Here is a 57040-nt window from a genome sequence, read left to right on the forward strand (position 1 = left end):
CGAGCTCATGGGCCCGGCGGATGGTCGCCGTCCCCTCCTTCTCGTCCGAGGGCCCGTACGCCAGGGAGATCCCCATCGCGCCGTACCCCAGCGCCGACACCGTGAGGCCCTGCGTGCCGAGTGTGCGCTTTTGCATGATGTGTCCCATTTCTTCAGAAGTAAGAGCACTCTAACATTATGTTAGAGGCGTCTAACATGCCGGAGGGGAGAGAATCGTTCGCCATGAGCAGTCCCACGACGCCACGACGCGGCTACCACCACGGCGACCTGCGCGCCGAGCTGATCCGTGAGGGCATCGCGCTCCTGGCGGAGACGGGGGTCGCGGGGTTCTCGGTGGCCAAGGTCGCGGCCCGTGCGGGCGTGTCGTCGGCCGCGCCGTACCGCCACTTCCCGGACCGCGAAGCCCTGCTGGCCGCCTGCGCCGCGTCCGTCATCGCCGCCATCACGGATCTTCTCGCCGAGGCGGCCGAGCGGGCCGGGCCCGATCCGGTCGAGCGGCTCGCCGCCACCGCGGGCGCCTACACCCGTTACGTGCTGGGCCATCGCGCCGGCGTGGAGTTCGTCTTCGCCCACGACTTCGCCGCCCCGCACGCCGAGACCGTCCAGGAGCAGAGCCGCCGCCTCATGGACACCCTCATGGCCCTGGCCGGCGACGTCCTGCCCGGCGACACCTCGTGGGCCGACACGGCCGACTTCGTGTACGTGCACCTGGCCACCACGCACGGCTACGCGACCCTGCTGCCGTCGGGCGCCCGCCCGCGCCGGGACGTGGACACCCTGGTGGCCCGCGCCGTCGCCGCCGCCCGCGACCACATCACCGGCCACGTGATGCGCCTGGGCGGCACGCCGGGGATCAGCGGCTCCGAGCCCGGGAGATGATCGCGTCGGCCGGCGTCGTGACAGTCGATGTCTGAGGTGACCTATAAGGTCATGTGCCGCAAGTGATGAACGACGGGAGAGACGATGACATACCCCCCGCCCCGTCCAGGGCCGGGGTTCCCCGCCCCCCAGCCGCCCGGCGGGCATCCCTACGGACCGGCCCATCAGCAGCCGGGGCCGCACGGACCCTACCCGCCCCAGGCACCGTACGTCAGCGGCGGCCCCCATCCGTCCGTGCCTTCGCACGGCGGGCAACCGGCGCCCGGACCGCGCAGACGAGGGGCGGGCCGGATCATCGCAGGGGTGCTCGTCGCCGGGTTCGGGCTGCTGTCGGCGCTCGGCGGCGGCGGGCTCATCTGGCACGCCGTCTCGAACAGCAAGCAGCAGATCCGCAACAAGCAGTTCTCCATGGAGCTGTGGCGCAACCTTCCCGCCGACAAGCTCTTCCCCGCCACGATCGGCCGGCAGGACCCTGACAAGAAGCAGGACGACCCCGGCACCGAGCACGGCTGGACGAGGGTCGCGCTCTCCTCCGGCACCTCGTGCCAGGCGGCGCTGTCCGGCTCCCTGGCCACGCTCGCCACCCAGCGGGGCTGCGTGGCGGCCACGCGGGCCACGTACGTCGACGACTCCGGCGGCACGGCGGCGACCGTCGCGATCGTCGCCTTCCGTGACCTCTCCGCCAAGGACGACCTCGAAGACCACGTCCGCGACGCGCAGGACGGGCAGGACCGCGTCGTGCGCGCCCTGGCCGCCCCCGGCACGCAGTGGAAGGACGCCGCGCGCGCGGGCGACGGCGGCCGGGGTGTCATGGACCTCTACACACCGCTGTTCGTGGCGGTCACCGCGGGCCCCGCGGACGGCCGCCGCGCCGGCAAGCTGCCCGCTCCGTGGGGCAACAGGCCACTGGAGCAGAAGGCCGACCGCTCGGCCTGGGCCTCCACGGCCAAGGGGCTGGCCGAAACCCTGGCCGCCCGGTTGAACAGCCAGATCCCGAAGGTGGGCCCATGATCGGCAGAATGGCGGGCGCGGCCGCCCTGACCGCGGCTCTCGTGGCCGGCACGGCGGCGCCGGGCCTGGCCGAGGCGCCGCACGGCTGGGAGCAGTCGGCCATGCGGGTGCCGGCCGCCCAGCGCGTCGCCCAGGGCAAGGGCGTCACTGTCGCGGTCCTGGACACGGGCGTGATGCGGAGCCATCCGGAGTTCAAGGGCCGGGTGAGCGGCGGCCCCGACTTCATCGGCGGCGGCGCCCGTCCCGGGAAGAGCTACTGGGGGGAGCACGGCACGGCCATGGCCTCCAGCGTGCTGCGCGTGGCTCCGGGCTCGCGGGTGCTGTCCGTACGGGTGATCTGGGACCGCGAGGACCCGGCCCGCAAGCGGGCGGAGGCGGCGGTCAAGGCCGGCCGGGCCGGCGCTGACAAGGAGAGCGAGCGGGCCGGCAGCGCCCTGGCCAAGGGCATTCGCTACGCCGTCGACCACGGCGCCCGGGTCGTCTCCATGTCGCTGGGCACCGCCGAGTGGGGCTGGGGCGGCTACGAGGAGGACACGGCCGCGGCCGTCGACTACGCCGTCGGCAAGGGCGTGGTCCTCGTGGCCAGTGCCGGCAACGGCGGCTCGGACGACCCCCTGGACGTGGACGCGAACAACACCATGTCGTACCCGGCCGGCTACCCCGGCGTGATCGCGGTGGCGGCGATGGCGCCGGAGGGCATCCGGGCGAAGTTCTCGCAGGTCCACACGTACAACACGATCGCCGCTCCCGGCGTCGACATCTACGCCGCGAGGAACACGGGCGGCTACGAGTCGGGCGACGGCACCTCGCCGGCGTGCGCGCTGGTGGCGGGCACCGCCGCGCTGATGCTGTCGGCCAACCCCCGGCTGACGCCCCGGCAGGTCCGCGACCTCCTGGTGAGGACGGCGCGGAGGCCGCCGGCCGGCTACACCGCCTACCTCGGGTTCGGGCTGGTGGACGCGGGCGCCGCGGTGAGGGCCGCGTCCTCGGCGGCGCCGGTGAAGACCGCGGCCGTGCCGTACGAGGGGAAGAAGTACTTCGGGAACGGGCCGGTCGGCCCGCCCATCGCCCATCCGCCGATCGACCAGACGGAGATCTTGGTGGGCGGCGGCGCCGTCGGCGTGGGCCTGCTGTGCGTGGCAGGCGCGTTCTTCCTGTTCCGCCGCCCGCGACCCCGCGGGGCCCGGGCGGCGGGTCAGCCGGTGAGTTTGAGCGGGTTGAACAGGTCCGCGTAGACCAGCAGCCCCGCCATGACGATCATCACGAGGGCCAGCGCGTACGTGAGCGGCAGCACCTTGGCGATGTCCACGTACGCGGGCTCCGGCCGGCGGGTGATGCGGGCGAAGGCCCGCTTGAGGCCCTCCCACAGGCCGCCCGCGATGTGGCCGCCGTCGAGCGGCAGCAGCGGGATGAGGTTGAACATGCCGATCGCGAGGTTGAACCCGGCCAGCAGGCTCACCAGGTTGTAGACCTTCTGCTCGGTGGTCATGTCCGAGGAGAGGATCTCGCCGCCCATCCGCCCGGCGCCCACGACGCCGACGGGGCCCTCGGGGTCGCGCTCCTGGCCGGAGAAGGCCGCGTGCCAGACGCCGACCATCTTCTCCGGCAGGTTGAGCAGCGACCCGGCGACCCGGACGGTCAGCTCACCCATGTAGCCGGCGACCATGCCGAAGCTCTGCTTCTCCATGACCTGGCTGGGCAGCACGCCGAGGAAGCCGACCTGCTTGTCGACCTTGTTCGGGTCGGTCGGCGACGGCCGGTCCTGCGCGATGAGCGTGACGGGCAGGGTCATCGGCCTGCCGTCGCGCACGATGCCCAGCGCCACGGTGCCGGCGCCGTGCCCGCGGATGAGGCGGGTGGCGTCGTCCCAGGTGGCGATCTTCTGGCCGCCGAGGGAAACGATCCTGTCGCCCGGCTTGAGCCCGGCCTTGGCGGCGGGGGTGGGCTGGTCGGTGGGACGGCACTCGGTGCGCTTCTCGCTGACCGGGATGACGCAGGTGTTGGTCTGCGGGGAGACGATCGGGGCCGCGGTGGGCACGCCGATGCCGACGAGCAGGATCGAGAACAGGATGAACGACAGCACGAAGTTCATCGCCGGGCCGCCGGACATGATGATGACCTTCTGCCACCACTTCTTGCGGTAGAAGACCCGGTCCTCGTCGCCCGGCCGCACCTCCTCCATGGCGGCCTCGCGGGCGGTCTCGATGAGGCCCTGAAACGGTCCGGTGGAGGTGCCGCGGAGCTTGCCCGGGGCGTCGCCGGGCCGCGGCGGCAGCATGCCGATCATGCGGATGTAGCCGCCGAGCGGGATCCACTTGAAGCCGTACTCGGTCTCGCCCCGCCGGATCGACCAGGCGGTCGTGCCGAAGCCGACCATGTACTGGGTCACCCGGACGCCGAAAATCTTGGCCGGCACGAGGTGGCCTATCTCGTGCAGCGCGATGGAGGCCATCAGTCCGATGAGGAAGACGGCGATCCCGGCCAGGAACAGCCAGTTCATCTAGGCAGCTCTCCAGGTAAACGGAAGGTCCCGACTCCCCAAGACTAGTCGAACTCTCCACACCTGGCTGGCTCCGCGCATCTGTTCGGCTTGCGCCCTCTTTGGCGAACCGAGAGACTTCGTTGACAGTACGCGGTCACACGATCACCCTGGGAAATGACGATGGGAGTGCCTTGATCCGGATCCTGGTCGCCGAGCACCTGCCACTGGTACGGCGCGGCCTGGTCGCCGCGCTCGGCGCCGAGCCCGGGATGCGGGTCGTGGCCGAGGTCGGCGGCGCCGAGGACGTGGTGCCGGCGGCGCTGGCGTCCGGGGCCGACACGGCGGTCGTCGACCTGGACCTGCCCGGCGCGGGAGGCCTGCCGGTGCTGGCCGCCCTGCACGACAAGGCGCCCGGCTGCCGGGCGCTGGTGCTGTCCGCGCAGCCCAATCCCGGTCAGGTGCGCCGGGCGTTCGCGGCGCACGCGCTCGGGTTCATGAGTCTGGACGTCGCGCCGGAGCGGCTGGCCGACGGGCTGCGGCAGGTCGCGGCGGGCCGCCGCGCGGTCGACTCCGAGCTCGCCGCCGCCGCCCTCCAGTCGGCCGCCAACCCGCTGACCCGGCGCGAGATGGACGTGCTGCGCGTCGCGGCCGGCGGGGCCCGCTCGGCGGAGATCGCGGACCAGCTCTGCCTGTCGGTCGGCACCGTGCGCAACCACCTGTCGCGGATCATGTGCAAGACGGGGGCCCGCAACCGCGTCGACGCCATCCGCATCGCCGGCGACTCCGGCTGGCTCTGACCGCGCGCGGCACCCGTCCGCCCGTGGAGTCCGCACCCTGGAACCGCCGGGGATCCGGACCCCGGAAGAAGCCGCGCCGCTCCCCCGGGGCCCGGGCTCATGGGCAAGCAAGTACGACGATCTCAGGGCGGAGATCCCTCGGCCAGTGACGGTCTTCATCAATCGCCCGTGTGGTTCGTCATGGCCCGGCGTTCAGGGGCGCCAGATGAGCACCAGTGCGCAGTCGTCGTTGTGCCCGGACGCCATGGCGTTGACCAGCACCCGCGCGCCGTCGTGGAAACCCGACGCGTGCAGCCGCTCCGCCTCGCCGAGCAGCTTGTCCAGGCCCGCGTCGATGTCGCGCCCCGGCTGCTCGATCAGGCCGTCGGTGAAGAACATCAGCGCGTCGCCCTTGCGAAGGGTGCCGCTGTCGGGCTCGCAGTGCAGGTCGGGCACCACGCCGAGGACCACGCCCTTGGCCGAGGAGACCTGCCAGTTGCCGGTGCCCGCGTCGAACTTCACCACGGGCGGGTGCCCGGCCGAGGTGATCGTGTAGTCGCCGGTCGCCAGGTCCAGGCGTACGTGCACGGCGGTCACGAAGCCCTCGTCGCCGCGCTGGCGGTGCAGGTAGGTGTTGCAGGCCGGCAGGAAGTCGCCGACCGAGCCGAGCAGCCCGCCGAACGTGCCGGACAGCAGCAGCGCCCTGGTGCCCGCGTCGACGCCCTTGCCGGACACGTCGACCAGCGCGATGTCCACCTTGTCGCCGTCGCGCATGGAGACCAGGAAGTCGCCGCCGAAGGAGGAGCCGCCCGCCTGCTTGAGCACGACCCTGCCGCCCCAGTCCTTGGGCAGCGGCGGCAGCTCGCCCTGGCTGCGCAGCCGGTCGCGCAGCTCCAGCAGCATCGCGTCGCCGCGCAGCCCCTGCACGCCGAGCTTGCCGCGGGTGCGCGCCATGAGCACGGCCAGGACGGTCGTGAACCCGATCGTCACCATGAGCCCGAGCCCGATCCGGCCCACGCCGAGGGTGAGCGCGATGTAGCCGAGGGCCACGGCCACGGCGCCCAGCAGCTTGGCCAGGCTGGCCAGCCGGAGCTGGAGGCCGCCCACGAGCGTGATGAGGATGAGCAGCGACGGCGAGAACCACTCGGTCGACACGCGCGCCGCCAGCAGGCCGACGACGAGCGTCAGCATGACGAGCGTGACCAGCAGGTTGCGGTCACGGGTCAGGGCTCGACGGAGGAGCCGGACGGCGGGCACCAGCAGGGGCACCCGCACCAGGAGCGCGCGGAGCCGTGGCGGGATCAGCGGCGCCGGTCGGGAACTCATGATGCGCCTGACTGTATCGGTCTGGCACACGTTTGGGCAGCCCACTTGACCAACGCCTAGATCATGATGCGGGGATATTGGGTGGCCGGCGGCCTTCACACGCTCCTACGGTTGACGGATGACCTATCCCATCCGCCCGATCGGCGAATCCGAGTGGAGCGCGGCCACCGCAGTGCTGGAGGAGGCGTTCGGCTGGAGCCCCACCCCCTCCCAGAAGGAGCGGTACAAGGCCGAGACGGAGTTCGACCGCACGCTGGCCGCCTTCGACGGCGACACCGTCGTGGGTCTCGCGGGCGCCTACAGCCTCACCATGACGGTCCCCGGCGGGCGGCAGCTGCCCGTCGCGGGCGTCACCGCCGTCAGCGTGCTGCCCTCGCACCGCCGGCGCGGCATCCTGTCCTCCCTGATGCGCCGCCAGCTCGCCGACGTGCGCGAGCGCGGCGAGAGCGTCGCGGCCCTGTACGCCTCCGAGGCGTCGATCTACGGCCGTTTCGGGTACGGCAGGGCCGCCGTTCAGCAGGGGTTCCGCATCAGCACCCGCGACGCGGCCTTCGTCCCGGGGGCGCCGCGGGACCCGTCGCTGCGGATGCGGGTCGCGAAGCCGCAGGACCGCCGCGCCGACTACGAGCGGCTGTTCGCCTCCGTCGTGACCAGGCGGCCGGGACTGTACGCGCGCACGAAGGAGACCTGGGACAACGTGCTGGCCGACGACGAGGCCGACCAGCGGGGCGCCGGGCCGCTGCGCTCGATCGTGGTCGAGGACGACGAGGGGGTGCGCGGGTACGCGCTGTTCCGGATCAAGCCGTCGTGGGACGACAACGGGATGGCCGGCGGCGAGCTGCTGCTGGTGGAGCTGTTCGCCGCGGACCCCGCCGCGTACGCGCTGCTGTGGCGGGGTGTGCTCGACCGCGACCTGGTCACGCGCGTCGACGCGGGCACGAGACCGCTGGACGACCCGCTCATCGCGCTGCTGGCCAATCCGCGCCAGCTGCGCGCCCGCTGGCACGACGAGCTGTGGGTACGCGTGGTCGAGGTGGAGAAGGCGCTCGTCGCCCGCTCCTACGCGGCACCCGTCGACCTGGTCGTGGAGGTCGGGGACGAGGTGTGCCCGTGGAACGCGGGGCGCTGGCGGCTCACCGCCGACCCGGCGGGCGCGGAGTGCAAGCCGGTGGAGGAGGAGCCGGACGTGTCGCTGCCGGTCGCCGCGCTGGGCTCGGCCTACCTGGGCGACGGGCTCCTGACGGCCCAGCTCGACGCCGGGCTGCTGCGCGAGCACACGCCGGGCGCGGTGCGGGAGCTGGCCGCGGCCATGGCGTGGAGCCCGAAGCCGTGGGCGGGGCTGACCTTCTGACGTAGGCTCGGCGCATGGCACTGCAGAGCATGCAGATCACGGCGGTGACGGCGATGCGGGCCCGCGACGTGTCGCGGCCGTCGAAGGAGCAGCAGGAGGCCGCCGACAGGCGGCCCCTGCGTGACGAGATGCCGAGGCGCGAGCCCCGGCGCAGGACGTAGGGAGGCTACGGCAGCGAGGGGAGCTGACCGATCGTCTCGTAGCTCTCGACCTGGGCGATGCGGCGGCTGTGCCGCTCGGCGCCGGAGAACGGCGTGGCCAGGAACACCTCCACGAACCTGGTCGCCTCCTCCGTGGAGTGCATGCGGGCGCCGACGCTGACGACGTTGGCGTCGTTGTGCTCGCGGGCGAGCCGGGCCGTCTCCTCGTTCCAGGCGAGCGCGGCGCGGATGCCGCGCACCTTGTTGGCGGCGATCTGCTCACCGTTGCCGGACCCGCCGATGACCACGCCGAGGCTCGCCGGGTCGCCCGCCACGCCCTCGGCCGCCCGCAGGCAGAACGCCGGATAGTCGTCCTCGGCGTCGAGGACGAAGGGACCGCAGTCGGTCACCTCGTGGCCGTGGTCCTTCAGCCAGGACACGAGATGGTTCTTGAGCTCATAGCCGGCATGGTCGGCACCGATGTAGACACGCACCCGTCCAGTCTTCCACAGCACCGCGCGAGGAGCTGTGGGCGGCGCGGCGGCTCGCTACAGTAAGGACTGCTAACTAAGACCGCCCCTTACGGAAGTTGAGCATCCATGCGTGAGATCCGCGTGATCGGCGACCCGGTCCTGCGTACGGCCGCCGAGCCCGTCGAGGGCTTCGACCGGGAGCTGCGCCGCCTGATCGACGAGATGTTCCAGGCGATGTACGCGGTGGACGGCGTCGGCCTGGCCGGCCCGCAGATCGGCGTGTCGCGACGGCTGTTCGTCTACGACATCAGCGGGCGCAAGGGGCACGTGATCAACCCGGTGCTGACCGTCGACGACCCCGAGGAGATCCTCGACGAGGAGGGCTGCCTGTCGGTGCCCGACCGGAGGACCGGGACGCCCATCTACGCGCCGGTCGCCCGGGCCGCCGGGGTGACGGTCGAGGGCCTCGACCGGCTCGGCCGCCCGCTGCGCGTCAAGGCTCGGGGCTCGCTGGCCCGGTGCTTCCAGCACGAGACCGACCACCTCGACGGCAGGCTGTACGTCGACCGGCTCCCCAAGAACGAGGCGCGCAAGATCATTCTCAAGGCGTAGATTGGCGGCATGAGCGTACTCGCGGGCAAGGGCGCACTGGTCACGGGCGGGTCCCGGGGCATCGGCAGGGCGATCGTGGAGCGGCTGCGCGCCGACGGAGCCGAGGTGGTCTTCAGCTACCTCGGCAGCGCGGAGACGGCGGCACGGGTCGCCGACGAGACCGGGGCGCATGCCGTACAGGCCGACCAGGGCGTCAAGGAGGAGCTGGAGAGGCTGTTCGCCGAGGCGGAGAAGCTGCTGCCCGGCGTGGACGTCATCGTCTCCAACGCGGCCGAGGGCGGGCTGGGGACCATCGCCGAGGTGCCGGAGGAGACGTACGAGCGGGTGTTCGCCGTCAACGCCCGCGCCACGTTCCTGGCCATCCAGTGGGCGTCCCGGGTCATGCGCGACGGTGGCCGGATCATCACCATCTCCACCCTCAACACCGCGATCCCCGGCCCCGGCATCGGCCTCTACGCGGCCAGCAAGGCGGCGGTCGAGCAGTTCGCCAAGGTCGCGGCGCGCGAGCTGGGCCCCCGCGGCATCACCGCCAACACCGTCTCGCCCGGCGCCACGGACACCGACATGCTGCGCTCCAGCAACCCCCCGGAGGCGCTGGAGCGGGCGACGGCGCTCACGGCGCTGGGACGGCTGGGACGGCCCGAGGACATCGCCTCGGTCGTGGCGTTCCTGGCCGGCCCGGACAGCGGCTGGATCACCGGCCAGAACCTCCTGGCGACCGGGGGCATGATCCTCTAGTCACAGCTGGAGGGACTTGAGTTCCAGGTACTCCTCCAGGCCGGCCTCGCCCAGCTCCCGGCCGATGCCCGACTGCTTGTAGCCGCCGAACGGGGCCGAGGGGTTGAAGCGGCCACCGTTGATCATGACCTGGCCGGTGCGCAGGCGGCGGGCCACGGCCAGGGCGCGTTCCTCCGTGCCCGCCCAGACGGCGCCCGACAGGCCGTAGCGGGTGCCGTCGGCGATGCGGACGGCCTGCTCCTCGGTGGTGTACGGGACGATCGACAGCACCGGGCCGAAGATCTCCTCCTGCTCGATGGCCATGCCCGGCTCGACCCCGGCGAAGACGGTGGGCTCCACGTAGTAGCCGCGCGGCAGGGGCCGCTCCGTGCCGCCCGCGACCAGCCGGGCGCCCTCCTCCTGGCCCCGGTTGATGTAGCGGATGACGCGGTCGCGCTGGACGGCCGAGACGAGCGGGCCGAGGCGGGTGGCGTCATCGAGCGGGTCGCCGACGGTGTACGTGCGGGCCGCCTCGACGGCCAGGCCCACCGCCTCGTCGTACTGGTCGCGATGGACGATCATGCGGGTCCAGGCGGAGCAGGTCTGGCCGGAGTTGACGAAGCAGTTGGCGACGCCGGACCTGACGGCCGTGACCAGGTCGGCGTCGGGCAGGATGACGTTGGCGGACTTGCCGCCCAGCTCCAGCGCGACGCGTTTGACGCCCTCGGCCGCCAGCGCCGCGACCCTGCGGCCGGCGGCGGTCGAGCCGGTGAAGGACACCATGTCCACCTCGGGGTGGGCCGCCATGGCCTCCCCCACCACGGGCCCGCGCCCGCTGACCAGGTTGAACACCCCGGCCGGCAGGCCCACCTCGTCGAGGATCTCGGCCAGCGCGTACGCGGCGAGCGGCGCCACCTCGCTCGGCTTGAGCACGACCGTGCAGCCCGCGGCCAGCGCCGGCGCGACCTTGCAGACGACCTGGTGCAGCGGGTAGTTCCACGGGGTGATCGCGGCGACCACGCCGACCGGCTCCCTGAGCACCAGGGAGTTGCCGGTGCGCGTCTCGCGCGGATGGCTCTCGGCCAGCCGGGCGTAGGAGGCGAGCACCCCGGCGGGCATCAGCGTCTGCACCTTGAGCGCGAACCGCAGCGGCGCCCCCATGTCGGTCGCGATGACATGGGCGACCTCGCCGGCGCGCCGTTCGAGCAGCTCGGCCGCGGCGGCGAGGAGCTTGGCGCGGTCCGCGGGATCGGCGCCCGACCAGGCGGCGAAGGCTGCGCGCGCGGCCAGGACCGCGGCCTCCACGTCGGCCGGCGCGCCCGCCGGCACCCGGTCGATGATCTCCTCTGTGGCCGGGTTGACGACGTCGATCGCCTCACCCGAGACCGACGCGGTCCAGGCACCGCCGATGTACAGCTTGCGCATGGCCCCATACTCGCGCGCCGCCCCCGACTTGGCGAGGGCGTGCGCATGACTGGGGTTCGTCAGGAAGGTACGGGACTGTGCCCGGGAGGGAAGGACATCGCCCCGGGCACCGGTCGAGGCGGCGCCGGAGGCGCGTCAGCCGGAGCGGGTCAGTCGAAGCGGGGCGACCTCGTGCGGGTGCGCTTGAGCTCGAAGAAGTCCTCGAACGCCGTCACCAGCAGCACGCCGTCCCACAGCCGCCCGGCCTCCTCGCCGCGCGGCACGCGGGTGATGACGGGGCCGAAGAAGGCGTTGGCGCCGACGCGGATGATCGGGGTGCCGACGTCCTCGCCGACGAGGCCGATGCCCTCCTCGTGGGAGGCGGCGATGGCGTCGTCGAATTCCTCGGACTCCATGGCGGCGACCACCTCGGCGTCCAGGCCGACCGCCGCCAGGGACTCCTCCGCGATCTCACGGTAGAGCTCCGGCCGCTTGGACCTGCCCTCGTTGTGCAGGCGGGTGCCGAACTCGGTGTAGAGCGGGCCGGTCACCTGGTCGCCGTACTTCTGCTGGGCGGCGGCGATGACCCGGACGAGCCCCATGGCGCGCACGGTGCGCTCCTTGTACTCCTGGGGGACGTCCTTGTCCTGGTTGAGCAGCTTCAGGCTCATGAGGCGCCAGCGCGGCTCGATGGGGCGAACCTGTTCCACCTCGATCAGCCAACGCGAGGTCGCCCAGGCGAAGGGGCAGGAGGGGTCGAACCACAGATCGGCAGGAGTCCTCGTAGTCATGTATGGCCATAACCTGGGAACGTCGGTCTCCTATTCCACGTGACAGGATGCCGACTACCCCGACGGAGTGGTGAAAAGGAGCACAACTTGGCAGGCAACCTGACTCGGGACGAGGCTCGCGAGCGCGCCCGGCTGCTGAATGTCGAGTCATACGAGGTCGCCCTCGACCTGACCGAGGGGGACGAGCGGTTCGAGAGCGTCACCACTGTCCGCTTCGCCGGCACGCAGCCCGGCGCGTCCACCTTCATCGACCTGCACGGCGCGCGGGTGCGCCGCGTCACGCTCAACGGCGAGGACCTCGACGTCTCCGCCTACGACGCCGACAAGGGCCGCTTCCCGCTGCCCTCCCTGGCCGGGACGAACGAGCTGCGCGTCGACGCCGACTGCGCCTACATGCGGACCGGCGAGGGCCTGCACCGCTTCGTCGACCCGGTGGACCAGAAGGTCTACCTGCACAGCCAGTTCGAGACGGCCGACGCGCACCGCATGTACGCCTGCTTCGACCAGCCCGACCTCAAGGCCACCTTCCAGCTCACCGTGCTCGCGCCGGCCGACTGGGAGGTCGTCTCCAACGCCGCCGCCTCCAGCGTCGAGGACCTGGCCCCGGAGGGCGGCAAGCACGGCGCCGCCCAGCCCGCCAAGCGGTGGGAGTTCCCGCCCACGCCGGTCATGTCCACGTACATCACCGCGCTCGTGGCCGGTCCGTACCACAAGGTGACCTCCGAGCACGACGGCATCCCGCTCGGCATCTACTGCCGCGCCTCGCTCGCGGAGCACCTCGACGCCGACAACATCCTGGAGGTCACCCGGCAGGGCTTCGACTTCTTCCACAAGGTGTTCGGCGTCCGCTACCCGTTCGGCAAGTACGACCAGCTCTTCGTGCCGGAGTTCAACGCCGGCGCGATGGAGAACGCCGGCTGCGTCACCTTCCTGGAGGACTACGTCTTCCGCTCCCGGGTCACCGACGCGGTGGTCGAGCGGCGCGCCGAGACGATCCTGCACGAGATGGCGCACATGTGGTTCGGCGACCTCGTCACCATGCGCTGGTGGGACGACCTGTGGCTGAACGAGTCGTTCGCCACGTACATGTCCGTGCTCGCGCAGGCCGAGGCGACGCGCTGGGGCGGGGGCGCGTGGACGACGTTCGCGAACGTGGAGAAGTCCTGGGCCTACCGCCAGGACCAGCTTCCCTCTACCCACCCCATCTCCGCCGACATCCCCGACATGCAGGCGGTCGAGGTCAACTTCGACGGCATCACGTACGCCAAGGGCGCCTCGGTGCTCAAGCAGCTCGTCGCGTACGTGGGGCTGGACAACTTCCTGGCCGGCGTGCGTGACTACTTCAACGAGCACGCCTGGGGCAACACCGAGCTGAAGGACCTGCTCAACGCCCTGGAGCGGACCTCCGGCCGTGACCTGTCGTCCTGGTCGAAGGAGTGGCTGGAGACGGCCTGGGTCAACACCCTGCGCCCCTCCTTCACGCTGACCGACGACGGCCGCTTCGACAGCTTCGAGGTGCTCCAGGAGGCCCCGGCCGACTACCCGACGCTGCGCTCGCACCGCGTCGCGATCGGTCTGTACAAGCTGGACGGCGACGTGCTCACCCGGGTCAAGCGGGTCGAGCTCGACGTCGTGGGCGCCCGCACGGCCGTTCCCGAGCTGACCGGCGAGGAGCAGCCGGACCTGGTCCTCGTCAACGACGACGACCTGACGTACGCCAAGATCCGCCTGGACGAGCGGTCGCTGCGCACGCTGGTCGACGGCGGCATCGCCCGCTTCACCGAGTCGCTGCCCCGCGCGCTGTGCTGGTCGGCGGCCTGGGACATGACGCGCGACGGCGAGCTGTCCACCCGCGACTACGTCCGGCTCGTGGTGTCGGGCGTGGGCACGGTCAAGGACATCACGGTCCTGCAGGCCGTGCTGCGGCAGGCGCGCATGGCCGTGCAGCAGTACGCCGACCCGGCCTGGCGGCAGGAGGGCCTGGCTCTCCTCGCCACCGAGCTCCGGTCGCTGCTGGAGGGCGCCGAGCCGGGCTCTGACCACCAGCTCGCGTTCCTGCAGGCGTTCGCGCCGGTGGCCACCTCCGAGGGCGACCTCGCGCTGCTCAGCGGCATCCTCGACGGCTCGGCGGTGCCCGCGGGCCTGACCGTGGACACCGACCTGCGCTGGACGCTCGTCCACGCGCTGGTGTCGGGCGGCGTGCTCGGCGAGGCGGACATCGAGGCCGAGCTGCGGCGCGACCCGACCGCCACCGGCGAGCGGTCCGCGGCGCTGTGCCGGGCGGCCGTGCCGACGGCCGAGGCCAAGGCGGCGGCCTGGGCGGCCGTCGTGGGCGGCGGGCTGGCCAACCACATCGCCCGCACCACGATCGCCGGGTTGCAGGACCCGCAGCACGTCGAGCTGCTGGAGCCGTACCGCGACAAGTACTTCGCCGAGGTCGGGCGGATCTACAAGGAGTGGACCTTCGACCAGGCGTCGACGTTCGCGGTCGGGTGCTTCCCGTCGCTGCTCATCGAGCCGGAGACGGTGGAGGCGGCCGAGCGCTACCTCGCCGAGCACCAGCCGCCGCAGGCGCTGCGCCGGCTGATCCTCGAAGGGGCGGACGGCGTCAGCCGCGCGCTGCGCAACCGGGCCAAGGACGCGGAGTCCGCGGCGTAGCGACCGGTGTCCCGAGGGTCCCGTGCCCCGTGCCGGGGCCCTCGGCCCTTCCCACGGCGGTGGGCCGCCCGTGGCGGATTCCGGCCTGGTCATGGGCCTGCCGGTGTTAGCCTCGAAGGCGTGCTCGGCTCCGGGACCACGCTCAACGACCGCTACGTGCTGGCCGACCGCGTCGGCGGTGGCGGCATGGGCGAGGTCTGGCGCGCCGCCGACACGGTTCTCGGCCGCACCGTCGCCGTCAAGGTGATGATGCCCGCGCTGGCCGAGAACCCGGCGTTCGCCCGGCGGTTCCAGAACGAGGCCCGCGCCATGGCCACGCTGCGGCATTCCGGCGTGGTCGACGTCTACGACTACGGCACGTGCGAGGCCGCCGGGCGGCGGATGAGCTTCCTGGTGATGGAGTACGTCGAGGGCGAGTCGCTCGACCGGATCCTGCGGCGCCGGGCCCTCGACCCGGCCGAGACCATGCGGCTGGTGGCCGAGGTGGCCGACGCGCTGGGCGCCGCGCACGCGCAGGGCATCGTGCACCGTGACGTCAAGCCGGCCAACCTGATGATCAGGCCGGACGGGCGGGTCGCGCTCACCGACTTCGGCATCGCGCACTCCGTCTCGGCCGGTCAGCTCACCGCCACCGGCGCGATGCTGGGCTCGGCCGCCTACTGCGCCCCCGAGCTGGCCACCGCGAGCGGCGTCACCCCCGCGGTCGACGTCTACGCCCTGGGCGTGGTGGCGTACGAGTGCCTGACCGGGCGGCTGCCGTACGAGGGCGACACGCCCGTGCAGATCATCTACAAGCACCTCCACGCGCCCGTCCCGGCGCTGCCGCCGGAGATTCCCGCGGGGCCCCGGCAGGTGGTCCAGCGGGCGCTGGAGAAGGCGCCCGACATGCGCTGGCCGTCGGCCGCCGAGCTGGCCGGCGCGGCGCGGCGGGCGCTGGCCGAGCCGGACGCACGGCTCTCCTCGCGCCGGCGGCGCGGGCTGCTGAGCGCGCTGGCGTCGGTGGCCGCGGCCGTCACGGTCAGCGTGGCCGTCGCCGGGTCCGTCTGGACCCGCGACCAGAGCGCCGCCGACCCGATCACGAGCCCGACGCCGGCCGCCACGACCAGCCGGACCACGACCGCGGCCGACCCGCCCGTGACACGCCACCCCTCCGCGCCCCCGCCCAAGACCGGCGTCAGCGTGCGGCCGAGCGGCACGCCCACGCCCGTCACCCCCACGGTCACGCCGACGGCGACCACGCCCACGGCGACCCCCAGCACGACCCCGCCCACGACGACGCCGCCGCCCACCACGCGCGAGCCCGAGCCCACCCAGGAGCCGACGACGGCCGACCCCCAGGAGCCGACTCCCGAGCCGTCGGCCACCAGGGAGCCCGGCGACATCCAGTGCATCCGCGCCCCCTGTCCCTGACCGGCCTGAAGGGTCCGGGGTCTGCGGGCATCGGCGGAAAAGGCCGGCTATGATCTGCTTGACGCGAAACGGGAGAGGCGCCCGCTTTGCCGGGGGGCGGGCCGGCCCCGTGAGAGAGTGACCACGTGAAGTCCACGCGCGACCTGCTCGTCACCCTCGCCCGCCGCCACGCGTTCGCCGACCTCGGGGCGCTCGCCCCGTCGGCCGAGGTGGCTGACGTGTGCGAGTTCGGGCAGCGGCTGCTCTCCCTCGACGCCGAGGACTTCGCGGCGGAGGCCAGGGCCGTGCCCGCGGAGCTGAGGCGGCAGGCCCGGGCGTGCCACATGCCGCAGACGCCCCGCGAGCAGCCGAGGGGGGCGCTGGAGTCGCTGCGGCCCGCGTACGGGCTGCTGCTGGAGGTCATCGCGATCCGCTGGCGGCGCCGCGAGCTGAGCCCGATGATCGCCGCCGTGCACATCGCCAGCGAGTACCTGCCGCTCCTGGCGTTCGAGCCGCAGCTCGGTCACGCGGGCGACCCGGTGCGCTGGCCGGACGGCCTGAGCGCCCCGGGCAGCCGCTTCGGCGTGATCGGCGACCGCGACTGCGACCACACCAAGTCCGAGCAGTCGGCCACCAACCGGACGCTCCGGGTCGCGGTCGAGCCCGCCGAGGGCTGGCGCGCCTACTTCGACCGGCAGCACAGCCAGGTGGCCGGCGCGCTGGCGGTGTGCGTCTCCACCTGCCGCAACCCGTGCACGGCGATGCACTGGATCCCGCCGGAGCCGCGCGCCGACCTCGGTCTGCGGGCCCGCACCGCGCTGGCCTTCGCCGAGACCCCGCTGGTACGGCTGCGCCACGCGGCGCCGGTCGGCCACGGGTTCGGCGTGCCGTCGCCCGAGGAGGTGCTGGAGGCGTGGGAGCGCAGCCGCGCCGCCCTGGACAAGAACGCGATCGGCGCAGCCGCCTCGAAGGACGACGGGTTCCCGCTGCCGGGGCTGCCGTCGCTGTTCTCGGCGATCGCCGACGCGGCGATCGCGCCCTCGACGCTGTTGGCGGGGGTGAGCGAGCACGTCGTCGCCCTGCTCGACCGCCTGCCCGACGACGCCGTCTGACGACCTCCCGGCCTCGGCACCCCGCGAGTCGGATAGCTCGTGAAAGTCTCACACGTTACGCCCACCGGGGATCTCTGGCGAGGAACGTAATAGATACCCGGAAATCCGGCGCGGGACACGGTGACCTGAGCCATAAAACTATGGACGGACCAACACTAGGAATCGACGATCTCCACGGGCTACGGTGAATCGCGTGGACTCCGACCACCAGCGAGAAGACGGTCACAGTGCCTCGCCCATCTGGGTGAGCGACCGACCAGAGACCGAGACCGACGCCGACCCGGCCACCGCCGGGCAGAGCGGCGCCGAGCGATCGGCGGCCGCGTCCGTGCCCGCTTCCGTGCCCGTGGTGCGCGCCTCCCTGCGCGGCCTGATCCAGCAGCCCCGCTACCGCTCGCTCCGCAACCGCGCGCTGCTGGCGGTCGCCGTGGCGCTGGTCGCGGGCTTCCTGCTCGCCGACTGGAGGCTGGGCGTGACGGCGGGCGTCATCGCGGCGATCGCCGACGCGGTCTACCGTGCCCGGTCGAGCTCGACCGTGCCGGCGTGGCGGCGCGCCTCCGTCGCGGAGCGGCGCACCGAGGCCCAGCTGCGCAAGCTGGAGCGCAACGGCTACCGCACCCTGCACGCGAGGGCGATCCCCGGCACCGAGGCGCAGATCGACCACCTCGTCGTCGGGCCGACCGGCGTGTACGCGGTCGACTCGGAGAAGTGGGACAAGCAGCTGCCGGTCCGCGTGCAGATGGGCAAGAAGCTCTACCACGGCCCGTTCGACAAGAAGGCCCGCATCGCCGAGGCGAAGATGGAGGCGTCGGCGGCAAGCGAGCTGATCAGCCAGGTGTACGGCCGCGAGGTGCAGGTCGTGCCGTCCCTGGCGATCTACGGCCCCGCGGTGCCCTGGAAGATCATGACGATCCGCGGGGTGGACGTCTACGAGGGCGGCCGGGCCCGTAAGTGGATCACCAAGCGCGAGCGCGCGCTGACCGACGCCGAGATCGAGCGCCTGTACGAGATCGCGGCCGAGGTGCTGCCGGCCCGCTACGGCGAGGACTGACCCCGCCCGGTGCCGCGGCGGGCCGTCATCTGATCCGGCCGTGCAGCAGCTCGGCCAGGGTGGCGTGGGTCCGCTCCACGGGCCGGTCCGGGTAGAGCGCCCGCCGTTCGATGGAGACCGTCAGCACCATGCCGAAGACGGCGGTGGCGGCGGTCTCCACGTCGAGGTCGGCCCTGACCTCGCCGGCGGCGGCGGCCCGGCGCAGCACGCCCGCGTACACGCCGAGCGCCTGCTCGCGCAGCTGCGCCACCGCCTCCTGCCAGGCGGTCCGCCACATCTCGGCCAGCAGCACCCGCGCGAGCGGTCCGTGCTCCTCGAAGAAGCGCAGCTGGCCGAGGACGACGGAGTCGAGCGCCTCCAGCGCGGTCCCGCCGGTGTCGGCCGCCGCCAGGGCCTCGGCCAGCCGGCCGATCGAGTGCTCCAGCAGCGCGCCGAACAGCCCCTCCTTGCTGCCGAAGTTGTAGAACACGGTGCCCTTGGCCACCCCGGCCCGCTCGGCGATGGCCTCGACGGTCGTGGCGGTGTAGCCCTGCTCGGCCATCAGCTCGATGGCGGCTGCGAACACCTTCGAGCGGGTGTCCTGCCGGCTCACAGCGCCAGCTCCGGGTGCAGCCGCTTGACCGTCCATGTGCGGCCGCGCTGCACGGCGAGGGTGGTGAGCGCGATGCCCAGCACGAGGAAGGCGGCCAGCACGCCGCAGGCCTGCCAGACCACGGTCGGGTCGCCGCCGCTGATCAGCCGGCGCAGCGCCGCGACGACCCAGCTCATCGGCAGCCACGGCGAGATGGTCTGGAAGAAGCCGGGCGACGTCTCGATCGGGTACGTGCCGGCCGCCGAGGTGAGCTGGAGCATCAGCAGCGCCAGGGCCACGACCCGGCCGGGCGGGCCGAGCAGCGCGTTGACCGCCTGCACGACCGCGAGGAAGGCCGCGGCGGCCAGCAGGAGCAGGCCCGCCACGCCGGCCCAGTTCGCGGCCTGCAGGCCGAGGCCGAACCGCAGCACGGCCGCGAGCACGCCGACCTGGGCGGCGCCGAGCGCGACCGCCGGGAACCACCCGGACAGCGCGATCCGCAGCGCGCCCGACGTGCCGGCCAGGCGCCGCTGGTTGAGGGGCTTGAGCACCATGTACGCGATCATCGCACCGACCCAGAGGGCCAGGGGCAGGAAGAACGGGGCGAAGCCGGTGCCGTAGTTGGGCACCTCGTTGTCCACGTCCTTGTCCAGGTGCACGGGGTCGCTCATCATGTCGGCGCGGGCGTCGCGCTCCTGGGCGTCGTAGTCGGGGATCTGCTTGGCGCCGTCGCCGAGGCCGTCGGCCAGGTCCTTGGAGCCCTTGGCGAGCCGCGACAGGCCCTTGTCGACCTGGCCGGCGCCGTCGTGCAGCCGGTCCACGCCCGTGGAGAGCCGGTCGGCGCCGTCGCCGAGCCGGGTCAGGCCGCCGTCGAGCTGGGTGAGCCCGCCGGTGACCTGGGCGGACCCGGCGCGCAGCTTGGTGGCGCCCCGGTAGAGCTCGTCGGCGCCCCGGCCCGCCTTGCCCACGCTGCTGTCGATCTTGGCGGCGCCGGCGGCGAGCTTGGCCAGGCCGGCGTCGAGCTGGTCGACCTGCCGCCTGACCTCGTTCACGCGCGGGCCGAGCTGCGGGGCCACCTGAGCGATCCTGCGGGCGCTGGCCGCCAGCTCCCGGGCGCCGGCGGCCAGCTCGGCGGCCTCGGGGTCCTGGAGCCGGTCGGCCTGGTCGGCGACGCGCTCGGCGGCACTGGCCACCTGCGGGCCCCACTCGTTGAGGAGGGGGACGTACTTGTCGGCGATCTGGTCGACGGTGCGGGTCTGGGCGCGGACCTTGGCCGAGGCCTCCCGCGCGCCCTGCCGCAGCGGGGCGGTGCCCTGGCTGCGCAGCTTGGTCAGGCCGCCGCGCAGCTGCCCGATGCCGCGCTGGGCCTGGGTGATGCCGTTGGTGACCTGCGCGGAGCCGTCGCGCAGGCGGGCGGTGGCGCTGCCCGCGGTGTCGAGGCCGGAGGAGAGCTGCCGGGCGCCGCTCTCGGCCGTGCCGAGGCCGTCGTTGAGCTTGGAGACGCCGTCGCCGGCCTTGACCGTGCCGTCGTGGAGCCGGCCGGCGCCGTCGGCGGCCTCGGTGGTCTTGTCGCGGATGTCACCGATGGAGATGAAGACCCGGTCGAAGTAGCCGTGCACGGCGGTGCGCTCGGCGGCGGCCCGCACCTCGTTGAACACGGCGTCGGAGATGCTGCCGACGATGTAGCTGCGCCCCGTGTCGACGCGGACGCCGAGCTGGGCGGGCTCGGGCGTGCCCGCGTCGTCGGCGGGCGAGGCCAGCCGGGAGCTGAAGTCGGCGGGGACGGTCAGCGACAGGTAGTAGCTGCCGTCCCTGACGCCGTCGGCGGCCTGCCGGGGGGTCGCCTCGTGCCAGTTGAAGACGTGGCGCTCCCGCAGCTCGTCGGCGAGGTCCTGGCCGGCGTGCAGGGTCTTGCCGCCGGCCGTCGCGGGCCGGTCCTCCATGACCAGCGCGACGGGCACGCGGTCCAGGTTGCCCTGCGGGTCCCAGAACGACCACAGGTACAGCCCCGCGTACAGCAGGGGCAGCACGACGACCGCCGCCAGCGCCAGCCTGGGCAGTCTCGACCGCAGCATGCCTCTCATCACAGCTCCACGAGGTGGTCGTAGCGGGTGGGCGGGTGCACGCACGAGGCGACGACGGTGCGGTCCAGGCCGTCGAGCAGGGTCCAGAGCGCCTCCTGCCGGTCGGGCGGCAGGCCGGCGTCGACGTTGTCGGCGACGATCACCTTCGGGTCGTCGAGCAGCGCCAGCGCGACACCCAGCCGCACCTGGCCCTCGCGGTCCAGCTCGCGCACGAGCGTCCGCTCGCCGGCGTCGCCGAGCCGCAGCCCGGCCTGTCCCAAGACCTTCGGGTACGGCCCCCGCCCCCGCTCGCGCAGGTGCTCCCCGACGGTCAGCGCCCTGTCGAGGTCGGTCACCCCGTCCACGAGGGCCAGCGCGGCGACCTTGCGGATGGCGCGAGGTTTGACGTGGCCCGCCACGGCAAGGGTGCCCGCCGTGGGCTTCATCCGCCCGGCCAGCGTGAGGAGCAGGCTGGTGCGGCCGCTCCCGGCGGGACCGGCGACGACGGTGAGCGTGCCGGGTCCGGCCTCCAGGGAGACCCCGGCGTAAGCCTCCTCAACGGACAGGCCCTTGGCGACGATCACGGCGACTTCCCTCCCTTTGAACTGACCAGTCAGTACAAAAGATAGCTTACGCCGATTTCTGACGACTTTGGGGGTTTCGATACCGGCGTCCCACGGAACGGGAGCGAAGCGTCCGACTGGTGGACACCCTGTCTCAGCCACCGGGCGGCGGGCCGTACCATGTGAAGACTGGAAAGCGATGGGAGAAGCACTATGCCCGCCCTCAGGTCTCGTACGGTCACCCACGGCAGGAACATGGTCGGCGCGCGCGCCCTGCTCCGCGCCACCGGTGTAGCGGGCAGCGACTTCGGCAAGCCCATCATCGCCGTGGCCAACAGCTTCACCCAGTTCGTGCCGGGGCACGTGCACCTGCGCGACGTGGGCGACGTGGTCTCCGCCGCGATCCGCGAGGCCGGGGCGATCCCGCGTGAGTTCAACACGATCGCCGTCGACGACGGCATCGCCATGGGCCACGGCGGCATGCTCTACTCCCTGCCCTCGCGGGAGCTGATCGCCGACGCCGTCGAGTACATGGTCAACGCCCACTGCGCCGACGCTCTGATCTGCGTCTCCAACTGCGACAAGATCACGCCCGGCATGCTGCTGGCCGCGTTCCGGCTGAACATCCCGACGGTCTTCGTCTCGGGCGGCCCCATGGAGGCGGGCAAGACCCCCGGCCGCAAGCTCGACCTGGTCGACCCCATGGTCGCCGCCGCCGACGACTCCGTCTCCGACGCCACGCTGCTGGAGATGGAGGAGGCGGCCTGCCCGACCTGCGGGTCCTGCTCCGGCATGTTCACCGCCAACTCGATGAACTGCCTGGTCGAGGCCATGGGCCTGGGGCTGCCCGGCAACGGCACGATCCTGGCCACCCACCGGTCGCGCAAGAAGCTGTTCGAGGACGCCGGCCGGCGGCTCGTCGAGATCACCCGCCGCTACTACGAGGACGACGACGAGTCGGTGCTGCCGCGTTCGATCGGCACGCGCGACGCGTTCGAGAACGCGATGACGCTCGACGTGGCCATGGGCGGCTCGACCAACACGATCCTGCACATCCTGGCCGCGGCCCGCGAGGCGGGCGTCGACTTCGGCCTCAAGGAGATCAACGAGATCTCGCTGCGCGTGCCCTGCCTGTGCAAGGTGGCGCCCGCGACGAACAAGTACCACGTCGAGGACGTCCACCGCGCCGGCGGCATCCCCGCCATCCTGGGCGAGCTCGACCGCGCCGGGCTGCTCCACCGCGACGTGCCGACGGTCAACGGCGGCACCCTCGGCTCGATGCTGGCCCAGTGGGACCCGCTCTCGCCCCAGGTGCTGCCGGAGGCCGTCGAGCTGTGGCACGCCGCGCCCGGCAACGTCCGCACGGTCAAGCCGTACTCCCAGGACAACCGCTGGGACGACCTCGACCTCGACCGCGCCGAGGGCTGCGTGCGCGACCTCGAGCACGCCTACTCCGCCGACGGCGGCCTGGCCGTGCTCTACGGCAACATCGCCCGTGACGGGGCGGTGGTCAAGACCGCCGGCGTCGACGAGTCGATCTGGAAGTTCAGCGGGCCGGCGGTCGTGTTCGAGTCGCAGGAGCAGGCGGTCGAGGGCATCCTCGGCGGGCGGGTGAAGGAGGGCGACGTGGTGGTCATCCGCTACGAGGGCCCGAAGGGCGGCCCGGGCATGCAGGAGATGCTCTACCCGACCTCGTTCCTCAAGGGGAGGGGCCTGGGCAAGGCGTGCGCGCTCGTGACCGACGGGCGCTTCTCCGGCGGCACGTCCGGGCTGTCGATCGGCCACGCCTCGCCGGAGGCCGCCGAGGGCGGCGCGATCGCCCTGGTCGAGGACGGCGACATCATCGACATCGACATCCCGTCGCGCGTGCTGGAGCTGCGGGTGCCGGAGGCCGAGCTGGCGGCGCGGCGCGAGCGGCTGCTGGCCGACCTCGGCGGCTACCGCCCGCGCGACCGCGAGCGGCCCGTCAGCGTGGCGCTCCAGGCGTACGCGGCGATGACCACGTCCGCCTCGACCGGCGCCTCGCGCGACCTCACCCAGCTCTCCCGCTGACACCCGGCGCACCGCCCGGCTCCCCCGTCGAGGGGCGCCGGGCGGCGCTGTCCGTGGGGGTCAGTGTTCCCTTGCTTGCGCACACGCTTTCGAAAATTGTCGGCGGCGCTCCGTATCGTAGGGGTATGGCTAGAGTCGTGAAGCCCACCACCCGCCCGCTGACGACCGCCGAGATCGCCGCCCTCGCCCTCTCCCTGGCCCACCTCGGCACGGGCCCCCAGGCCGCCACCGCCAGGCGCGGCCTGCAGCACGCTCTGGAGCATCTGGAGCTCGACGACGACGTCATCGCCGCCACACTGTCGACGCTCACCGACCCCCTGCCCGTGGAGGTCGCCTCCCGGGCCCGTCTCATCGCCGACGCCATCACCAGCCGGATGATGATCCGGCTCCACTACTGCGACGCCGCCGGGCACGTCACCGTCCGTGACGTGGAGCCGGTGACGTGCCTGGTCCACCGGGAGTACTGGTACCTCGTCGGGGTGTGCCGGATGCGCCGGGCCATCCGGGCGTTCCGCTTCGACCGCATCCTGGCGGTCGAGCCGACGCTGACCCCGTCCCGCCCCCACCTGGCCGACCGGTTCCTGCCGTTCCAGCGCCGCAAGCGCGCCAGGGCCGCGTAGCGCCCGTAAAGCCCGTCAGGCGCGACGCACCGCGGGCCGCGCTCCGCCGCGCGGCCCGCACATGCCCGCGCCCCGCCGACCGCATACCGTTCACGGCATGAGCTATCGCGTCGCCATGGACATCGGAGGCACCTTCACCGACGTCGTCCGCTACGACGAGACGACCGGGTCAGTCGTGGCGTCGAAGGCGTCCACCACGCCCCACGACCTCGCCGAGGGCGTGTTCACCGCCCTCGCCCGGGTCGTCGACGACCCCGCCGAGATCTCGTACTTCGTGCACGGCACCACCCAGGGGCTCAACGCCCTGCTGGAGCGCAAGGGCGCGCGCGTGCTGCTGCTGGCGAGCGCCGGCGCCGGGGACGTGTACCACATCGCCCGCGGCAACCGTGACCGGATGTTCGACCTGCGCTACCGCAAGCCCACCCCGCTGGTCCCCCGCGAGGACGTGGCCGAGGTGGCCGGCCGGCTCGACTGGCGGGGCGAGGAGCTCGTCCCGCTGGACGAGGAGGGCGTGCGGCGGGCGGCCCGGCGGGTGCGCGAGGAGGGGTTCGACGCGGTCGCGGTGTGCCTGCTGTTCTCGTACGCGGACCCGCGCCACGAGGTGCGCGCCGGGGAGATCCTGCGGGAGGAGCTGGGCGACGACGTCCTCGTCGTGCTGTCGCACGAGGTGGCGCGCGAGTGGCGCGAGTACGAGCGCACCTCCTCCGCCGTGCTGGAGGCGTACACCGGCCCGGTCGTCCGCCGCTACCTGGCCGAGGTCGAGCGGCGCTTCGCCGAGCGCGGGCCGGGCGTGCCCGTCCACGTCATGCAGTCCTCCGGCGGCCTGGTCAACGCCGCCTACGCCATGCGCAGGCCGTTGCAGACGCTCCTTTCCGGGCCCGTGGGCGGCACCATGGGCGGCGTCGCGGCGGCCAGGCTCCTCGGCCGCGGCAACGTCATCTGCGTGGACATGGGCGGCACCTCGTTCGACGTGTCGCTGGTGGTCGACGGCCGCCCGGACGTGAGCGCCGAGGCGCGCATCGAGGGCCACCCGGTGCTGATGCCCGTCGTCAACCTGCACACGATCGGCGCGGGCGGCGGCTCCATCGCGTACGCGGAGGCCGGGGCGCTGCGGGTGGGCCCGGAGTCCGCCGGCGCGATGCCCGGCCCCGCCTGCTACGGCCGCGGCGGCACGCGGCCCACCGTCACCGACGCGAACGTGGTGCTGGGCCGGGTGGACCCGGCGTGGTTCGCGGGCGGCCTCATGGAGCTCGACGTGGAGGCGGCCGGAGCGGCCGTCGCCACGCTCGCCGAGGAGCTCGCCCTCGACCCCCTGGACCTGGCCGAGGGGGTGTGCGCCGTGGCCAACGCGAAGATGGCCCAGGCCATCCGGACCCTCACCGTCGAGCACGGGGTGGAGCCGCGGGAGTTCTCGCTGGTGGCCTTCGGCGGGGCCGGCGCGATGCACGCGGTGTTCATCGCCCGCGAGCTGGGCATCTCGGAGGTCGTCATCCCGCGCTTCCCCGGCGCGTTCTCCGCGTGGGGCATGCTGGAGGCCGAGGTCCGGCGCGACCTGACGCACCCGTACTTCCGGCCGCAGGACGCCCTCGACGGAGCCGAGCTGGCGGAGCTGCTCACCGGCCTGGAGGCGCGGGCGCTGGAGGCCCTGGCCGAGCAGGGCGTGCCGGCGGAGCGGCGCAGGGTCGAGCACGCCGTCGACATGCGCTACGAGGGCCAGGACTACACGCTGACGATCCCGCTGCGGGAGGCGGGCGAGCCGGCCGGGCCGGGCTTCCTCCGCGAGGTCGCCGCCCGCTTCGCCGAGGCCCACACCAGCCGCTACGGCCACGCCACCCCCGAGGCCCCGGTGGAGTTCGTCATGGTGCGCAGCACCGGCCTCGGGTCCTTCCCGCGCGCCGCCGCCGGCGTCCCCGACGTCCCCGCGGAGGCGGCGCCGGCCGTACGGGACGTGGTGTTCGACGGCGCCGTGCACACCACGCCGGTGCTGCGCCGCGCGCATCTCGACGGAGAGCTGGCCGGGCCGGCCATCGTGGTGGAGGAGACCGCGACCACGGTCGTCCCGCCCGGGTGCCTGGCCACGGTCGACGACAACGGCTTCCTCATCGTGAAGGTGGACCAGTGATCGACCCCGTGACCACGGAGATCATCCGCTGCGCGCTCGTCCAGGCGGCGGAGGACATGAACACCACGCTCATCCGCAGCTCCTACACGCCCGTCATCTACGAGGCCAAGGACTGCGCGGTCGCGCTGCTCGACCGCGACCACAACGTGCTCGGCCAGTCGTCGGGCCTGCCGATCTTCCTGGGCAACCTGGAGGTGTGCACCCGCGAGACCGAGCGCCGCCACGGGCCGGAGGTGTGGCGCGAGGGTGACGTGTGGGTGCTCAACGACTCCTACATCGGCGGCACGCACCTCAACGACGTGACCGTGTACGGGCCGATCTTCGTGGAGGGGGAGCTGGTGGGGTTCGCGGCGTCGCGGGCCCACTGGCTGGACGTCGGCTCCAAGGACCCGGGCGGCTCCATGGACTCCACCTCGATCTTCCAGGAGGGGCTGCGGCTCGGCCCGGTCAAGGTGTACGAGGACGGCCGGCCGTGCGCCGACCTGCACGAGGTCATCGGCGCCAACGTCCGCTTCCCGCATGCCACGCTCGGCGACCTGCGCGCCCAGGTGAGCTGCGTCATGATGGGCCGGCGGCGGCTGGCCGAGATCGTCACCCGGTGGGGCCTCGACACGGTCATGGCCGCCCGGGACGAGATCTTCGCCCAGACCGAGCGGATGGAGCGGGCCGCGATCGCCGCCATCCCCGACGGGGTGTACCGGGCGGGCGGGTACCTCGACAACGACGGCATCGACCTCGCGACGCCCCTGCCGGTGAACGTCACCGTCACGGTGTCGGGCGAGTCGATGAACGTGGACCTGACCGACTGCGCCGACCAGGCGCTCGGCCCGGTCAACTGCGGCGCCGCGCAGGCCGTCGCGGCGGTGCGGGTGGGCTACAAGCTGCTCGTGTCGGGCGACGTGCCGCTCAACGGCGGCTCGTTCCGGCCGCTGTCGGTGGAGACCCGGCCCGGCTCCATGCTGGCCGCCCGCTCCCCTGCCGCGTGCCAGTACTACTACTCGCACCTCGGGCTGCTCATCGACCTCGTGGTCAAGGCCCTGGCACCGGCCCTGCCGGAACGGGTCGCCGCGGCGTCGTACGGCGACTCCATGATCGTGCAGTTCACCGGCACCGACCCGCGCACCGGCAAGCTCTACGTCTCGCAGGAGGCCACGGTCGGTGGCTGGGGCGCCTGGGAGGGCGGCGACGGCGAGACGTGCCTGATCAACAACGTCAACGGCTCGCTGCGCGACATGCCGATCGAGGTGCTGGAGACGCTGTTCCCGGTCCGCGTCACCCGTTACGAGGTACGGCCGGGCAGCGGCGGCGCGGGCCGGTGGCGGGGCGGCGACGGTGTGGTCCGCGAGTACGAGTTCTGCTCCGGCACCTCGCTGTCCCTGTGGTTCGAGCGGTCGGTCACCCCGGCGTGGGGGCTGGCGGGCGGCGAGGCGGGCGCTCCGCCGCGCGTCACGCTCAACCCGGGCACCGCGGGCGAGCGTCGGATGCTCAAGGTCAACGCCCTGCCGGTCGGCGTGGGTGACGTGCTGCGCTGCGAGTCGGGGGGCGGCGGCGGGTACGGCCCGCCCACCGCGACCGCGACCGGGTAGTGTCCGCGGCACCCGGCCCGCACGCCGGAGCCTGTGCACGCCGCCCTGACCTCACCAGCATGTGCGCAGGTCAGCCAGGGCGGTCAGGCGTGCGCCGGGCGCCGCAGGTTCAGAGGAAGACCATGGATCGGGAGCAGTCCCGGATCAGGAGCAGCAGCCGCCTCCGCAGCAGCCGCCTCCCCCGCCGCCTCCGCCGGCGGCCGGACGGGGAGCGGCGGCTCCGCCGGTCATGGCCACCATCGACAGCAGCTTGACCGTGTCGTCGTGGCCCTCCGGGCAGGGCGCCGGGTCGCCGGAGGCGGACATGGGACGGGACACCTCGAACGTGGAGCCGCACGCGCGGCAGCGGAAGTCGTAACGTGGCATGAGCACAGGGTACGACGACGGATCAGGCGGATCCGCCGAACCTCACGTGCGCGTAGTCCGCGACCGGCTCGTAGCCGATGGCCTGGTAGACGGCGTTGCTCGTCGGGTTGGCCAGGTCGGTGAACAGGACCACCTCGTCGCACCGCTCGTCCAGCGCCCGGCGGCTGGCGAAGGCGGTGACGGCCGAGCCGTAACCGCGTCGCCGGCAGGCCGGAGGTGTGTAGACAGGCCCGATGCGGCACATCCCGCCCACTCCGGGCGACACCCCCGCCATCGAGACGGGCACGCCGTCCTCCTCCCACACCACGAGATCCCCGCGGGCCAGCCGCCGCGTGGCCGCCTCGACCGGATCGCCGCTGTCCATGCCCACCTCGGCGCCGAACGCCTCCAGCCACGCCACCGTCAGCGGGAAGTCGGCGGCCGTGGCCACCCGGCCCCGCCCCGGCGTCCCGGGGACCGTGAGGCCGCCCAGCCGGTAGAGGCGCTCGGCGCGTACGTCACCGGACCGGCCGAGCGCCTCGCAGGCCGCCTCGGCGAGCCGGCGCGGCCCCACGATGGCGGGAACGTCGCCGATCTTCTCCCGCATCAGGGAGATCCCCGCCTCGACCGGCATGTCGGCGAGCACGAGCGCCCGGGGTGGCGTGCGGAACGCGGCGCCGCGCACCTCGCCCCCGGACGTCCACCAGCCGAAAACCGCGCCCTGCGCCGGCATCCCCTCATGGATGTCGGCCAGCACGGTCAGCGGGACCGTGTTGCGCACGGGATCGGCCAGCAGGAACGGCTCGGCGGCCGCGGCGTATTCGGCGACGTCCGCCGTGAAGGTCCACATGCCGGGATCCTGCCATCCGCCCGTGAAACGGCACAAAGCAGTTGTCGCGGGTGGGCGAACGACGGGCCCGCACCTCTTCGGTGCGGGCCCGTCGTCCGGCGCTAGGCGGCCTCTTCGAGGTAGGGCGCCCATTGCGGGTCACCGACCAGCGAGGCGCCGATCAGCCTCCAGTGGGCGCCCCGTGGCACCGCCGGGGTGACGCGCAGCGACCACCCCAGCTCCTCCAGGTACTTGTCGGCCTTGCGATGGTTGCACGTCGTGCACGAGGCCACGCAGTTCTCCCACGTGTGGGCCCCGCCGCGCGAGCGGGGGATCACGTGGTCGATGGTCTCGGCCCGCTGGCCGCAGTAGGCGCAGCGGTAGTCGTCGCGGCGCATGAGCGCGGCCCGGGTGAGGGGGATGCGCGACCGGTAGGGGATGCGGACATATCTTCGGAGCCGGATCACGGAGGGCACGTCGAGCGTGCGGCTGGCCGAGCGCAGGACCGCGCCCCGCCCGTCGCGGTGCACGACGTCGGCCTTCTCCCGCAGCACCAGCACGATGGCGCGGTGCAGGGAAAGAGTCGTGAGTGGTTCGTAGGTGGCATTCAGCAGCAGGACCTGGCGCATCATCGGGCCTCATCCCGCCGCGCGCGTATCAAAGGGGACATGCAGTGGCATGTCCCGGCTGTCGGCCCCTCCTGGGGCATCGATGCTTCCGTCACGTGGACCTCCGCCGGACGGTCCAGCGGATGAGCACCACGGCACCGTCCTGTCACCCAGTTTGGCGTTTCCCGCGTGGTCCCCGCCACCCCATAACCCCCAGCCCGGAATGACCGGAGGGACGCACGGTACGTTTTATGCCCGTATCACCCGGGCTTTACGCGCGTTCGTTCGCAGTAAGGTTCGGGCATGACGCGAGAGCCGTATCCCACCGCGCGCCGTGAGGACACCGTCGACGTCCTGCACGAGACGCCCGTGCCCGACCCGTACCGCTGGCTGGAGGATCCGGACAGCCCCGAGACGCAGGGCTGGCTGCTCGCTCAGGCCGATCTGTTCAAGCGGGAGATCGGGCAGCAGCGCTTCCGGGAGCGCATCGGTGAGCTGCTGCGGTCCGGCTCCGTGGGCACGCCGGCCTGGCGCGGCGGACGCTGCTTCTTCAGCCGCCGCACCCCCGACCAGGAGCACGCGGTCTACTACGTCGCCGAGCCCGACGGCACCGAGCGGGCGCTGGTCGACCCCATGGCCATCGACCCGTCCGGGCTCACCACGCTCGACGCCGTCCAGCCCGACAAGGAAGGGCGCCTGCTCGCGTACCAGATCTCGGTGGGCGGAGACGAGGAGTCGGTCCTCTACATCATCGACGTCGCGACCGGCTCCCGCGTCGAGGGGCCGATCGACCGCTGCCGCTACTCCCCCGTGGCCTGGCTGCCGGGCGGCGAGGCGTTCTACTACGTGCGCCGCCTGCCGAGCACCGAGGTGCCGGAGAACGAGTCGCAGTTCCACCGCCGCGTCTACCTGCACCGGATCGGCACGTCCACCGAGGACGACGTCATGATCTTCGGCCAGGGCCTGAAGATGACCAACTACTACGGCGTCTCCGTCTCCCGCGACGGGCACTGGCTGCAGGTCTCCGCGCACGAGGGCACCGCTCCGCGCAACGACCTGTGGGTGGCCGACCTGACCGCCTCGACGCCGGACCGGCCGAAGCTCGTGGCCGTACAGGAAGGCGTGGACGCGCAGACGGGGCTCACGTTCGGCCGCGACGGCAAGCTGTACGTCCACACCGACCGCGACGCGCCGCGCGCCCGCGTCTGCGTCACCGACCCCGCGACGCCGGGCGCCGACGGGTGGCGCGATCTCATCACCGAGGACCCCGAGGCGGTGCTGTCCGACTTCGCCATCCTCGACGACCTGGACCGCCCGGTCATGCTGGTGAGCTGGACGCGTCACGCCATCAGCGAGATCTCGGTGCACGACCTGGCCACGGGCGAGCGCCTCAGCGGGGTGCCGACTCCCGGTCTCGGCTCGATCGGCGGCCTGTCGGAGCGGCCCGAGGGCGGCTTCGAGGCGTGGTTCGGCTACACCGACAACACCACCCCGCCGACCATCCAGCGCTACGACGCCCGCACCGGCGAGACCACGCTCTGGGCCGCCTCGCCCGGCGCGGTCCAGGTGCCGCCGGTGCGCACCTCCCAGGAGGTCTACCGGTCCCAGGACGGCACCGAGGTGCGGATGCTCGTCATCGCGCCGGTCGACGCCGAAGGGCCGCGCCCCACCATCCTGTACGGCTACGGCGGCTTCGGCCTGTCGATGACGCCCGGCTACTCCGCGTCGATCCTGGCCTGGGTGGAGGCGGGCGGCGTGTACGCCATCGCCAACCTGCGGGGCGGCGGCGAGGAGGGCGAGGACTGGCACCGCACGGGCATGCTCGCCGACAAGCAGAACGTGTTCGACGACTTCCACGCGGCGGCCGAGCACCTCATCGCCACCGGCGTCACCACGCGGGAGCAGCTCGCCATCTCCGGCGGCTCCAACGGCGGCCTGCTCGTCGGCGCCGCCCTGACACAGCGGCCCGACCTGTACGCCGCCGTGGCGTGCTCGGCGCCGCTGCTGGACATGGTCCGCTACGAGCTGTTCGGGCTGGGGGCCACCTGGAACGTCGAGTACGGCTCGGCCGAGGACCCGGAGCAGTTCCGGTGGCTGTGGTCGTACTCGCCGTACCACCACGTGCGCGAGGGCGTGGCGTACCCGGCGGTGCTGTTCACGGTGTTCCAGTCGGACACGCGGGTCCACCCGCTGCACGCGTGGAAGATGTGCGCGGCGCTCCAGCACGCGACGTCGTCGGACCGGCCGATCCTGGTGCGCACCGAGACGGAGGTGGGGCACGGGGCCCGCTCGATCAGCCGCACGGTGGACCTGTCGGCAGACACCCTCACCTTCCTGGCCCACCACACGGGGTTGTAGGGGCGGCTTCCCTCCCCCGCCATCACGGGGCCTGGCCTGTTGACCGCATCGCCGGTCCGCCTCGCCGTGCCCGCCGGCCTTTCGGGCACGGCGGGCAGGGACGGCACGCGAGCCGACCTCGGCCTTGCCCGTGTCCCTCCTGTCGCTACCCCGGAGGTCCGCGGGGCCGAGAATCGTCGGTGGCGCCGCCTATAGTCGCCCATATGAGCCCGCCCAGGCAGATGCCAGAACCGGGACCGGGACCGGGGCTGAGACCGGGACCGGGACCAGAGCCGACGCCCACGCCAGGCCGACGCCGGAGCCGAGGCCAGGGCAGGTGCCGGAGCCGCGGCTGATTTCGGAGCAGAGCTGATGACCGAGCCGGAGCTCGTGATGGTGGACGCCGTCCCCAGCCCTGCGCTGCGCCCGTACGTGACACGCCTGACCGCCTACCGCGAGACCCCCGCACACCCGCTGACGCGCAACGAGGCGGCCTTCCCCGGCGCGGTGCTGATCCTGGGGCTCGGAGCGGCGATGGAGGTCGGCGGCGTGCGCGTCACGTCGTTCGCGGCCGGGCCGGGCGACCGTTTCACGACGACCCGGACAAGCAGAACGACCGACGGTGTGCAGGTGCACCTCACCCCGTTCGGCGCGAGACGCCTGTACGGCCTGCCCATGCGCCACCTGGCCAACACCGTGGTCCCGGTCACCGACGTGCTGGGTCCCCTGGCCGAGCCCACACTGACCCGGCTGGCGGAGACACCGTCGGGGCACGACCGGCTGGCGCTGGTCGACCGGCTGCTGCGCGAGCGCATCCTGGCCGGACCCGAGCTGGGCCCGCAGGTGCCGTGGGCGTGGGCGAAGCTGGTGCGCTCCGGCGGCCGGGTGCGCGTCTCGGCGCTGGCCGAGGCGCTCGGCTGGAGCCACCGGCACCTGGTGGCGCGCTTCCACGACGAGGTGGGGATCACGCCCAAGACGGCGGCGCGGGTGATCCGGTTCGGCCGGGCGGCTGCCCTGCTGAGGGCCGGCACGCCCATCGCCGACGTCGCCGGCGCGTGCGGCTTCTACGACCAGGCCCACCTCAACCGGGAGTTCCGGGCGCTGGCCGGCACGACGCCCGGTCAGATTCGTCCAAGACCCGGCGCGCCCCGCCGCGCACACTGACCATGTGGAACGAACCGTTTACGCGCTCGTGCGCTACCCGGACTGCACCGCCGCCCTCGACTTCCTGACCACCGCGTTCGGCTTCCGGGCGCACGAGGTGTCCAAGGACGACCAGGGCGGGGTCAGTCACGCCGAGCTCCTCGTCGAGAACGACATGATCATGCTGGGCCGGGGCAGGACCGGCGGCCCGGGGATCTACATCGCCGTGGCCGACCCCGACGCCCACCTCGCCCGCGCACGGGACGCGGGCGCCCGCATCACCATGGAGCTCACCGACCAGCCGTACGGGTCCAGGGAGTACGCCTGCGAGGACCCGTACGGCAACCAGTGGTTCTTCGGCACCTACCGCCCCTGACCCGGCCGTCTCATCACGGCCGGGCCCCCGCCGCCGACCCGGCCGCGGACGGCGGAAACGCCGGAACCGAGGGGGATGACAAACCCAGGTCTGATTCACGCCCCCGGATATCAGACCGTGGTCCGACGCGCCACACCCGTCCCGTGCAGCATCGTGATCCGCATGCTGAAGTCAATCGCCATGGCACTGGTCCTGCTGACCGCCGGGAGCGGGATGCGCGCCCAGCACGCGGCAGACGCTCTCGAGTGGAGCCCGTGCCCCAACGACAAGGTCGGCATGCGGTGCGCCGACCTTCAGGTTCCCGTCGACTGGCAGGACCCCGGCGGCCGCAAGATCACCCTCAAGCTGGGCCGCCTCGCCTCCACCGGCACCTCGGAGGGTGTCGCCCTGATCGCCTACGGCGGCCCGGGCGGGCCCGGCGTCGCCATCACCCAGGCGCAGTCCGGCTGGTGGACCGACCTGCGTAAACGCATGGACATCGTCACGTGGGACACCCGCGGCTACGGCGCGCAGTTCGGCGGCCTGAGCACCGGCCTGCCCTGCCTGTGGACCCGCATCCCGCTCCCCGCGTTCCCGCGCAACGACGCCGACTTCGGCCGGCTGTCCGACACCAACCGCGGTCAGGCGGAGGTCTGCCGCCAGGCGGATCCCACGCTCTTCGCCACCATGAGCTCCGCCGACCACGCCCGCGACATGGAGGCCATCAGGAAGGCCCTCGGCGGCGCCAAGCTCAACTACTACGGCGCCTCCTACGCCGGCTTCTACGGCCAGGCCTACGCCCGCCTCTTCCCGGACCAGGTGCGCACGATGGTCCTCGACGGCACCTGGAACCACAGCGCCGCCGACTGGAGCCGGGAGCTGGAGGAGATGGCGAAGGGCAACGAGCGGTTCCTGACCCGCTTCTTCGACTGGTGTGCCGCCAACGCCTGCCAGGACGTCCCCGCCACATGGCGAGCGCTCGTGGCCAGAGCCGACCGCGTTCCCGTCCCCGCCGCCAAGAACGTCGCCTACACGGGCGGTGACCTGCAAGCCTTCGCCATCGCATCGGCCAGACAGGGCCGGACCGCCTGGCCGGGCCTGGCGCAGGCCATCCGCAAGGCTCACGCCGGCGACGCCTCCGCCTTCCTCCCCGCCAGAGGCGCCCGCTACCCCGACCAGGCCACCGGCGTGACGGAGTGCACCGACTGGCCTCGCGCCGCCGACCGCAAGGAGCTCGACGCGACGATCAGCCGTCTGCGGAAGGTCGCCCCCAACGCGGGTCCGGCCGGCACCATAGCGACCGGCGTGCTGCAGTGCATCGGCTGGCCGACTCCCGTCACCAACCCGCCCGCCCCGCTTCCCAAGACCCTTCCGCCTCTGCTCGGCGCGGGCGCCTGGGGCGAATCGGACGCGGTCGCCAGAGCGATCGGCCAGGTCGCCGGCAGTGTCACGATCAACCATGACGGCCCCGGCCACACCCTGTACGGCGCGAACACCTGTGCTCGCGACCACATCAACCGCTACTTGACCGACAAGGTCCTCCCACCCGAGAACACGACGTGCTGACCCGCGCCCCGCGAAGGCGGCTCCCGCATTCGCACCTGCGTCGTGTCCGTCCGCGCCAGTGCCTCATCGACCATGTCGAACGTGATGAGCCGGGTCAGCTCACTCGGATGATCCGAATCCGCCGCCACCGGGGAGCGACACCACCACCGCTGACAGCAACCCGCCCAGGGCGGACGGCTCAGCGGGGGAAGACGATGGTCTTGTGGCCGTCGAGGAGGACGCGCTGCTCGGCGTGCCAGCGGACGGCCCTGGCCAGCGCCACGCACTCCACGTCACGCCCGATGGCGGCGAGGTCCTCGGGCGAGTGACTGTGGTTGACCCGGGCCACCTCCTGCTCGATGATCGGCCCCTCGTCCAGGTGCGACGTGACGTAGTGCGCGGTCGCGCCGATCAGCTTCACGCCCCGGGCGTGCGCCTGGTGGTACGGCTTGGCGCCCTTGAACGACGGCAGGAACGAGTGGTGGATGTTGATGGCCTTGCCCGCCAGCTTGGCGCAGAGGTCCTCCGACAGCACCTGCATGTAGCGGGCCAGCACCACGAGGTCCACCTGGTAGTGCTCCACCAGGGCCAGCACCTCGGCCTCCTGCCGGGGCTTGGTCTCCGGCGTGATCGGCAGGTGGTGGTAGTCGATTCCGTACGACTGGGTGAGCGGGCGCAGGTCGGGGTGGTTGGAGGCGACGGCGACGACCTCGATGTCCAGGGTCTTCTTGTGAACCCGGTAGAGCAGGTCGTTCAGGCAGTGGTCGAACTTGCTCACCATGATGAGCACCCGCGGCTTCCTGGCCATGTCGCGCAGCTCGAACTCCATGCCGAACTCCGGCGCCAGCGCGGCGAAAGCGGCCCGGACCTCGTCCTCGGCCAGCGGGGAGGTGAACTGGACGCGCATGAAGAAGCGGCGCGCGGCCCGGTCGCCGAACTGCTGGCTCTCGGTGATGTTGCAGCCCTGCCCGGCGAGCAGCCCGGAGACGGCGGCCACCACCCCTGGCCGGTCGGGGCACGACAGGGTCAGGACGTACTCGGCTGGGCTCATGTCATTACTTTCGCGGACGTGGAATGGTAGGCGCGGTCGCTGCCGACCCGGGCAGGTTACAACCCACCGGCCGGGCCCACCCGGCCCTTCGGCACACGTACTTCCGGGGCACGTGCCGTCCTTCCGGGGCACGTTGCCGTCCTTCCGGGACACGTGCCGTCGGGACGCGCGGCTTCCTGCGCACGTCTCCCGAGCGTACCCGCCGCCCTGACCCCGCCCTTCCGCCCTGTCCCAGATCGGCCCCGGCCGTCCACCGCTCCGTCCCGGACCCGAAACCGGTGGGCGCCTCCTCCCAGGTCCGTGAGCGGCGGATGCGCCGCCCTCGTGGCCCGTATCCCAGCCAAGGCCCCACTGACCCGCGCTCTCCAGCAGAATAGGATTCCATCCATCACCAAGCCGATCTTGGGTATCTATCAGGCGATGCCAGGCGGCCGGCTGGCGGAACGGAGGCGCGCTCACCCTTGGACTACGTCGTACTGGTCGCGGTCGCCTGTCTGTTCGCGCTCGTGACCGGCATGAACGACGGGGGTGCGCTCCTCGCGACCGGCCTCAAGCTACCGACCGTACGGCCCGCCACCGGCATCCTCACCCTCGTGGTCATGGTGGCGTTGGTGCCCTTGGCGACCTACGCCGTGGCGCAGACGTTCGTGCACCGCCTGGCCACGTTCGACGGGCCGGGCGGGCGGACCGCGATGACGGTCGCCGTGCTCTCCGCCCTCACCGTCGTCACCGTGCTGAGCGCGAGGGGCCGTCCGACGAGCCTCACCCTGGCCATCGTCGGCGGCCTGACCGGGGCGGGGCTCGGCTGGGGGCTGCCCGTCTCCGGCAGTGCGGTCGCGACGGTGCTGGCCTTCGGCATCGCGGCGCCGTTCGTCGGCGGGTTCCTGGCGTGCGGGGTGACGCTGCTGCTGTTCCGGTGGACCACCGCGCGGGGGCTGTGGCGCTGGCACTGGGCGGGGTTCCTCCTGCAGACCGTCGCCTACGCCGCCAACGACGGTCAGAAGATGCTCGCCGTCTTCATGATCGCGCTGGGCTTCTCGGGCGCTCCACTGCCGTACACGACGCTGGTCGCGTTCCTGTTCGGGCTCGGCGCCCTGTACGGCCTGCCCAAGGCGGGCCGCACACTCGGCCAGGAGATCATCGCCTCCCGCCCGCTGCACGGGGTGTCGGCGGAGCTGGCCTCGGGCACGGCGGTGATCTGCTGCGCGGTGCTCGGCATGCCCGTGAGCATGACCCAGACCGTGGCCGGCGGCCTGATCGGCGCCGGGGTGGCCCAGGGCGGAGGGCGCGTCCGCTGGTACGCCGCCGTCAAGATCGTCGTGGCCTGGTTGCTGACTCTTCCGGCGAGCGCCCTCCTGGCGGGCGTCGTGGCCTACATCCTGTCCTCGACATGACCCCGGTGAACCCCTGAGGGGCATAACCCTGACGAGCTTTGATGCGGCATGAGCCGTGGAAGGAGCGTTATGAGGCGACTTCGGCGCATCCGCGATCTCATGACCGGCCGGATGGACAGCGCGTTGACCGAGGCGCTGCTCGGCCAGCTCGAAGCGACCAAGCAGGGTGCCTGGCTGGCCATGGCCATGATCGGCGGCGAGGTGGGCCGGACGGGGGCGCACGAGCAGATGCGGACGATCGAGCACCTCGGCGACGAGGAGCGCCGCCGCCTCGTCGAGGAGCTGAGGAGCGCTCTGGTCACCCCGATCGACCGGGAGGACCTGTTCCGGCTCTCGCGCTCCATCGACGACGTGCTGGACTCGCTGCGCGACTTCGTACGGGAGTCGCACCTGTACCGCGTGCCGGACCAGATCCGCTTCAGCCCCCTGCTCGACCAGGTGATCGCCGGGATCGACGCCCTGGAGAACGCGGTGCGCGACCTCGCCTCCCGCCCTTCGGCCGTCGTCCACGACGCTTTGGAGGCCAAGAAGACGGGCGGACAGATCCGGCGGATGTACCAGTACGAAATTTCCCGCATCTTCTCGGGCGAGCTCACGGCGGAGGCCATGAAGCAACGGGAGCTGGTGCGACGCCTGGAGATCGTCGGCATGGCCATCGGCGACGCCGCCGACGCCATCGCGGACGGCGCCATGAAACGCTGACCAGGCGCCACGCCCTGCCGACCAGGCGCCATGCGGTCCTGACCGGGCGCCACGAACTGCTGACAGGCCTTACGGGTCCATGCGCTGATCCAGCGTCGGGGGGATGGTGCCGGCCGTCCTGAACGACGCTGCACGCCCCGCAGCCCGCGAACAGTCACGGCCGTCGTGAGCCACGCCTCGCGTCCCGCAGCCCGCGAACAGCCACGGCCCTCGTGAGCGACGCCTCGCGTCCCGAAGGCGGTCACGGCGATGTCCGCCGCCCGGAGTCGATTCCGTACGGGGTCAGAAGGACACGGTGAGGCCGCCGGAGGCCACCATGAGATCGCCGGTGTACTCCTTGGCCGCCGCCTCCAGCGCCGCCTCCGGCCGGGTGCCGGGCCACAGGTGGGTGAGCACCAGCCGACCCGCTCCCGCCCGTGACGCCGTACGGCCCGCGTCCAGGGCGCTCGACAGGTACGGGGCGTCCTCGTCCGGCACCCGTTCCGGATAGGTGGCTTCGGCCAGCAGAAGGTCGGCGTCCCGGGCCAGCTCGGCCAGTTCTGCGGCGGGTCCGGTGTCGCCGGTGTAGGCCAGCGTCCGGCCGCCCGCGGTGAGTCGCAGCCCGGCGTTGGGGACGTGGTGGGGCAGCGCCCAGGTGTCCACCCGGAAGGGCCCGAGCTCCACCACCGCCCCCGGCGCCAGCTCGTACAACACGTGACTGGAGGCCAGCATGCGCGGGTTGTCCAGGGCCAGCACGGCGTCGAGCGCGCCGGGCGGCGCGTGGACAGGAAGCGCGGCCGGTGGGGCGTCGCCCAGGGCGCGGGCCCGCAGCAGCGGGTTGAGGTCGGAGCAGTGGTCGGGGTGGCCGTGGCTGACCAGCACCGCGTCCACCTCCTCGGCCGCCACCGACTCCAGCAGCCTGGGAAGGGTCGCGTAACCGGGGTCGATCAGCACCCTGAAGCCGTCGTACTCCACCAGGTAGCCGCTGCACGCCTGGCCCGCCGCCGGCCACGCCCCACATCCGCCCAGCACGGTAATCCTCACACATGCCTCCCGAACCCACCCAAATCTGCCTCGAACGGGCCCATCCTCGCGTACCTCCGACCGGCCGGACCACTGGACTGCCCAGGCACCCGGCCAATCCGGCTACCCGCCCGACCACCGGTCACGCCAGCTGACGGCCGCCCGTCCGCTCACAGCCGTACGGGGGAGCTGCCGGTGAGTGGCCGCCCGCGAGGAGCCGCCCGTGGGAGGCCGTTCGCGAGGGACCGTTCGTGAGGAGCCGCCCGCGAGGAGCCGCCCGTGGGAGGCCGTTCGCGAGGGACCGTTCGTGAGGAGCCGCCCGTGAGGAGTCACCTGTGAGAGGCCGCAGGTGGCGGGAGGGTCAGGTTTCGCCGAGCTCGGTGAGGGTCGTGTGCAGCAGGCCGCGCAGCAGCGCGCCGCCCGCCTTCTCGTGCTCCGCCTCCACCGGCAGCCCCTCCGCCACCCGGGCCTGGTAGATGTCGCGTTCCAGCTCGTCGGTGTACGGCTGCGCGGTCAGGCCCACCACGACCACCACCCGGTTGCCGCCCGGGGTCAGGACGGCCACGGCGTGGGTGCGCAGGCACGTCTCCTCCAGCCCGCCGTACCAGCCGCACTTGACGGCCGCCTCCGGCGCCGCGAGCGCCTCCCGGGCGCCGAACGTCTGCTCGCCGCCCACCAGGCGCATCCACTCCAGGATCGCGCCCGCGACCGGGTCGCCCGCCAGGGCCGCCTGGGCCAGCTCCGCGTACGCGGCGGCGACCTCGGCGGCCGACACCTCCACGGACCCGAACCGCGACGGATCCGCGTTCGGCGGCGCCCAGCGGACACCCGTGCGGCGGTGGATCGCGTCCAGGATGGCGCGCGGGCCGACGGACAGCCACAGGGCGAGGGTGTCGGAGTTGGAGGAGACGACCACGGCCGGCTCGGCGTGGCGGCGCCAGCGCTCGTGGTCGCCGATCAGCCCGGCCGCCGCCCACGCGTACAGGGGTTTCAGCAGGGACGCACAGCGCAGCCGGTCCGGGCCCGCGGTGAGGGCCACGGAGCGGGGAGGCGGCCCGCCGTAGCCGCGTCTGATGCCGGCGGCCTGCGCGCCGGCGCCCGGCTGGAGTTCACGGAGCAGCTCGTCGAAGCCCACGCGTCCAACCGTAGTCCTATCCGGCCATGGTCCCGAGCGGGCCGGGGCCGGAGCGTCCAACCGCAGTCCCAGCCCCGGAGTCCCCAACGCCCGCGGTCTCAGCCCGCCGCAGTCCCAACCCCCGCAGTCCCAACCCCCGTTGTCCCAAGCCCCCGTTGTCCCAAGCCCCCCGTAGTCTCAACCCGCCGCGGTGCGAAGCCCTCCGGCGTGATGGTGGCGGTCACGGGACCGAGGCGCGTTGCTCGTCCGTCCTGGCCTCCGCCGTACGGCCCAGCGAGCGCAGCGCCACCGCGCGGTTGGCGTACAGGTCCGGTTGGGGATCGAGGGTGATCGCCCGGGACAGGTCGTCCACCGCTCCCTCGACGTCCCCCTCCGCGAACCGCAGCACCCCCCGGTTCCCCCACGCCGCCGCGAGCCCCGGCGCCGCGGCGACGGCGGCGTCCAGCGTCGCGTGCGCGTCCCCCAGCCGTCCCGCCGTCGTCTCCAGTTGCCCGAGCACCACGAGCAGGTGAACGTCGCCGGGCGCCAGCGCCAGCCCGGCGCGTACGTCCGCCCACGCCTCCTCGTCGCGTTCGAGGGCGGCCAGCAGCCCTGCCCGGTTGATGTACGCGTCCAGGTAGCCGGGATCGAGCTCCAGCACGTGACCCAGGTCGGCCAGGGCGCCGTCCGTGTCGTCGCGGGCGATCCGCAGCTCGGCGCGGTTGTAGTACGCCTCCGGCATCGGCGGCCCGGCCCGGATGGCGCTCTCGTAGTCGGCCAGCGCCTCGTCCGGGAGGCCGAGTTTGGCCAGCAGGTTGCCCCGGTCCAGGTAGTGGTCGGGGAAGCAGGGGTCGAGGGCGATGGCGGCGGTGTAGTCGTCCAGCGCCTCCTTGGTACGGCCGAGCGCCGCGAGCAGGCGGCCGCGGTTGGCGTGCAGCACCATGCGGTGCAGCGGGTGCCGCTCCCCCAGCTCGCCGGCCAGCTCCATGGCCGACTCCACCAGCGCGAGCGCCGCCTCGGGCCGTCCCTCCCGCAGCTCCACGAGCGCCAGCCCGTTGCGGTCGAAGCCGAGCTTGAAGGCCCTCTCGAACGGGTCACGCAGCAGGGTGGAGATGGCGATGGCCTCGTTGACCCACTCACGGGCCCGGGCGAGGTCGCGCCGCTCCGGGTCGGGGTCGCGGGCGTCGAGCATCGCCAACCCGTACGCGCAGGCGGCGTGGACCGCCGGATCCTGGCTGTACCTGCGCGCCCACGCCCACACCTCGCGCGCCTCACCGATGCGGCCGAGCCCGCCGAGCGCGGTCGCTGTGCGCTGCGCGAAGCGCCACCACAGCTCGCCGCCCGGCTCGGCCGTCTCCAGCCCGCGCCGGCCGACCTCGGCCACGGCGTGCAGGAACCCCTCGTGCACGCACCGGTCCACCAGGTCCCACAGCGCACCTGGGCCGCGCTGGTCGCCGGCGGGTGCGGGGCCGCCTTCGTACACGACGATGGTGAGCACGTCGGGCGGGATGCGGCGGGTCATGACGTCGAGCAGCTCGGCGTCCGTCGGGTCGGTCTCGGCGCCGTTGCACACCATCAGGGTGCGCCCCGGGGCCACGGCCTCGCGGACGAACTCCGTGAGCCCGTTGGCCAGCCGCAGGGTGCGGCGGGGCGCGGGCACGAGGATGCGCTCGTCGTCGGGCAGGCTCGCGTCGATCGTCGCGCGTCCGGCCGGGACCACGTCGCGCAGGCCCGGGGCCGCCGCCCTGATCTCGATGTCGTGGGCGGCGACCAGCTCTGGGGAACGTTCCAGCACCCCCGGCACGAGGTGGTGGAGCAGAGCGGAGGCGACGGTGTACGGGCCGTGGGGCCGGCGGTGTCCGTCGATCATCGGCATCAACAGCCGTACGGCCCCCGGCTCGACAGGCGGATCACTCGGTACCCGCTGGTGGGAAACTCCCCCGGTCACCCCTTGTGGATGACGCTCGAGGTTCCGGTGAGCTTCGCGGAGCCCGGCTTATGCACGATGATGCGCTTCATGGTGTTCTACCCCTCCATTGGGACTAATACACCATTATTCGGGCACAGCACCGAATATCAAGTTTTGGGACGCATAAGTTAGCTAGTAATAGCTGACTGGCGTGTTTATTCGATGATTATCAGATGGTCAGCCGTGCTGAAACCAGCACACCTTTGTCACCTCTCCGTTCTGCTCGGCCTCCTCGATCAGCGCGCACAGGCAACCTCCCGACAGCGTGACGGACCGGCAGCAGCCGGGACCGGGCACGTTGCGGGCGCGGACGATGACTGTCGCCCGCTGGATCAGCCGGTCCAGGCTCGGCTGGCCGCTGCCCTTGATCTGGTGAAGCTGCAGCCGGCACGCCGGGCTGTCGCCGCACGCCGCCCCCGCGACGGGCGGCCTCTGCGGCACGGGCGCCTCCCGCGGCTGACCCGGCTCGTCCCGTTTGACCTTGAGGTCCGCCAGCCTCTTCGAGGCCTGGCGGGACACGGCGAGCAGCTGCACGCGCCGCGGCGCGCCGTCCGCCGGCTCCTCCACCGGCGGTGGCGCCACCGGAAGGGGCGTCATGGGACGGGACGCCTCAGCACGCGGAGGCGCCGTCGTACGCGACGGTACGGCCAGGAGCATCGCCGCGCCCATGAGCCCACCACCGAGGATCATGCTCCAGTCCACCGGCTCGTGGAACCAGATCACCGCGATGGCCGCCACCCACAGCGGCTGCGACGACATGAGGACCGCGCTGGGCACGGCCGCCACGTGCGCCTGGCCGTACGAGCGGGCGAGGAACCCCAGAGCGCACGACACCACCGCCAGATGGGCGAGCACCCCCCAGTCGGGAAGGCTCACCGGGAGGCTCAGCCCGTCATGCACGGCGTAGCCGCCTGCCATGAGCCCGATGGTGCCCAGCTGGATGACGGTCAGGGCGTAGGCGTTGAAGCCCTCGCGGGTGCGCGAGAAGTGCGCCAGGAGGAGCGTGTGCCCCGCGTACAGGGCCGCGGCGACGAGCGTCACGCTGAGCGCCGACAGCGAGATCGGCTGGTCGCCGACGCCGCGCAGCAGCGTGAACACCGTCATGCCCGCCAGCGCCAGCGCGACCCCCGCCCACACCCGCCCCGGCATCCTCGTCCTGAACAGCACCAGCGCCAGGATGGGCGTGAGGACCACGCTGCACCCGACGGCGAACCCCGACACGGCCGAGGGCAGGCTGTCCAGCGCGAAAGCCTGCCCCACCTGGCCGACCCCGAACATGACGCCCAGGACCAGCCCGTTTCCCCACGTACGCCACGACAGCCCCCGCAGCGCGCCCGGGCGCAGGGCCAGGAGCGTCACTGCTGCGATCGTGTAACGCTCGGCCAGCAGATCCTCTACCGGCATCCGGAGAATGAGATCCTTCATCAGCGGGAACGCCGACCCCCATGCGGCGCTGACGAACAACAGAAGCACGGCTCCCAGGAGGGGTCGGGGAGCGGCCACGCCTGTCATGGCGGAAGCATCTCACTACGAAACGCAGCCGCGGATGTACTCGCAGCAGTCGGGGATACTCCTCTACCACCGGGAGGGAAGAGGCTCACCCGGGGGTTCGTACATCCATATCCGCAGGAGTGATCGAATCCCCCTTTTCTCCCGTCACGCTTTGCCCACAGGACTCACATGGAGACGGGGTGAGGCGGGGGATCAGGCGTCGAGGACGGCGGCGGGCACGAGCCGCTTCTCGCCGTACACCACGATGAGGTCGCCGACGCGGGAGCGGGAGATCTCGCGCCACCCATGCCGCGCGTACAGCGCGAGGGCGGCCTCCTGCCGCAGGGTGGTGTCGCCTCGGACGCTGTGGAAGCCCAGCTCGACCGCCCGCTTCTCCAGGGCGGTGAGCATCGCGGCACCGTAGCCGCGGCGCTGGAGCTCCGGGTGGACGCGCAGCCGGCAGATCTCGGCCTTGCCCGAGTCGATGGGCCGCAGCCCGCCCATGGCGACGACCCGGCCGCCCGTCTCGCCCACCAGGAAGTCGCCGCCGCACACCAGGTAGAGCTCCTGGATGCGGGGGAAGTCGTCGTCGTAGTAGACCCCGTCACCGGGGAACAGGCCGACCTGGGCCAGGCAGATCTGGTGCAGCGCCAGGATCGTGTCCAGGTCGGACCAGCGGTAACGACGGATCTTCAGGTTCATGCACCGGCCTTTCCTTCGCCCGCGACCGGCTCGGGGCGCAACTGTTCGCGGTAGGCGACCAGGCCCGGATGGCCGGGGTCGCGCTGCATGACCGCCTGCTCGAAGGCGAGCGCCGGGCGCATGATGAAGTCGGTGCGGTACTCCGGGCCGAGCAGGCGCAGAGCCTCGGTGCCGACCTCCAGCGCCTCGGTGACGTCGCCCTCGATCAGGCGGCACTGCGCCCGGTCGAGCCTGATCAGCGTCTGGTCGAGGATGTGGTCCTGGTACTTGTCGAGGGCCTGCTCCAGCACCACCTCCGCCTCCAGCGTCTGGCCGAGCTTGGTGAGCACGTCGCCCTGGTAGAAGTAGAGCTGACGCTCGGTGTAGCCGAACGCCATGTCCTCACGCTCGTCGCCCTTGATGTGGCTGAAGGCGTTGCGGGCCCGGGCCAGCGCGCGCTTGGCCTGGTCGACGATCTCCTTCTTGCTGTCGGTGCCCGACAGCATGGCCAGCGCGCGGGCCTCCACGACCGGGGCCATGGCCTGCGCGGCGCACGGCGTGGCGCCGGCCAGGTCACGGCTCTTCTTGGCGAGGTTGAGCGCCTCGCGGGCGTCGCCGTAGTAGAGCGGGACGAGCGACTCGCGGGCCGTCACCCAGGCGCGCAGCGCGCGGTCCCCGGTCTCGTCGGCGGCGATGCGGCCGGTGCGGAAGAACGAGCGCGCCAGGCGGTGGTCACCCAGGTTGATCATGATCATGCCGCTCAGCCCGGCCAGTTGCGCGACCATGCGGCACAGACGTTCCTGCAGGTCGATCGGCTGGCGATGCTTCATGGCGTTGCGGACCGCGCCCAGCTCCAGCACCACGTCGCACAGCAGGCGCAGCGGGGCGGTGGTCGTGTACTGCCGGCCGAAGGCCTGCGTGACCTCTTCCCACTGGTCGAGCATGGCCGGTGAGACCGTGGCGCAGACGAGCGTCTCGTCCATGCGGCGCCTGATGCCGTCGATGGCGCCGAGCACCGCCCCCTCGGGCTTCATGGACGGCTTGTCGCCGAGCAGGTGGAGCAGGGCGCGACGGAGGATGTTCTCGTCCTCCTGGCTCTCGTGCGGCGGCTCCTCCTCACCGGGCCGGTCGGGCCGCTGCTCACGCGCCTCCACCGAGGCCGGGACGCGCTCCGAGACGTCGAAGGCGGGCCCGCCGGGCGCCCGGTGGCCGTGGCCGCAGATGCAGGGGCCGTCGTAGCCGAGGGCCGAGGGCTCGACGCGGTAGACGGTGCACAGGTAGTGGAGGTATTCGGGGCCGGGGCGTTTCAGGCCGCTCTCGTACGCCGACAGGAGGGTCTCGCCGATGCCCGGCGGCGGCTTGGCGTCACACTCGAACAGGGCGCGCACCTGCTCGATGACGTCGGCGAGGGCGATGCCGTGCGACAGACGATGGCTCTTGATCTTCGTCGTGCCGAACTGCGACGCGCAGGCTTCATGGATCTCCTCGGCGATCTGGGCAGGGGTGCGGCCGGCGGCGAGACCCCTGGCTCTGGTCCGCCGCGCTATCTCCGTTTCCCTGTGCTGCCTGCCGGACATCCCGGCCCCTCTCACACACGTCCCGAACGATCCACGACCGACGACTCAGCGTAGTCTCTGGGTTGCACTCCGCCTACCGAAGACTATGGACCATTGTGGACGAGAAGAAAACGTCCTCTCGAAGCTTACGGTTAAGGATCGTCCTCCGGCGGACTGTTTCTTACAACCCACGAGGGAATAGCGACTCCCTGTGATCGGGATGTGCTCGTTGCGTAACGCGCCGACTTGAGTCATCTTTGGCCCACCAGCAACAAAGCGAGGGAGGGACGAAAGGTGGGGGACGACGATTTCGAGCACCTGGAGCGTCTGGTAGCGGAGCTCGGCGCTCGCGGTTTGCTCGCACGAGTGGTCCGCACCCAGACCGGCCGGCTGTTCGTCCGGGTGATCAACCCGAACGCGACCAGCCTGTCCGAGAACGTCACCTGTCGGCCGACGGCGGTCTCCGAGTTGCCGGACTGGTGGTACTGCTGGTCCTGGGGAGAGCGGATGCACGCGGCGGACGACCCGGCTGGTGCGGCGACGAAGGTCGCTCGGGTGCTCGCCGCGGTGGGCGAATGACACAGGCGGTGACCCGCGTGGAGCGCAGCCACCGCGGTTCACCGCATCCATCGCGGCTTCACGGAGCCGGCGGGGCGGCCGGTGCGGAGGTCTCCCGTTCGCGGGAGCCTTGGCCGTCCCGCCGGCTCCACGGTTTTCACACCGACTCCCTCCGGGTCACACCGGAGGGTGTCCGGAAGGTACGCCTTCCGGAGAAACGGCACGGGACCTGCTTCCGGGTGCTCGTCCCTGCCGGGCCGTCCGTCACCGGAGCGTCAGGCCTCGCCCTCCGCGGCCCCGGGCCTGACGACCCCGTCTTCCCCGGCGCGATGTGACGGCGGCCGGTTCGGTCGGCGGTATCTTGTGGATCGAAATCGGTCCAATCCGCCGGCCGAACCGCTTCTCGAAAGGGGATTCCCCCAGTGTTCCTGGCGACCCCAGCGCCATCGCCCTCTCCCTCCCCGGAGTCGGTGATCCCCAGCTTCAGTGACATGAGCCAGCAGGTCGCCTCCGTCTGCGAGGGCGACACGGTCATCTGCTCCACGCTGGCCGGGCTGTTCAAGGGAGCCGTGTGGGCACCGCTGGTGGCCAGCGCGATCACGATCGTGCTGATCCTCATCCTGGCGTTCGTCATCCGCAACGTCGCGCACCGGCTCATCACCCGCGTGGTCACCCGGGCGGCGACCGGCGGCTCGATCATGACCCGGTTCCGCCGGAACGGCGTCGGCTCGGAGAGCATCGACGTCCTGCTCCACGAGCGGCGCAAGCAGCGGGCCGAGACCATGGGCTCGGTGCTGAGGCACGTCGCCTCGATCGTCATCCTCGGCACGGCCGTCCTCACCGTGCTCGACCGGCTGACCATCCCCATCGCGCCGCTGCTGACCAGCGTCGGCATCCTCGGCGTGGCGATCGGCTTCGGCGCGCAGGAGCTGGTCAAGGACTTCATCGCCGGCATGTTCATGCTGCTGGAGGACCAGTACGGCGTGGGTGACATGATCGACGCGGGCGCCGCCGTCGGCACGGTCGAGGCTGTCACGCTGCGCATCACGCGGCTGCGCGACGCCGACGGCCGGGTCTGGTACGTCCGCAACGGCACCATCACCCGGGTCGGCAACGAGTCGCAGGGCTGGTCGCGGGCCTACGTGGACGTCCCGGTGGGCTACGACAGCGACGTGACGGCGGTGCGCGACGTGCTGGAGCGGATCGCCAAGGAGATGTGGGACGACCCCGAGTTCCGGGAGACGGTGATCGTGGAGCGGCCCGACGTGTTCGGCGTGGAGCAGTTGTCCGACAGCATGCTCGTCTTCCGCATCTCGGCCAAGACGCTGCCCTCCAAGCAGGCGCAGGTCGCCCGCGAGATGCGGCTCAAGGTGAAGAACGCGATGGACACCGCCGGCATCGCACTGGTGCCCGGCGCGTAGGCTTGCAGCGTGACTGAGACCTCCTTCTACGACGCCGTCGGGGGCGAGGAGATTTTCCGGCGGCTGGTGCATCGCTTCTACGAGGGGGTGGCCCAGGACCCGTTGCTCCGCCCCCTCTACCCCGAAGAGGATCTGACGGGTGCGGAGGAGCGGTTGCGGGGGTTCCTGATCCAGTACTGGGGCGGCCCCAACACCTACAGCCAGGAGCGCGGCCATCCGCGTCTGCGCATGCGGCACGTGCCGTTCGTGATCGGCGAGGCCGAGCGCGACGCCTGGCTCAAGCACATGCGCGACGGCGTCGACTCGCTGGAGCTTCCGGAGGAGCAGGAGAAGCGCCTCTGGGACTACCTGGTTTACGCGGCGCACAGCTTGGTGAACTCGCCCACATAACGGGCATGACCGCCCCATGACTATCCCTTGGTGGCGTGACGCGGTCGTCTACGAGATCTATGTACGCAGCTTCGCCGACGCCTCGGGTGACGGCGTCGGCGACCTCGCCGGCATCCGGGAGCGCCTGCCGTACCTCCGGCGCCTGGGCGTCGACGCCATCTGGCTGACGCCCTTCTACCCCTCCCCCATGGCCGACGGCGGCTACGACGTGGCCGACTACCGGGGCGTCGATCCGCTGTTCGGGTCGCTGGCGGACTTCGAGGCACTGGTGGCCGACGCGCACGAGCACGGGCTGCGGGTGCTCGTCGACATCGTGCCCAACCACAGCTCCTCGCGGCACCCGTGGTTCCAGGCGGCGCTGCGCGGCGAGCGGCGTGAGCGCTACGTCTTCCGCGACCGGCCGAACAACTGGCAGTCCACCTTCGGCGGGCCGGCGTGGACCCAGGTGGCCGACGGACAGTGGTATCTCCACCTGTTCGCCCCGGAGCAGCCCGACTTCAACTGGCGCGAGCCGGAGGTCCACGAGGAGTTCCTGGACGTCCTGCGATTCTGGCTGGACCGGGGCGTCGACGGGTTCCGCATCGACGTGGCGATGGGGCTGTACAAGGCGGAGGGGCTGCCGGACCTGCCCGGGGTGGACGACCAGTCGTTCACCTCGCGCTCGCCGGTGTGGGGGCAGCCGGAGGTGCACGACGTGTACCGGTCCTGGCGCAAGCTGCTCGACGGCTACCCGGGCGAGCGCATGGCAGTGGGCGAGGTGTGGACGGACGACCCGGAGGACCTGGCCCGCTACGTCCGGCCGGACGAGCTGCACCAGAGCTTCAACTTCGCCTGGCTCCAGGCTCCGTGGTCGGCGACGGCGTTCCGGAAGGTGATCGACGACACGCTGGCGACCGTGCCGTTCGCGACCTGGGTGCTGTCCAACCACGACGTCGTACGGCACCGCACCCGCTACGAGACCGCCGACCCCGGAACCGGGCTCCTCAGGGCGAAAGCGGCATTGCTCGCCATGTTGGCGCTTCCCGGGTCGGCATATCTCTACCAGGGGGAGGAACTTGGACTCCCCGAGGTGAAGGATCTTCCCCCGGAGGCGCGGCAGGACCCGGTCTTCTTCCAGTCGGAGGGAAAGCTGCCCGGGCGCGACGGCTGCCGGGTGCCGCTGCCGTGGACGGTGACGGGACCCTCCCACGGGTTCTCCCCGGACGAGACGCGGCCGTGGCTGCCGCAACCGGCGGAGTTCGGGGCGCTGAGCGTGGAGGCGCAGGCCGGCGACCCGGCCTCGACCCTGGAGTTCTACCGGGCCGCGCTGGCCTGCCGCCGGGAGCTGGTGGAGGAGATGCCGCACACCATCCAGTGGCTGGACTCCCCGGAGGACGCGCTGTTCTTCGGCCGGGGGCGGCTGGTGTGCGTGCTCAACTGCGGCACGGAGGCCGTACGGCTGCCGCCGCACGAGCGCGTCCTGCTGTCCAGCGGCTCGCTGGCGGGTGACGTGCTTCCTCCGGACACGGCGGCCTGGCTGCTGAGCACACCCGTCACCTGACTTCAGGGGAGAGGGTGTGCGCGCCGCGTTCCCCCCGGACCGGGATGACCGGCACCGAGAGCAGCGCGCACACCAGCCCCGCCGCGAACCCCGCCCAGTAGCCCGCCTCGGTGATCAGCAGGCCGGCCAGCGGGGTCACGGCCAGCGCGACGACGTTCTGGATGGTGTTGTGGGTGCCCAGCACCCGCCCGGCCGCGCCGGGCCCGGCGAGCTCACCGGCCGCGAGGTACGCCAGCCCGTTGCCCGCCACCGTAATCACCGCGGCCAGCGCCAGCATCACCGGGCCGGGCCACGACCCGGTGAAGGTGCCCGCGAGCAGCAGGACGAGCACGGCCAGGCTGCCGAACGTCAGCAGGCGCAGCGGCGCCATCCGCAGGCCCGTCCGATCGGACCAGCGGCCCACCGCGATGCGCACCGCCGCGCCGCCGATCGCGGCCACGCCGAACAGCCGTCCCGCCTGCACGCCGTCCCAGCCGTACACGTGGACGAGGCACGCCACGCCGTACGTGCTGACCACGATCTGCGGCACCGCCTGCAACGCGCTCGTCGCGTGCACCCGCCAGAGGGCGGGCTGCCGGTACGGCGAGCCGGCCGGCGCGGGACCCGAGCCGGGGCCGTCGCGCGGCGGCTCGGCCAGGAACAGGGCGGCCAGCACGGCGGCCAGCAGGCTCACGGCGGCGCACACCGCCAGCACGCCCGGGATGCCGTGCGCGCGCGACACGGGCGGCAGGACGAAGGCGGCGACGGCCATGCCGAGCGTGTAGGACACCTGCCGCAGGCCCATGGCGACGCCGCGCTCCGGCGGGCGGAACCAGCGCAGCACGATCCGGCCGCCGCCCACCATCGCGGCCGACCCGGCGGCGCCCGCCAGCGCCAGCAGGCCGACGACCGCCCAGACTCCGGTGACGAGCGTGACGGCGGCGAAGAACATAGCCGCCAGTCCCACGCCCAGGCCGAGGACGAGCCGCTCGCCGTGCCGGTCGGCCAGCACACCCCAGGGGACGAGGGCGAACAGCACGCCGATGCCCGGCGCGTTCGCCACGATGCCGGCCAGCGGCAGGGGCAGTTCGAAGAAGCGTTGCAGATCCGGCATGACGAGGGGGAGCCCGAACAGGCCCAGGGTGACGCTGGCATGCGCGTTGACGCCGAGGGCGAGCATCACCCAGCGCCTCAGGTCCCGCTTCGGAGGGGACACGCCGCTAGGCAGGGATCTTGAAGCGTTCGAGGTATGCGACCTCCTGCGGCGTCAGCCTGCGGGGCGCGCCGGCCTCCACGTCGTAGCCCACGACCACCGAGGACGCGGTCACGAACACCTCGTCGTCGTCACGGATCTCGTAGGCCAGCGTGAACCGCACCGGCTTGATCTCCGTCACCCACGTCTCCACCCGCACCGGCTCGGCCCTGAACGTCAACGGCCGCCGGTAGTCGATCTCGTGCCGGGCGATGACCAGCCCCTTGAACGGCGCGTCACCCGACCGGTACGGGTCGATGTGGAACATGCCGAGCCGGGCGTCCTCCAGGTAGTCGAAGAACCGGACGTTGTTCACGTGGCCGAGCGAGTCGATGTCCGCGAACCGCACCATGCGGGGGAAGACGTGCCGCCGGGTCAGGGTTTCGAGCGATTCGTGCACCACGCCCGCCACCGTACCCGCCCCCACGCGGCCCTTCCCACCCGGCCCTTCTCACCCGGCCGACCGGCGGCACGGTCGGGGGCCGACAGCACGGGCCGGCAGCACGGGCCGGCAGCACGGTCGGCGTCCAGGGTCGAACGGCCGGAGGTCGTTCTGGACGGAGCGGGTGAGCAGCCGCGCGACCGGAGACCCTGGCGCACCTCGCGAGGTATCTGTGCCGCTGGCCCCGGCAGGCGGCGCGCGTGCGAGTCCCGAACCGTGACCGCGCCCCCAGCCTGGGCTCCCAGCCTGGGCCCTCAGTCTGGGCCCTGAGCCTGGGCCCTGAGCCGTGAGGCCCGGGCCCTGAGCCGTGGACGCCGGGATCAGTCGCGGTGGAGCTTGCGGTAGGTCACCCGGTGCGGGCGGGCCGCGTCGGCGCCCAGCCGCTCGATCTTGTTCTTCTCGTAGTCGGCGTAGTTGCCCTCGAACCAGAACCAGTTGGAGCCCTCTTCCCACGCCAGGATGTGCGTGGCGATGCGGTCGAGGAACCACCGGTCGTGCGAGGTGATGACCGCGCAACCCGGGAAGTCGAGCAGCGCGTTCTCCAGCGACGAGAGGGTCTCGGTGTCGAGGTCGTTGGTGGGCTCGTCGAGGAGCAGGACGTTGCCGCCCTGCTTGAGGGTGAGCGCCAGGTTGAGCCGGTTGCGCTCGCCACCCGACAGGACGCCGGCCTTCTTCTGCTGGTCGGGGCCCTTGAACCCGAACGCGGCGATGTAGGCGCGCGACGGCATCTCGACGTTGCCGACCTTGATGTGGTCGAGCCCGTCGGAGACGACCTCCCAGACGTTCTTGTTGGGGTCGATGCCGCCGCGGCTCTGGTCGGCGTAGGAGATCTTGACCGTGTCGCCCACGACGATCGAGCCGTTGTCGGGCGTCTCGCTACCGGTGATCATGCGGAACAGCGTGGTCTTGCCGACGCCGTTGGGGCCGATGACACCGACGATGCCGTTGCGCGGCAGGTCGAACGAGAGCTTCTCCATGAGCAGCCGGTCCTCGAAGCCCTTGGTGAGGTCCTCGGCCCTGATCACGGTGGTGCCCAGGCGCGGGCCCGGCGGGATCTGGATCTCGTCGAAGTCGAGCTTGCGGTGCTTGTCGGCCTCGGCCGCCATCTCCTCGTAGCGCTGCAGACGGGCCTTGGACTTGGTCTGGCGGGCCTTGGGGTTGGAGCGGACCCACTCCAGCTCGTCCTCGAGGCGCTTCTTGCGCTTGACGTCCTTCTGGCCCTCGACCTTGAGCCGCTGCGCCTTGGCCTCCAGGTAGGTGGAGTAGTTGCCCTCGTAGGCGTAGGCGCGGCCACGGTCGAGCTCGAGGATCCAGCCGGCCACGTTGTCGAGGAAGTAGCGGTCGTGGGTGACGGACAGCACGGTGCCGGCGTACTTCTCCAGGTGCTGCTCCAGCCACTGCACGCTCTCGGCGTCGAGGTGGTTGGTGGGCTCGTCGAGCAGCAGCAGGTCGGGGGCCTCCAGCAGCAGCTTGCACAGCGCGACACGGCGGCGCTCACCACCGGACAGCGTGGTCACGTCGGCGTCCGGCGGCGGGCAACGCAGCGCGTCCATCGCCTGCTCGAGCTGGCTGTCGAGGTCCCACGCGTTGCGGTGCTCCAGCTGCTCCTGCAGCTTGCCCATCTCGTCCAGCAGCGCATCGCTGTAGTCGGTGGCCATCTGCTCGGCGATCGCGTTGTAGCGGTCGAGCATCGCCATCGTCTCGGCGACGCCCTCCTGGACGTTGCCGAGGACGGTCTTCTCCTCGTTCAGCGGGGGCTCCTGCTGAAGCATGCCGACCGAGAAGCCCGGCATGAGCCGCGCCTCACCGTTGGACGGCTGCTCCAGGCCGGCCATCATCCGGAGCAGCGTCGACTTACCGGTGCCGTTCGGGCCCAGGACACCGATCTTGGCTCCGGGCAGGAACGACAGCGTGACGTCGTCAAGGACAACCTTGTCGCCGTGCGCCTTGCGCACGCGCTGCAGCGTGTAGATGTACTCCGGCATGACATCTAGCTTAGGGGCTCTCGACCGGGCTTCCGCCGGTCGGGCACCGAAGACAGCCGGAGGCACGGCGGAGGTACGGAGTTGTGGCGCCGGAGGCCGCCGCCGGGCTTGCGTCAACAGCTCGACCAGGACGAGCACGGTCCGTCGATCACCATCTGTACGGCCTCGTCGGCGGTCAGCCGGGTGCCGTACGTGAATCTCTCCGTGAAAGCCTCCTCGCCCAGGACGGCCCGCTCGGCGGCCGTGATGCGGTCGACGTCACCGCGTTCGGCGGGTGGGAGCGGTGCGCCCACGCTGCGGCGGGCGGCGTCAGCCGCGCCGAGCAGGACCGCGGCGCAGGCCGCGGTGTGCTCCTGCCGGGACAGCGCGCCCGCGAGGCCCTCCAGCGACAGGGCGAGGGCTCGCGGCTCGGCGAGCGAGCGAGCGACGTCGAGAGCGTGCAGGTGGTGGGCGACGGCCTGGGCCGCTTCGCCGCGGAGTTCGGCGACGAAGCCCAGCTCGGCGAGGAGCAGATGGTCCCCGGCCTGGGACGACACGTGCCCGTAGCCGTCGCGTATGTGCAGCAGGTGCGCCTCCGCGGCGTCCAGGTCACCGGAGCGGCGCGCCCCGAGGGCCAGGCCCATCTCGGAGTGGAGCTCGCCGTAGATGTAGCCCTGTTCGGCGGCGATGCGACGGGCCTGCTCGTGCAGTTCGCGCGCCCGGTCCCAGTCGCGCGCCAGCAGCGCGAGGCGGCCCAGCCCGGACAGCCGCGCCGCGACCTCCGCCGCCAAGCCCAGGTCCCGGGCGATCCGCAGCCCTTCGTGCTGGCGGTGCTCCGCCTCGCCGTACTTCCCCTTGATCTCGGCGAGCACGGCGAGCGGCGACACCGTCTGCAGCTCGCCCCATCTGTCGCCCAGTTCGCGGAAGAGCGAGGCGCTGCGCCGCCCGTCGCGGCCGAGCCCTTGCAGGTCGCCGCGGTCCAGAGCGAGTCTCGCCCGCAGGCCCAGCGCGGCGGCCGTGCCCCACTGGTCGCCCGCCTCGGTGAAGAGGGTCAGGGCGCGAGTGTTCCACGTGTCGCTGTCGGCTGCGGCACCGGCGCTGAACAGGCCGAATGCGCACAACCACAGGCCACGCGCCCGGCGTACGAGATCGGGGACGGCGTCGGCGTCCGGGGCGGCGGCGGCAGCCCCGTGATCACCCGTCAGCAGCGCGAACGCGCGGTGCAAAAGCGCTGCTTCCGCCGTCACCGGCGCGGGCGCCGACGCCGGAACGGCGGCCAGCACGGCCTCCAGGCTGCGCCGGGCCTCGATGAGACGGCCGCGCAGCAACCACCACCACGACAGTGCGGTGGCCAGGCCCACGGCGTCGGCCGCCTCACCCGCGGCGGCGCGGCGTATCGCCTCCTCGAGAGCCGCGCGCAGATTGCCGGTCTCGGCATCCAGCCGGGAGAGCCAGGACCGCTGCTCGGCGCCGCGCAGCCGGGACTCGGCGTGTTCGGCGAGCGCCAGGTAGTGGCGCAGATGCCGGTCGCGTACGGCGGTCAGGTCCTCCATCTCGTGCAGCCGCTCCATCGCGTACGCGGCCACGGACTCCAGGAGCCGGTAACGGGGCCCCGTGGGCCCGTTCACCACGACCACGAGGGACCGATCGACGAGGCGCGCCACGAGCTCGGGCACCTCCTCCCGGGCGACGCCGTCGCCCGCGCACACCGCGGTGGCGGCTTCCAGGTCGCAGCCGTCACCGAACGCGGCGAGGCGGCGCAGCACGATCCGTTCGGGCGCGCCGAGGAGTTGCCAGCTCCAGTCGATCATCGCCCGCAGGGTCTGCTGCCGGGCTGGTGCGCCGCGCCGGCCGGAGCCAAGGATCTTGAACCGGTCATTGAGCCGATCCGCCAGTTCCCGGACTCCGAGCGCCCGTACGCGGGTGGCGGCGAGTTCGAGGGCGAGCGGGATGCCGTCCAGACGGCGGCAGATCTCCGCGACGGCCGCGCGGTCCACCGGCTCCAGGGCGTCCAGGTCCGTGGGGAAGCCGGGGGCGGATGCGGCGGCGCGGTCCATGAACAGCCGTACGGCGTCGGGGTCCTGGAGTGGTTCGACCAGGAACACGGCCTCACCCGCCAGGCCGAGCGGCTCCTGGCTGGTCGCCAGCACCCGCAGTGCGGGGGCGGTGGTCAGGAGGACATCGGCGAGCTCCGCCGCGGCGTCGACGATGTGTTCGCAGTTGTCCAGCACGAGCAGGATGCGGCGGTCCCGCAGGGCATCGGCGAGGCGGTGGGCCGGTGAGCCGGCGCCGGGCCGGGGGGAGTGGGTGTCGTCCCGGATACCGAGCGTGGCGGCGATGACCTGGGCGAGGTCGGCGCCGGTGCCGGCGCGGAGGCCGGCGAACTCGACGAGCCAGATGCCGTCGCCGGCGCCCTCGTCCGTTCCCACCGCGGCGGCCGCCGCCACGGCGAGGCGGGTCTTGCCGACGCCGCCGGGGCCGGTCAGCGTGACCAGCCGGGTGCCGCGCAGGAGGCCGGAGAGGTCGGTGAGGGCCTGGCTCCGGCCGATGAGGGGGGTGAGCGGCACCGGCAGGTTCGAGTGGGTGTGCGGGACCGGCAGGTTCGAGTGGGTGCGCCCGGGCACCTCGTCCCCGGCAGCCGTCGGGCCCGGCGCCGGCGGGGTCTCCAGGCGGGGATCCTGCCGAAGCACCGCCCGGTGCAACGCGGTCAGTTCGGGGCCGGGGTCGACTCCCAGATCCTCCGCCAGCCGGCGCCGCAGGTCCTCGTACGACGCGAGGGCCTCGCTCTGCCGCCCTGACACGTAGAGGGCCCGCATGTGCAGGGCACGCAGGCGCTCCCGCAACGGGTACCGGAAGACCAGGTCCGCGAGCTCCGCGGCGACCAGCACGTGGTCCCCGGCCTGGAGGCGGGCCTCGGCCTGCTCCTCCAACACCGACAGCCGCTGCTCGGTGAGGTGCTGCACGGCCGGCCGCATGAACTCCTCGTCCGCGAAGTCGGCGTAGGCGGGCCCCCGCCACAGGTCGAGGGCCTCGGTGAGCAGGGCGGCCCGGGTGCGCGGATCCGGGCTGCACCGGGCCTCGGCCACGAGGGAGCGAAACCGCGTGGCATCCAGCTCGTCGACGTCGAGCTCCAGCCGATAGCCCGGCGGCTGCCGCACCACCCGGTCCCGGCCGATGACCCGGCGCAGCTGGGAGACCCTGGTGTGCAGGGCGCCCGCGGGTCTGCCCGGCGGGCGGTCGCCCCACAGGTCGTCGATGAGCCGGTCCGCCGAGACGGGGCCTCCGTCGTGGGCGAGCAGATCCGCGAGCAGCACCCGGACCTTGACCTCCGGGATCTTGACCTCCCGCCCCTCCTCGTCCCACACGGCCAGTGGCCCGAGCACCCCAAACCGCATGGGGCCACTGTATGTCTTGCATGCATCGAGGCGGACTCGCTCCTGGCTTTCGACGGCACCGCCTGCAGCCGGCCGTCAGCCCTTCCGAAGAAAACCTGAAGCGCCCGAGAGCACAGTCGTATGGGTGAGGCGCCCGTATGGGTGAGGCGCCGCGCGTGCCCCACGGACCGACACCTGTGAGAGGGAACCGTAAGCATGACCAGGTACGGGGACAAAAGGGGCGTGATC

49 protein-coding genes (1 of these 49 cut by a window edge) are annotated in these 57040 nt (G+C 72.4%); 27 read left to right on the forward strand and 22 right to left on the reverse strand.

The features are described from left to right. The first annotated feature begins 222 nt into the window (after window positions 1-222). The 3 genes from ABZS51_RS16965 (at window position 223) to ABZS51_RS16975 (ending at window position 3125) form a co-directional block, all read left to right on the forward strand. The gene (locus tag ABZS51_RS16965) at window positions 223-879 is read left to right on the forward strand and encodes a TetR/AcrR family transcriptional regulator (RefSeq protein ID WP_355441376.1); all 657 of its coding nucleotides are present in this window, start codon (window positions 223-225) and stop codon (window positions 877-879) included. 303 nt (window positions 880-1182) lie between these two features. After that, window positions 1183-1890 carry a hypothetical protein gene (locus ABZS51_RS16970; RefSeq protein WP_355441379.1) on the forward strand — a complete coding sequence of 236 codons (708 nt, stop codon included), beginning with the start codon at window positions 1183-1185 and terminating at the stop codon, window positions 1888-1890. Next, a complete protein-coding gene (locus ABZS51_RS16975) occupies window positions 1887-3125 on the forward strand; it encodes a S8 family serine peptidase (protein ID WP_355441381.1) in 1239 nt (412 codons plus the stop codon). Before ABZS51_RS16970 ends, ABZS51_RS16975 begins: the two co-directional genes overlap by 4 nt. Here the strand turns inward: ABZS51_RS16975 and ABZS51_RS16980 are convergent. Next, window positions 3086-4390, reverse strand: coding sequence for a site-2 protease family protein (locus ABZS51_RS16980; RefSeq protein WP_355441384.1), 1305 nt, complete (start codon window positions 4388-4390; stop codon window positions 3086-3088). The genes ABZS51_RS16975 and ABZS51_RS16980 overlap by 40 nt on opposite strands. Before the next feature lie 173 nt (window positions 4391-4563). On the opposite strand from ABZS51_RS16980, the gene ABZS51_RS16985 reads away from it, so the two are divergent. Further along, window positions 4564-5169, forward strand: a complete 606-nt coding sequence (locus ABZS51_RS16985) for a response regulator transcription factor (RefSeq protein ID WP_310712273.1) — start codon at window positions 4564-4566, stop codon at window positions 5167-5169. 192 nt (window positions 5170-5361) lie between these two features. Here ABZS51_RS16985 and ABZS51_RS16990 read toward each other — a convergent pair whose 3' ends face one another. Beyond that, window positions 5362-6474 carry a PP2C family protein-serine/threonine phosphatase gene (locus ABZS51_RS16990; protein ID WP_310712272.1) on the reverse strand — a complete coding sequence of 371 codons (1113 nt, stop codon included), beginning with the start codon at window positions 6472-6474 and terminating at the stop codon, window positions 5362-5364. Between the two features lie 118 nt (window positions 6475-6592). On the opposite strand from ABZS51_RS16990, the gene ABZS51_RS16995 reads away from it, so the two are divergent. Both ABZS51_RS16995 and ABZS51_RS17000 read left to right on the forward strand, forming a co-directional pair. After that, window positions 6593-7825: a GNAT family N-acetyltransferase gene (locus ABZS51_RS16995; protein WP_355441388.1), complete on the forward strand. Its 1233-nt coding sequence runs from the start codon at window positions 6593-6595 to the stop codon at window positions 7823-7825. A gap of 14 nt (window positions 7826-7839) precedes the next feature. Continuing rightward, window positions 7840-7986, forward strand: a complete 147-nt coding sequence (locus tag ABZS51_RS17000) for a hypothetical protein (protein WP_310712270.1) — start codon at window positions 7840-7842, stop codon at window positions 7984-7986. A gap of 5 nt (window positions 7987-7991) precedes the next feature. On the opposite strand, the gene ABZS51_RS17005 is transcribed toward ABZS51_RS17000, so the two are convergent. After that, window positions 7992-8459 carry a ribose-5-phosphate isomerase gene (locus ABZS51_RS17005; RefSeq protein ID WP_310712269.1) on the reverse strand — a complete coding sequence of 156 codons (468 nt, stop codon included), beginning with the start codon at window positions 8457-8459 and terminating at the stop codon, window positions 7992-7994. A 105-nt stretch (window positions 8460-8564) separates the two neighbouring features. On the opposite strand from ABZS51_RS17005, the gene def reads away from it, so the two are divergent. Further along, a complete protein-coding gene (def, locus tag ABZS51_RS17010) occupies window positions 8565-9050 on the forward strand; it encodes a peptide deformylase (protein ID WP_310712268.1) in 486 nt (161 codons plus the stop codon). A 9-nt stretch (window positions 9051-9059) separates the two neighbouring features. Further along, window positions 9060-9788, forward strand: coding sequence for an SDR family oxidoreductase (locus tag ABZS51_RS17015; protein WP_355441392.1), 729 nt, complete (start codon window positions 9060-9062; stop codon window positions 9786-9788). Here ABZS51_RS17015 and ABZS51_RS17020 read toward each other — a convergent pair whose 3' ends face one another. Further along, window positions 9789-11192: an aldehyde dehydrogenase family protein gene (locus tag ABZS51_RS17020; RefSeq protein ID WP_355441395.1), complete on the reverse strand. Its 1404-nt coding sequence runs from the start codon at window positions 11190-11192 to the stop codon at window positions 9789-9791. It abuts the gene before it with no gap. Between the two features lie 149 nt (window positions 11193-11341). Continuing rightward, entirely contained in the window at window positions 11342-11962 is a 621-nt protein-coding gene (locus tag ABZS51_RS17025; RefSeq protein WP_355441398.1) for a disulfide bond formation protein DsbA, read from the reverse strand. 87 nt (window positions 11963-12049) lie between these two features. Here ABZS51_RS17025 and pepN point away from each other — a divergent pair, with 87 nt between their 5' ends. The 4 genes from pepN (at window position 12050) to ABZS51_RS17045 (ending at window position 18172) form a co-directional block, all read left to right on the forward strand. Further along, window positions 12050-14620: an aminopeptidase N gene (gene pepN, locus ABZS51_RS17030; protein ID WP_355441401.1), complete on the forward strand. Its 2571-nt coding sequence runs from the start codon at window positions 12050-12052 to the stop codon at window positions 14618-14620. A 120-nt stretch (window positions 14621-14740) separates the two neighbouring features. Beyond that, window positions 14741-16030 carry a serine/threonine-protein kinase gene (locus ABZS51_RS17035; RefSeq protein ID WP_355441404.1) on the forward strand — a complete coding sequence of 430 codons (1290 nt, stop codon included), beginning with the start codon at window positions 14741-14743 and terminating at the stop codon, window positions 16028-16030. 125 nt (window positions 16031-16155) lie between these two features. After that, window positions 16156-17121 (forward strand): hypothetical protein, encoded by a 966-nt coding sequence (locus tag ABZS51_RS17040; RefSeq protein WP_355441407.1) that lies wholly within the window; start codon window positions 16156-16158, stop codon window positions 17119-17121. Between the two features lie 193 nt (window positions 17122-17314). Beyond that, window positions 17315-18172: a nuclease-related domain-containing protein gene (locus tag ABZS51_RS17045; protein ID WP_355441409.1), complete on the forward strand. Its 858-nt coding sequence runs from the start codon at window positions 17315-17317 to the stop codon at window positions 18170-18172. Between the two features lie 25 nt (window positions 18173-18197). On the opposite strand, the gene ABZS51_RS17050 is transcribed toward ABZS51_RS17045, so the two are convergent. Genes ABZS51_RS17050 through ABZS51_RS17060 form a run of 3 tightly spaced genes read right to left on the reverse strand, consistent with a single transcriptional unit; the run spans window position 18198 to window position 21390 of the window. Then, window positions 18198-18764: a TetR/AcrR family transcriptional regulator gene (locus ABZS51_RS17050; RefSeq protein ID WP_355441413.1), complete on the reverse strand. Its 567-nt coding sequence runs from the start codon at window positions 18762-18764 to the stop codon at window positions 18198-18200. Beyond that, window positions 18761-20818 carry a YhgE/Pip domain-containing protein gene (locus tag ABZS51_RS17055; RefSeq protein WP_355441416.1) on the reverse strand — a complete coding sequence of 686 codons (2058 nt, stop codon included), beginning with the start codon at window positions 20816-20818 and terminating at the stop codon, window positions 18761-18763. The genes ABZS51_RS17050 and ABZS51_RS17055 overlap by 4 nt, the downstream gene beginning before the upstream one ends. An 8-nt stretch (window positions 20819-20826) precedes the next feature. Continuing rightward, window positions 20827-21390: an ATP-binding cassette domain-containing protein gene (locus ABZS51_RS17060; RefSeq protein ID WP_355441419.1), complete on the reverse strand. Its 564-nt coding sequence runs from the start codon at window positions 21388-21390 to the stop codon at window positions 20827-20829. A gap of 192 nt (window positions 21391-21582) precedes the next feature. Between ABZS51_RS17060 and ilvD the strand changes: the two genes are divergently transcribed. The 4 genes from ilvD to ABZS51_RS17080 all read left to right on the forward strand — a co-directional run bounded on the left by ilvD (window position 21583) and on the right by ABZS51_RS17080 (window position 27749). Further along, complete coding sequence (ilvD, locus tag ABZS51_RS17065; protein WP_355441422.1) at window positions 21583-23421, forward strand: dihydroxy-acid dehydratase; 1839 nt, start codon at window positions 21583-21585, stop codon at window positions 23419-23421. Between the two features lie 125 nt (window positions 23422-23546). Beyond that, window positions 23547-24041 (forward strand): WYL domain-containing protein, encoded by a 495-nt coding sequence (locus ABZS51_RS17070; protein WP_355441424.1) that lies wholly within the window; start codon window positions 23547-23549, stop codon window positions 24039-24041. Window positions 24042-24138: 97 nt separating this feature from the next. Beyond that, the gene (locus ABZS51_RS17075; protein ID WP_355441427.1) at window positions 24139-26163 is read left to right on the forward strand and encodes a hydantoinase/oxoprolinase family protein; all 2025 of its coding nucleotides are present in this window, start codon (window positions 24139-24141) and stop codon (window positions 26161-26163) included. Continuing rightward, entirely contained in the window at window positions 26160-27749 is a 1590-nt protein-coding gene (locus ABZS51_RS17080) for a hydantoinase B/oxoprolinase family protein (RefSeq protein ID WP_355441430.1), read from the forward strand. The genes ABZS51_RS17075 and ABZS51_RS17080 overlap by 4 nt, the downstream gene beginning before the upstream one ends. 144 nt (window positions 27750-27893) lie before the next feature. Here ABZS51_RS17080 and ABZS51_RS17085 read toward each other — a convergent pair whose 3' ends face one another. From ABZS51_RS17085 to ABZS51_RS17095, 3 genes are all read right to left on the reverse strand, one after another. Then, the gene (locus ABZS51_RS17085; RefSeq protein WP_310712245.1) at window positions 27894-28115 is read right to left on the reverse strand and encodes a zinc ribbon domain-containing protein; all 222 of its coding nucleotides are present in this window, start codon (window positions 28113-28115) and stop codon (window positions 27894-27896) included. Between the two features lie 22 nt (window positions 28116-28137). Further along, window positions 28138-28944, reverse strand: a complete 807-nt coding sequence (locus ABZS51_RS17090) for a GNAT family N-acetyltransferase (protein ID WP_355441433.1) — start codon at window positions 28942-28944, stop codon at window positions 28138-28140. A gap of 101 nt (window positions 28945-29045) precedes the next feature. Continuing rightward, the gene (locus ABZS51_RS17095) at window positions 29046-29552 is read right to left on the reverse strand and encodes an HNH endonuclease (protein ID WP_310712302.1); all 507 of its coding nucleotides are present in this window, start codon (window positions 29550-29552) and stop codon (window positions 29046-29048) included. 282 nt (window positions 29553-29834) lie between these two features. Here ABZS51_RS17095 and ABZS51_RS17100 point away from each other — a divergent pair, with 282 nt between their 5' ends. The 4 genes from ABZS51_RS17100 to ABZS51_RS17115 all read left to right on the forward strand — a co-directional run bounded on the left by ABZS51_RS17100 (window position 29835) and on the right by ABZS51_RS17115 (window position 34932). Continuing rightward, the gene (locus ABZS51_RS17100; RefSeq protein ID WP_355441436.1) at window positions 29835-31889 is read left to right on the forward strand and encodes a prolyl oligopeptidase family serine peptidase; all 2055 of its coding nucleotides are present in this window, start codon (window positions 29835-29837) and stop codon (window positions 31887-31889) included. Window positions 31890-32240: 351 nt separating this feature from the next. Beyond that, on the forward strand, window positions 32241-33032 hold the full coding sequence (locus ABZS51_RS17105; RefSeq protein ID WP_355441439.1) for a helix-turn-helix transcriptional regulator: 792 nt from the start codon (window positions 32241-32243) through the stop codon (window positions 33030-33032). A gap of 4 nt (window positions 33033-33036) precedes the next feature. Then, the gene (locus tag ABZS51_RS17110; RefSeq protein WP_310712241.1) at window positions 33037-33387 is read left to right on the forward strand and encodes a VOC family protein; all 351 of its coding nucleotides are present in this window, start codon (window positions 33037-33039) and stop codon (window positions 33385-33387) included. Window positions 33388-33549: 162 nt separating this feature from the next. Further along, window positions 33550-34932: an alpha/beta fold hydrolase gene (locus ABZS51_RS17115; RefSeq protein WP_355441441.1), complete on the forward strand. Its 1383-nt coding sequence runs from the start codon at window positions 33550-33552 to the stop codon at window positions 34930-34932. A gap of 178 nt (window positions 34933-35110) precedes the next feature. On the opposite strand, the gene purU is transcribed toward ABZS51_RS17115, so the two are convergent. Continuing rightward, window positions 35111-35962: a formyltetrahydrofolate deformylase gene (purU, locus tag ABZS51_RS17120; RefSeq protein WP_355441444.1), complete on the reverse strand. Its 852-nt coding sequence runs from the start codon at window positions 35960-35962 to the stop codon at window positions 35111-35113. A gap of 461 nt (window positions 35963-36423) precedes the next feature. Between purU and ABZS51_RS17125 the strand changes: the two genes are divergently transcribed. Then, entirely contained in the window at window positions 36424-37356 is a 933-nt protein-coding gene (locus ABZS51_RS17125) for an inorganic phosphate transporter (protein ID WP_355441448.1), read from the forward strand. A 69-nt stretch (window positions 37357-37425) separates the two neighbouring features. Next, window positions 37426-38058, forward strand: a complete 633-nt coding sequence (locus tag ABZS51_RS17130; protein ID WP_355441451.1) for a DUF47 family protein — start codon at window positions 37426-37428, stop codon at window positions 38056-38058. A gap of 282 nt (window positions 38059-38340) precedes the next feature. On the opposite strand, the gene ABZS51_RS17135 is transcribed toward ABZS51_RS17130, so the two are convergent. From ABZS51_RS17135 to ABZS51_RS17160, 6 genes are all read right to left on the reverse strand, one after another. Next, window positions 38341-39081: an MBL fold metallo-hydrolase gene (locus tag ABZS51_RS17135; protein WP_355441454.1), complete on the reverse strand. Its 741-nt coding sequence runs from the start codon at window positions 39079-39081 to the stop codon at window positions 38341-38343. A gap of 340 nt (window positions 39082-39421) precedes the next feature. Continuing rightward, a complete protein-coding gene (locus tag ABZS51_RS17140) occupies window positions 39422-40195 on the reverse strand; it encodes a hypothetical protein (RefSeq protein WP_310712231.1) in 774 nt (257 codons plus the stop codon). 220 nt (window positions 40196-40415) lie between these two features. Then, a complete protein-coding gene (locus tag ABZS51_RS17145) occupies window positions 40416-42044 on the reverse strand; it encodes a tetratricopeptide repeat protein (protein WP_355441457.1) in 1629 nt (542 codons plus the stop codon). Between the two features lie 276 nt (window positions 42045-42320). Beyond that, window positions 42321-43655, reverse strand: coding sequence for a DMT family transporter (locus ABZS51_RS17150; protein ID WP_355441460.1), 1335 nt, complete (start codon window positions 43653-43655; stop codon window positions 42321-42323). Window positions 43656-43847: 192 nt separating this feature from the next. Further along, window positions 43848-44336, reverse strand: a complete 489-nt coding sequence (locus tag ABZS51_RS17155) for a GNAT family N-acetyltransferase (protein WP_310712227.1) — start codon at window positions 44334-44336, stop codon at window positions 43848-43850. Further along, entirely contained in the window at window positions 44333-45892 is a 1560-nt protein-coding gene (locus ABZS51_RS17160; protein ID WP_355441464.1) for an XRE family transcriptional regulator, read from the reverse strand. Before ABZS51_RS17160 ends, ABZS51_RS17155 begins: the two co-directional genes overlap by 4 nt. 273 nt (window positions 45893-46165) lie before the next feature. Between ABZS51_RS17160 and ABZS51_RS17165 the strand changes: the two genes are divergently transcribed. From ABZS51_RS17165 to ABZS51_RS17180, 4 genes are all read left to right on the forward strand, one after another. Next, a complete protein-coding gene (locus ABZS51_RS17165) occupies window positions 46166-46450 on the forward strand; it encodes a hypothetical protein (protein WP_310712224.1) in 285 nt (94 codons plus the stop codon). A 470-nt stretch (window positions 46451-46920) separates the two neighbouring features. Continuing rightward, entirely contained in the window at window positions 46921-47850 is a 930-nt protein-coding gene (locus ABZS51_RS17170; protein ID WP_355441468.1) for a mechanosensitive ion channel family protein, read from the forward strand. A gap of 9 nt (window positions 47851-47859) precedes the next feature. Beyond that, a complete protein-coding gene (locus ABZS51_RS17175) occupies window positions 47860-48240 on the forward strand; it encodes a globin (protein ID WP_310712221.1) in 381 nt (126 codons plus the stop codon). Window positions 48241-48256: 16 nt separating this feature from the next. Further along, window positions 48257-49780 (forward strand): alpha-amylase family glycosyl hydrolase, encoded by a 1524-nt coding sequence (locus ABZS51_RS17180; protein ID WP_355441471.1) that lies wholly within the window; start codon window positions 48257-48259, stop codon window positions 49778-49780. Here the strand turns inward: ABZS51_RS17180 and ABZS51_RS17185 are convergent. The 4 genes from ABZS51_RS17185 to ABZS51_RS17200 form a co-directional block, all read right to left on the reverse strand. Further along, complete coding sequence (locus tag ABZS51_RS17185) at window positions 49773-50975, reverse strand: MFS transporter (RefSeq protein WP_355441474.1); 1203 nt, start codon at window positions 50973-50975, stop codon at window positions 49773-49775. The two genes, ABZS51_RS17180 and ABZS51_RS17185, sit on opposite strands and share 8 nt — an antisense overlap. A gap of 4 nt (window positions 50976-50979) precedes the next feature. Then, entirely contained in the window at window positions 50980-51414 is a 435-nt protein-coding gene (locus ABZS51_RS17190) for a thioesterase family protein (protein ID WP_310712217.1), read from the reverse strand. 359 nt (window positions 51415-51773) lie between these two features. Then, window positions 51774-53438 (reverse strand): energy-dependent translational throttle protein EttA, encoded by a 1665-nt coding sequence (ettA, locus tag ABZS51_RS17195; RefSeq protein ID WP_355441477.1) that lies wholly within the window; start codon window positions 53436-53438, stop codon window positions 51774-51776. Between the two features lie 113 nt (window positions 53439-53551). Continuing rightward, a complete protein-coding gene (locus ABZS51_RS17200) occupies window positions 53552-56812 on the reverse strand; it encodes a BTAD domain-containing putative transcriptional regulator (protein ID WP_355441480.1) in 3261 nt (1086 codons plus the stop codon). 195 nt (window positions 56813-57007) lie between these two features. Between ABZS51_RS17200 and ABZS51_RS17205 the strand changes: the two genes are divergently transcribed. Beyond that, window positions 57008-57040: the start of an SDR family oxidoreductase gene (locus ABZS51_RS17205; protein WP_355441483.1), read on the forward strand. 510 nt of this gene lie beyond the right edge of the window; only the first 33 of its 543 coding nucleotides appear in the window; the start codon lies at window positions 57008-57010; the stop codon falls past the right edge of the window.

The organism is Nonomuraea sp. NPDC005501, from assembly GCF_040605905.1.
Taxonomy (GTDB): domain Bacteria; phylum Actinomycetota; class Actinomycetes; order Streptosporangiales; family Streptosporangiaceae; genus Nonomuraea.

What these genes read in the sequence shown, in the direction of transcription:
- ABZS51_RS16965 (WP_355441376.1), top strand. Translation starts at nt 223, where the DNA reads ATGAGCAGTCCCACGACGCCACGACGCGGCTACCACCACGGCGACCTG.
- ABZS51_RS17095 (WP_310712302.1), bottom strand. Translation starts at nt 29,552, where the DNA reads ATGCGCCAGGTCCTGCTGCTGAATGCCACCTACGAACCACTCACGACT.
- ABZS51_RS17090 (WP_355441433.1), bottom strand. Translation starts at nt 28,944, where the DNA reads ATGTGGACCTTCACGGCGGACGTCGCCGAATACGCCGCGGCCGCCGAG.
- purU (WP_355441444.1), bottom strand. Translation starts at nt 35,962, where the DNA reads ATGAGCCCAGCCGAGTACGTCCTGACCCTGTCGTGCCCCGACCGGCCA.
- ABZS51_RS16990 (WP_310712272.1), bottom strand. Translation starts at nt 6,474, where the DNA reads ATGAGTTCCCGACCGGCGCCGCTGATCCCGCCACGGCTCCGCGCGCTC.
- ABZS51_RS17170 (WP_355441468.1), top strand. Translation starts at nt 46,921, where the DNA reads ATGAGCCAGCAGGTCGCCTCCGTCTGCGAGGGCGACACGGTCATCTGC.
- ABZS51_RS17015 (WP_355441392.1), top strand. Translation starts at nt 9,060, where the DNA reads ATGAGCGTACTCGCGGGCAAGGGCGCACTGGTCACGGGCGGGTCCCGG.
- ABZS51_RS17055 (WP_355441416.1), bottom strand. Translation starts at nt 20,818, where the DNA reads ATGCTGCGGTCGAGACTGCCCAGGCTGGCGCTGGCGGCGGTCGTCGTG.
- ettA (WP_355441477.1), bottom strand. Translation starts at nt 53,438, where the DNA reads ATGCCGGAGTACATCTACACGCTGCAGCGCGTGCGCAAGGCGCACGGC.
- ABZS51_RS17115 (WP_355441441.1), top strand. Translation starts at nt 33,550, where the DNA reads ATGCTGAAGTCAATCGCCATGGCACTGGTCCTGCTGACCGCCGGGAGC.
- ABZS51_RS16975 (WP_355441381.1), top strand. Translation starts at nt 1,887, where the DNA reads ATGATCGGCAGAATGGCGGGCGCGGCCGCCCTGACCGCGGCTCTCGTG.
- ABZS51_RS17145 (WP_355441457.1), bottom strand. Translation starts at nt 42,044, where the DNA reads ATGATCGACGGACACCGCCGGCCCCACGGCCCGTACACCGTCGCCTCC.
- ABZS51_RS16995 (WP_355441388.1), top strand. Translation starts at nt 6,593, where the DNA reads ATGACCTATCCCATCCGCCCGATCGGCGAATCCGAGTGGAGCGCGGCC.
- ABZS51_RS16980 (WP_355441384.1), bottom strand. Translation starts at nt 4,390, where the DNA reads ATGAACTGGCTGTTCCTGGCCGGGATCGCCGTCTTCCTCATCGGACTG.
- ABZS51_RS17155 (WP_310712227.1), bottom strand. Translation starts at nt 44,336, where the DNA reads ATGAACCTGAAGATCCGTCGTTACCGCTGGTCCGACCTGGACACGATC.
- ABZS51_RS17070 (WP_355441424.1), top strand. Translation starts at nt 23,547, where the DNA reads ATGGCTAGAGTCGTGAAGCCCACCACCCGCCCGCTGACGACCGCCGAG.
- ABZS51_RS17100 (WP_355441436.1), top strand. Translation starts at nt 29,835, where the DNA reads ATGACGCGAGAGCCGTATCCCACCGCGCGCCGTGAGGACACCGTCGAC.
- ABZS51_RS17000 (WP_310712270.1), top strand. Translation starts at nt 7,840, where the DNA reads ATGGCACTGCAGAGCATGCAGATCACGGCGGTGACGGCGATGCGGGCC.
- ABZS51_RS17160 (WP_355441464.1), bottom strand. Translation starts at nt 45,892, where the DNA reads ATGTCCGGCAGGCAGCACAGGGAAACGGAGATAGCGCGGCGGACCAGA.
- ABZS51_RS17020 (WP_355441395.1), bottom strand. Translation starts at nt 11,192, where the DNA reads ATGCGCAAGCTGTACATCGGCGGTGCCTGGACCGCGTCGGTCTCGGGT.
- def (WP_310712268.1), top strand. Translation starts at nt 8,565, where the DNA reads ATGCGTGAGATCCGCGTGATCGGCGACCCGGTCCTGCGTACGGCCGCC.
- ABZS51_RS17105 (WP_355441439.1), top strand. Translation starts at nt 32,241, where the DNA reads ATGACCGAGCCGGAGCTCGTGATGGTGGACGCCGTCCCCAGCCCTGCG.
- ABZS51_RS17075 (WP_355441427.1), top strand. Translation starts at nt 24,139, where the DNA reads ATGAGCTATCGCGTCGCCATGGACATCGGAGGCACCTTCACCGACGTC.
- ABZS51_RS17150 (WP_355441460.1), bottom strand. Translation starts at nt 43,655, where the DNA reads ATGACAGGCGTGGCCGCTCCCCGACCCCTCCTGGGAGCCGTGCTTCTG.
- ilvD (WP_355441422.1), top strand. Translation starts at nt 21,583, where the DNA reads ATGCCCGCCCTCAGGTCTCGTACGGTCACCCACGGCAGGAACATGGTC.
- ABZS51_RS17200 (WP_355441480.1), bottom strand. Translation starts at nt 56,812, where the DNA reads ATGCGGTTTGGGGTGCTCGGGCCACTGGCCGTGTGGGACGAGGAGGGG.
- ABZS51_RS17085 (WP_310712245.1), bottom strand. Translation starts at nt 28,115, where the DNA reads ATGCCACGTTACGACTTCCGCTGCCGCGCGTGCGGCTCCACGTTCGAG.
- ABZS51_RS17180 (WP_355441471.1), top strand. Translation starts at nt 48,257, where the DNA reads ATGACTATCCCTTGGTGGCGTGACGCGGTCGTCTACGAGATCTATGTA.
- ABZS51_RS17025 (WP_355441398.1), bottom strand. Translation starts at nt 11,962, where the DNA reads ATGACTACGAGGACTCCTGCCGATCTGTGGTTCGACCCCTCCTGCCCC.
- ABZS51_RS17130 (WP_355441451.1), top strand. Translation starts at nt 37,426, where the DNA reads ATGAGGCGACTTCGGCGCATCCGCGATCTCATGACCGGCCGGATGGAC.